41 protein-coding genes are annotated in these 50,940 nt (G+C 66.0%); 15 read left to right on the top strand and 26 right to left on the bottom strand.

All coding sequences use genetic code 11. The features are described 5' to 3' along the window. A partial coding sequence (locus L880_RS33235; RefSeq protein WP_043330315.1) for a porin occupies positions 1–1,074 on the top strand: 1,074 nt, incomplete at its 5' end. 207 nt (positions 1,075–1,281) lie between these two features. Here the strand turns inward: L880_RS33235 and L880_RS0122890 are convergent. Then, a complete protein-coding gene (locus L880_RS0122890) occupies positions 1,282–1,671 on the bottom strand; it encodes a hypothetical protein (protein ID WP_027477653.1) in 390 nt (129 codons plus the stop codon). A 323-nt stretch (positions 1,672–1,994) separates the two neighbouring features. Here L880_RS0122890 and L880_RS0122885 point away from each other — a divergent pair, with 323 nt between their 5' ends. The 3 genes from L880_RS0122885 to L880_RS33230 all read left to right on the top strand — a co-directional run bounded on the left by L880_RS0122885 (position 1,995) and on the right by L880_RS33230 (position 5,368). Then, complete coding sequence (locus L880_RS0122885; protein ID WP_027477652.1) at positions 1,995–2,981, top strand: Bug family tripartite tricarboxylate transporter substrate binding protein; 987 nt, start codon at positions 1,995–1,997, stop codon at positions 2,979–2,981. 75 nt (positions 2,982–3,056) lie between these two features. Then, positions 3,057–4,103 (top strand): histone deacetylase family protein, encoded by a 1,047-nt coding sequence (locus L880_RS0122880; RefSeq protein ID WP_027477651.1) that lies wholly within the window; start codon positions 3,057–3,059, stop codon positions 4,101–4,103. Positions 4,104–4,288: 185 nt separating this feature from the next. Beyond that, positions 4,289–5,368, top strand: coding sequence for a DnaJ C-terminal domain-containing protein (locus tag L880_RS33230; RefSeq protein WP_051443530.1), 1,080 nt, complete (start codon positions 4,289–4,291; stop codon positions 5,366–5,368). A 20-nt stretch (positions 5,369–5,388) separates the two neighbouring features. On the opposite strand, the gene L880_RS0122870 is transcribed toward L880_RS33230, so the two are convergent. Further along, positions 5,389–6,651 (bottom strand): MFS transporter, encoded by a 1,263-nt coding sequence (locus L880_RS0122870; protein ID WP_051443532.1) that lies wholly within the window; start codon positions 6,649–6,651, stop codon positions 5,389–5,391. A 56-nt stretch (positions 6,652–6,707) separates the two neighbouring features. Here L880_RS0122870 and L880_RS0122865 point away from each other — a divergent pair, with 56 nt between their 5' ends. Beyond that, a complete protein-coding gene (locus tag L880_RS0122865) occupies positions 6,708–7,655 on the top strand; it encodes a LysR family transcriptional regulator (protein WP_051443529.1) in 948 nt (315 codons plus the stop codon). Positions 7,656–7,677: 22 nt separating this feature from the next. Here L880_RS0122865 and L880_RS0122860 read toward each other — a convergent pair whose 3' ends face one another. From L880_RS0122860 to L880_RS0122835, 6 genes are all read right to left on the bottom strand, one after another. Next, positions 7,678–8,472, bottom strand: coding sequence for a class I SAM-dependent methyltransferase (locus L880_RS0122860; protein ID WP_027477648.1), 795 nt, complete (start codon positions 8,470–8,472; stop codon positions 7,678–7,680). A gap of 57 nt (positions 8,473–8,529) precedes the next feature. Then, complete coding sequence (locus L880_RS0122855; protein WP_027477647.1) at positions 8,530–9,168, bottom strand: FABP family protein; 639 nt, start codon at positions 9,166–9,168, stop codon at positions 8,530–8,532. A 390-nt stretch (positions 9,169–9,558) separates the two neighbouring features. Then, positions 9,559–10,536, bottom strand: a complete 978-nt coding sequence (locus L880_RS0122850) for an MYG1 family protein (protein WP_027477646.1) — start codon at positions 10,534–10,536, stop codon at positions 9,559–9,561. A gap of 44 nt (positions 10,537–10,580) precedes the next feature. Continuing rightward, positions 10,581–10,916, bottom strand: a complete 336-nt coding sequence (locus L880_RS0122845; RefSeq protein WP_027477645.1) for a type II toxin-antitoxin system HicB family antitoxin — start codon at positions 10,914–10,916, stop codon at positions 10,581–10,583. Next, complete coding sequence (locus L880_RS0122840; protein ID WP_027477644.1) at positions 10,913–11,167, bottom strand: type II toxin-antitoxin system HicA family toxin; 255 nt, start codon at positions 11,165–11,167, stop codon at positions 10,913–10,915. The genes L880_RS0122845 and L880_RS0122840 overlap by 4 nt, the downstream gene beginning before the upstream one ends. 119 nt (positions 11,168–11,286) lie before the next feature. Further along, entirely contained in the window at positions 11,287–12,630 is a 1,344-nt protein-coding gene (locus L880_RS0122835) for a chloride channel protein (RefSeq protein ID WP_043330313.1), read from the bottom strand. 168 nt (positions 12,631–12,798) lie between these two features. Between L880_RS0122835 and L880_RS0122830 the strand changes: the two genes are divergently transcribed. Next, positions 12,799–15,282, top strand: coding sequence for a penicillin-binding protein 1A (locus L880_RS0122830; RefSeq protein WP_027477642.1), 2,484 nt, complete (start codon positions 12,799–12,801; stop codon positions 15,280–15,282). A gap of 27 nt (positions 15,283–15,309) precedes the next feature. On the opposite strand, the gene L880_RS0122825 is transcribed toward L880_RS0122830, so the two are convergent. From L880_RS0122825 to L880_RS33225, 8 genes are all read right to left on the bottom strand, one after another. Then, a complete protein-coding gene (locus L880_RS0122825; RefSeq protein ID WP_211245353.1) occupies positions 15,310–16,650 on the bottom strand; it encodes a sensor domain-containing protein in 1,341 nt (446 codons plus the stop codon). 218 nt (positions 16,651–16,868) lie between these two features. Continuing rightward, positions 16,869–17,897, bottom strand: a complete 1,029-nt coding sequence (locus L880_RS0122820) for a Bug family tripartite tricarboxylate transporter substrate binding protein (RefSeq protein ID WP_425389207.1) — start codon at positions 17,895–17,897, stop codon at positions 16,869–16,871. 162 nt (positions 17,898–18,059) lie between these two features. Next, complete coding sequence (locus tag L880_RS0122815; protein ID WP_027477639.1) at positions 18,060–18,569, bottom strand: hypothetical protein; 510 nt, start codon at positions 18,567–18,569, stop codon at positions 18,060–18,062. Positions 18,570–18,664: 95 nt separating this feature from the next. Next, on the bottom strand, positions 18,665–20,092 hold the full coding sequence (locus L880_RS0122810; RefSeq protein WP_245615316.1) for a heavy metal sensor histidine kinase: 1,428 nt from the start codon (positions 20,090–20,092) through the stop codon (positions 18,665–18,667). After that, a complete protein-coding gene (locus L880_RS0122805) occupies positions 20,049–20,729 on the bottom strand; it encodes a heavy metal response regulator transcription factor (RefSeq protein ID WP_027477637.1) in 681 nt (226 codons plus the stop codon). Before L880_RS0122805 ends, L880_RS0122810 begins: the two co-directional genes overlap by 44 nt. Then, positions 20,726–23,890 (bottom strand): efflux RND transporter permease subunit, encoded by a 3,165-nt coding sequence (locus L880_RS0122800; protein ID WP_027477636.1) that lies wholly within the window; start codon positions 23,888–23,890, stop codon positions 20,726–20,728. Before L880_RS0122800 ends, L880_RS0122805 begins: the two co-directional genes overlap by 4 nt. Next, complete coding sequence (locus L880_RS0122795; RefSeq protein WP_051443528.1) at positions 23,887–25,107, bottom strand: efflux RND transporter periplasmic adaptor subunit; 1,221 nt, start codon at positions 25,105–25,107, stop codon at positions 23,887–23,889. The genes L880_RS0122800 and L880_RS0122795 overlap by 4 nt, the downstream gene beginning before the upstream one ends. Before the next feature lie 4 nt (positions 25,108–25,111). After that, entirely contained in the window at positions 25,112–26,611 is a 1,500-nt protein-coding gene (locus tag L880_RS33225) for an efflux transporter outer membrane subunit (RefSeq protein WP_084461559.1), read from the bottom strand. Positions 26,612–26,828: 217 nt separating this feature from the next. Here L880_RS33225 and L880_RS34520 point away from each other — a divergent pair, with 217 nt between their 5' ends. Further along, on the top strand, positions 26,829–27,197 hold the full coding sequence (locus L880_RS34520; RefSeq protein ID WP_157463033.1) for a hypothetical protein: 369 nt from the start codon (positions 26,829–26,831) through the stop codon (positions 27,195–27,197). Positions 27,198–27,251: 54 nt separating this feature from the next. Here the strand turns inward: L880_RS34520 and L880_RS0122780 are convergent, their stop codons facing one another. Next, entirely contained in the window at positions 27,252–27,602 is a 351-nt protein-coding gene (locus L880_RS0122780; RefSeq protein ID WP_027477634.1) for a DUF1304 domain-containing protein, read from the bottom strand. Between the two features lie 346 nt (positions 27,603–27,948). On the opposite strand from L880_RS0122780, the gene L880_RS0122775 reads away from it, so the two are divergent. Then, on the top strand, positions 27,949–28,650 hold the full coding sequence (locus tag L880_RS0122775) for a Crp/Fnr family transcriptional regulator (RefSeq protein ID WP_169737797.1): 702 nt from the start codon (positions 27,949–27,951) through the stop codon (positions 28,648–28,650). Positions 28,651–28,684: 34 nt separating this feature from the next. Here the strand turns inward: L880_RS0122775 and L880_RS33215 are convergent, their stop codons facing one another. The 3 genes from L880_RS33215 to L880_RS0122760 all read right to left on the bottom strand — a co-directional run bounded on the left by L880_RS33215 (position 28,685) and on the right by L880_RS0122760 (position 33,985). Then, the gene (locus L880_RS33215; protein WP_051443526.1) at positions 28,685–30,274 is read right to left on the bottom strand and encodes a methyl-accepting chemotaxis protein; all 1,590 of its coding nucleotides are present in this window, start codon (positions 30,272–30,274) and stop codon (positions 28,685–28,687) included. 190 nt (positions 30,275–30,464) lie between these two features. After that, positions 30,465–32,282 (bottom strand): methyl-accepting chemotaxis protein, encoded by a 1,818-nt coding sequence (locus L880_RS0122765; protein WP_043330319.1) that lies wholly within the window; start codon positions 32,280–32,282, stop codon positions 30,465–30,467. Between the two features lie 29 nt (positions 32,283–32,311). Continuing rightward, complete coding sequence (locus tag L880_RS0122760; protein ID WP_084461555.1) at positions 32,312–33,985, bottom strand: EAL domain-containing protein; 1,674 nt, start codon at positions 33,983–33,985, stop codon at positions 32,312–32,314. 357 nt (positions 33,986–34,342) lie between these two features. Here L880_RS0122760 and L880_RS0122755 point away from each other — a divergent pair, with 357 nt between their 5' ends. Then, positions 34,343–35,005 (top strand): Crp/Fnr family transcriptional regulator, encoded by a 663-nt coding sequence (locus L880_RS0122755; RefSeq protein WP_169737796.1) that lies wholly within the window; start codon positions 34,343–34,345, stop codon positions 35,003–35,005. On the opposite strand, the gene L880_RS0122750 is transcribed toward L880_RS0122755, so the two are convergent. After that, positions 35,006–38,452 carry an AAA family ATPase gene (locus L880_RS0122750; protein ID WP_027477629.1) on the bottom strand — a complete coding sequence of 1,149 codons (3,447 nt, stop codon included), beginning with the start codon at positions 38,450–38,452 and terminating at the stop codon, positions 35,006–35,008. After that, positions 38,449–39,702 (bottom strand): exonuclease subunit SbcD, encoded by a 1,254-nt coding sequence (sbcD, locus tag L880_RS0122745; protein WP_027477628.1) that lies wholly within the window; start codon positions 39,700–39,702, stop codon positions 38,449–38,451. The genes L880_RS0122750 and sbcD overlap by 4 nt, the downstream gene beginning before the upstream one ends. 242 nt (positions 39,703–39,944) lie before the next feature. Between sbcD and L880_RS35850 the strand changes: the two genes are divergently transcribed. The 6 genes from L880_RS35850 to L880_RS0122715 all read left to right on the top strand — a co-directional run bounded on the left by L880_RS35850 (position 39,945) and on the right by L880_RS0122715 (position 46,016). Further along, positions 39,945–40,103 (top strand): hypothetical protein, encoded by a 159-nt coding sequence (locus L880_RS35850; protein ID WP_157463031.1) that lies wholly within the window; start codon positions 39,945–39,947, stop codon positions 40,101–40,103. Beyond that, positions 40,100–41,938 carry a hypothetical protein gene (locus tag L880_RS0122735; protein ID WP_027477627.1) on the top strand — a complete coding sequence of 613 codons (1,839 nt, stop codon included), beginning with the start codon at positions 40,100–40,102 and terminating at the stop codon, positions 41,936–41,938. Before L880_RS35850 ends, L880_RS0122735 begins: the two co-directional genes overlap by 4 nt. After that, complete coding sequence (locus L880_RS33210) at positions 41,935–43,113, top strand: ATP-binding protein (protein ID WP_051443525.1); 1,179 nt, start codon at positions 41,935–41,937, stop codon at positions 43,111–43,113. The genes L880_RS0122735 and L880_RS33210 overlap by 4 nt, the downstream gene beginning before the upstream one ends. Then, positions 43,110–44,360 (top strand): vWA domain-containing protein, encoded by a 1,251-nt coding sequence (locus L880_RS0122725; protein WP_027477626.1) that lies wholly within the window; start codon positions 43,110–43,112, stop codon positions 44,358–44,360. Before L880_RS33210 ends, L880_RS0122725 begins: the two co-directional genes overlap by 4 nt. A 25-nt stretch (positions 44,361–44,385) precedes the next feature. Further along, positions 44,386–45,105, top strand: a complete 720-nt coding sequence (locus L880_RS0122720) for a hypothetical protein (protein ID WP_157463030.1) — start codon at positions 44,386–44,388, stop codon at positions 45,103–45,105. A gap of 128 nt (positions 45,106–45,233) precedes the next feature. After that, complete coding sequence (locus tag L880_RS0122715; protein WP_027477624.1) at positions 45,234–46,016, top strand: hypothetical protein; 783 nt, start codon at positions 45,234–45,236, stop codon at positions 46,014–46,016. A gap of 59 nt (positions 46,017–46,075) precedes the next feature. Here the strand turns inward: L880_RS0122715 and L880_RS0122710 are convergent, their stop codons facing one another. From L880_RS0122710 to L880_RS33205, 4 genes are all read right to left on the bottom strand, one after another. Continuing rightward, complete coding sequence (locus tag L880_RS0122710) at positions 46,076–47,737, bottom strand: nuclease-related domain-containing DEAD/DEAH box helicase (protein WP_027477623.1); 1,662 nt, start codon at positions 47,735–47,737, stop codon at positions 46,076–46,078. A 287-nt stretch (positions 47,738–48,024) separates the two neighbouring features. Then, complete coding sequence (locus L880_RS35845) at positions 48,025–49,509, bottom strand: hypothetical protein (RefSeq protein ID WP_169737795.1); 1,485 nt, start codon at positions 49,507–49,509, stop codon at positions 48,025–48,027. A gap of 372 nt (positions 49,510–49,881) precedes the next feature. Then, positions 49,882–50,226 (bottom strand): hypothetical protein, encoded by a 345-nt coding sequence (locus L880_RS35840; protein ID WP_157463028.1) that lies wholly within the window; start codon positions 50,224–50,226, stop codon positions 49,882–49,884. Positions 50,227–50,361: 135 nt separating this feature from the next. Beyond that, positions 50,362–50,940: ATP-binding protein (locus L880_RS33205; protein ID WP_043330307.1), on the bottom strand; the 579-nt coding region annotated here is incomplete at its 5' end.

The following is a 50,940-nucleotide window of genomic DNA, read 5'->3' as shown; positions in this document are numbered from 1 at the left end:
GAAAACGTCAAGACCAACGCCGGCCGCGTCTCCGGCGTCTCCCCTTCCGGCAACAGCGCCAGCCGCCTCGGCTTTCGCGGCGTCGAAGACCTGGGCGGCGGCCTGAGCGCCGGCTTCTGGCTTGAGGGCGCCATCAACCCCGCCAGCGGCATCGGCAGCAGCGGCACCACCACCAACAACCAGCGCTCCGACATCGCCGCCGGCGGCCTCACCTTCAACCGCCGCGCCACCGTCAGCCTGGCTGGCGCCTTCGGCGAGCTGCGCATCGGCCGCGACACCACCCCCAGCTGGCAGAACTACCTCAATGCCGACCCCTTCGCCGCCGCCGGCGTGGGCACATTGATCCTTGATTACACCGGCTCGGCCGCCACCAACACCTTTGTGCGCGCCTCCAACTCGGTGGGCTACTTCCTGCCCGGCAACCTGGGGGGCCTCTACGGCCAGGCCATGGTCGCCTTCGGCAACCAGCCCAGCAACGCCACCATCAACAGCATCGACACCTCCAGCAACGGCCGCTATACCGGGGCCCGCCTGGGCTACCGCCAAGGCCCGCTCGATGTGGCGGCCGCCTACACCCGCACCACCTTCGCCGGCCTGACCCAGAGCCTGGGCAACAACGGCCTGGCCGGCCCCGGCACCTCGGGCGCCGCCGCCCCGCTGGCGGGCGACATGGCCGACACCAGCGTCTACGGCTCTTATGACTTCGGCCCCGCCAAGGTGATGGGCATCGTGGCCCAGCAAAAGCTCTCCAACGTGGCCACCACCGGCAACGACCTCAGCACCAAGGGCTGGAGCCTGGGCGTGAACGCCCCCGTGGGCGCCTTCAACGTGCTGGCCTCGATCGGCCAGGTCAAGCTGGGCTCGGCCAAGGCTCAGAAGCTGGCCCTGGGCGGCATCTACAACCTCTCCAAGCGCACCGCCGCCTACGCCACCGTGGCCCGCGTCAGCAACTCCGGCGGCGCCTCCATGGCCGCCTCTTCCTACGGCTCGGGCGCGCTGGGCCCAGTCACCGGCACCAGCAACGTCAACGGCAACTCCACCGGCTTTGACATCGGCCTGCGCGTGAGCTTCTGACGCCAGGCTGCGACCACGCCATCAGCCTCTGAGCGAACCGGGACAGGGCGGGCACAGCCCCTGCCAGGGCTGCGCCCTTCCCCAGTTCGCCGGGCCTGGCGCCCCCCGTGAAAACGGGAATTTGCTTTCTCCAAGGCTTTGAGGGCACCGGGTTTCCGGTGCCTTTTTTTATTCGCGGGCGCAAGGTTGTGACGGCAGGCCTGGGGCTCAACGCTTTGAGGGCGGGCTTGACTTGGTGCGGCTGAGCGCTTGGCGCGCGCGAGCTCGCTCCCGCGCAAGCGCAGCATGCGGGGGCACATCTTCGGTGAAGGCCTTGGCCAGGAGATTGAAGACGAGGGCCGCCAGACAGTACAGCGCTGCACCACCCGTGCAAAAAGCGATCATGAGCACCAGGTTCCCACCCCAGCCGTCAGATGACTTGAGCCCGGAAAGGAGGTAGACGGTGACGCCAGTCAGGCCAACCAAGGCGACGGCCAGCCATGCGGTGACTGCCCCTCTCGGCCGAGGTCTGCCATCGCGCTTGCGGCGCAGAACCAGCGCCGCGAGAACCACGAACGCCAGACAAGGAAACAGAATGTTTTCGATGAAGAAGCCCATAGCAGCAACCTGATGTTGTGAGGCCTAGCGCGGCGGTAAAACAACCGAACCCAAACGGCCCAGCACAGGACCTTGCAGAGTGGGTCGACACAAGCTGTATGCAGGGGCATTCATGCCTGGAGTTTGCCGCAGTTTCCATCCTGGCAAGCCATGTCAGCGACGCCACCCGGGCCTATGGCGAGGATTCCTCACAATCTCCAGGGTCATCGCATGGCCGCTCAAGCCTTCACGGGGCCAGCGCAATAAGCATATGAATAACGGATGGTTGGCCCTCGTTGATTCAAGCTTCAGAATCGGGCCCCCACCCGCCCCGCGACTGCACCATGCCGATCAAACCCGCTCTTCTCGCCGCCATGCGGCTGTCCCTGCTGATGCTGGCGGGCGCCGGCTTGAGTGGTGGCGCCGCCGCCCAGGCCTACCCGAACCGGCCGGTGCACCTGACCGTGCACAACACCCCGGGCAGCGCGCCCGATGTGCTGGCGCGCTACGTGGGCAGCCGCCTGAGCGAGAGCTGGGGTCAGAGTGTGGTGGTGGACAACCGCACCGGCGCCGCCGGCGTGCTGGCGGCCGACGCCCTGGCCAAGGCCGCGCCCGATGGGTACAACCTGCTGGTGGGGGGCGACGGGCCGATCACCATCCTGCCGAATCTGCAAAAAAACCTGCCCTACGACGCCCGGCGCGACCTGCTGCCCGTGGTGCCCTTGGGCCAGATCGACTTTGTGCTGGTGGCCCACCCCAAGACTGGCCTGCGCAGCGTGGCCGATTTTGTGCGCGCCGCCAAGGCCCAGCCCGGGCGGCTCAACTACGCTTCGGCCGGCAATGGCAGTGCCTTGCAGTTTGCGATGGAACTGCTCAAGCAGCGCGCCGGCATTTTTGCCACCCACATCCCCTACCGCGGGGGGCCGCTGGGCCTGCAAGATGTGATGGCCGGCCAGGTGGATCTGATGTTCATCGCCATCGGGCCAGCCCTGCCCCACATCCGCAGCGGCCGCGTGGTGGCTCTGGCCACCTCGGGCGAGCAGCGCAACGCCCTGCTGCCCGAGGTGCCCACCGTGGCCGAGACCTACGCGGGCTATCGGGCCGGCACCTGGTTCGGCCTGTTTGCACCGGCTGGCACACCGCAGGCCGTGCTGGACCCGCTGGCCAGCGAGGTCAACCGCATCCTGAGCAGTCCTGCAGCTCGCAAGGAGCTGGCGGCCCAAGGCATTGAAACGTCCAGGCTGTCTCCACAGGCCTTTGCGCAGCAGGTGGGCCAGGAATACACGCGCTATGCGCAGATCGTGAAAAGCGCTGGCATCAAGGCCGATTGAGGCGGGGAAGACCGCCACCGCGTGCGCGCCGGTGGCTAAACTCTGGCCTTTCGTCTTCAGCCTGCCAGCGCCTGCATGATCATCTTCCACAACCCCCAGCACCACCTGCACGATGGCCGCCAGGAAATGTTCCGGGGCCGCCTGGTGCCCTGCCACGAAAACCCCAGCCGCCTCGACTATGTGCTCAACGAGTTGCAGCGCCGCCCGGTGGGCCCGCTGCGCCAGCCTGGCGAGCCCGATCTGGCCCCGCTGCACCGCGTGCACAGCGCGCCCTACCTGGATTTTCTGGCCCGGGCCTGGGACGACTGGGTGGCCCTGAACCCGGCCAATGCCGAGCTCGACATCCTGCCCTCGATCTGGCCGGTGCGGGGCTTCAGGCACGAGGCGCCCAGCACCAATTTCACGGCCCGCCTGGGGCGTTTCTCGTTTGATTCGGGCAGCCCCATCACCGCGGGCACCTGGACGGCGGCGCTGGCCGGCGCGCGCTGCGCCATCGACGCCGCGCTGGCCGTGAGCGGGCCGGCGCCCGAGTCGCGTGCCGCCATGGCCCTCACCCGCCCACCCGGCCACCATGCCGGGCCCGACTTCTTTGGCGGCTACTGCTTCATCAACAACGCCGCCGTGGCCGCACAGACCCTGCGCGATGCCGGCGCCCGCCGCGTGGCGGTGCTGGACATCGACTACCACCACGGCAATGGCACGCAGACCATCTTCTATGAACGCGGTGATGTGCTGACGGTGTCGGTGCATGGCGACCCGCGCACCGAGTACCCCTTCTACCTGGGCTATGCCGACGAGACCGGTGAGGGCGAGGGGCGGGGCTGCAACCTGAACCTGCCCCTGCCCACCGGCAGCGACTTCGCCACCTGGCGGGCCGCCCTGCAGCAGGGGCTGGACGCCATCGCCCGCTTCGGGGCCGAGGCGCTGGTGGTGTCGCTGGGGGTGGACACCTTCGAGGGCGACCCGATCTCGCAGTTCAAGCTGGCCAGTGCCGACTACCTGCAGGTGGGGGCCACCCTCGCGGGGGCAGGGCTGCCCACGGTGTTTGTGATGGAAGGCGGCTACGCCGTGGCCGAGGTGGGCATCAACGTGGTCAATGTGCTGCAGGGCTTTGCGGGCTGAGGGCAGGTGTATCCAATGGTTCGTGGCAGCGCTCGCCGCCCCCAGGCGGTGGCTGGGCCAGGCTGACGTTCTTTCACAGTCTGCGCCGGCGGCGCCCCGGCGGCCTGCTACGATGCGCCCCTGGCCCCAGCGCCCGCGGGCAGCTGCCCCGCTGGCCGGCACGCCACGCCAAGAAACACACCCCCATGGACAAGCACGAGGCCTACCGCGAACTGGGCCTGCCCCCCACTGCCAGCGATGAACAGCTGAAGGCCGCCTGGCGCCGCCTGGTGTCACGCTGGCACCCCGACCGCAACCCCAGCCGCGATGCGGCCAGCCGCACCCAGCGCATCAACAAGGCCTACCACCACCTGCGCGGCCTGCGTGACGAAGAGCCCGAGGCGCCACCCGCGGCCAAGCCAGCCCCCAAGCCCGCGGCCAAACCGGCGGCGAAACCAGCCGCCGACAAAGCGGCCCCGCCCCCATCGCCGCCGCCCCATTCACCGCGCGAGGTGACGGTGCGCCAGGTGAGCCTGTCCATCGAAGAAGCCACCCTGGGCTGCGTGCGCACCCTGCGCGGGCGCTTCACCCACACCTGCCCGGCCTGCCAAGGGCAGGGCCACCGGGTGCTGGCCAGCGCCTGCCCGGGCTGCCAGGGCAAAGGCACGCGCGCCAAGGCAGCCCTTTTTGGCTGGGTCTGGACCCAGGAAACCTGCCCCGACTGCGAAGGCGACGGCCGCCAGCGCGAGCGCTGCGCGCCCTGTGAGGGCACGGGCCAGCGCTCGATCAGCTACCGCCGCCATGTGCGCATCCCCCCGGGCGTGCGCGCGGGCGACGAACTCAGCGTGCCCGGCACGCTGCACGACGGCATCGAACTGGGGCTGGAGCTGCACCTCGAGATCGAGCCCCATCCCTTCTTTGTGCTGGAAGACGGCCAGCTGCGCTGCGAGATCCCGGTGTGCGGCTACGCCTGGGCCGCCAACCAATGGGTGGAGGTGCCGGCCCCCGAGGGCCTGCAGCACATGCGCCTGAACCGCGACGCCCTGGTGTACCGCCTGCGCGGGCAGGGCTTTCCGGAGCGGCCCAACGGCCCGCGTGGCGACTACATCGTCAAGGTGGTGCCGAGTTTTCCGGAATCGCCCAATTCCGAGCAGCAGGCGCTGCTGGATCAGTTGGCCGCCGCCTCGGCGCGCGCGGCCGATGCCCAGCCCGACAGCGCCCTGGGCCGCTGGCGCCGGCAACTGGCCGGCTGGCAGCCCAAGGCGGCGCCCGGCGCCAAGGACTGAGCCACCCCGGCCCTCGCCCTTCAGTCCCTGCCCTGCCCGGCCAGCGCCTGCCGGACCACCCAGGTCAAGGGCAGCGTGAGCAACACAAAGCCTGCCACCGCCTGCATGGCCGGGGCCACGCCCCACTGGTCGCCCAGCCAGCCGAACAGGCTGGGCGCGATGGCGCCGGCCCCGATGGTGGCGGTGTAGTAGAGGGCAAAGGCGCGGTCACGCCGCTCGGGCGGCACCAGATCGGGCACACAGCCGTACAACACCGACGAGGTGCCATTGAGCATCAAGCCCAGCAGGGGCATCAGGGTCAGCGCCCCCCACCAAGGCAGCAGCAGCGTGCCCACGATGCACAGGGCCGTGGCGCCTTCGGTGAGCCACACCGTGCGCAGCAGGCCCAGGTGGCGCTCCAGCACCGCGCACAGCAGCTTGCCCAGGGCCCCGCCCACAAACAGCAGGCCCAGCGCCAGGCCGGTGCCGGCTGCCCCGGCCCCCTTGGCCGACAACACAAAGGGCAGAAAGGTCAGAAAGCCCATGCGCGTGCCGCTGTCCACCACCCCGGTGGCGGCCAGTGCTGTAAAGCCCCAAGTGGGCGGTTGCACCGGGGCCTGCGGCGGTGCCGGCTGGGCCGGCCCGCCATCGGCCGCCGCGCCCTGCAGCGGCGGGGCGCGCAGCAGCCAGGCCAGGCCGGCGGCCGCCCCCAACCCCAGCAGGCCCACGGCGATCAGGCTGTGCTGCCAGCTCAGCCACATCAGCAAGGCCCCCACCCCGGCCGGCACGGCCGTCTTGCCCAGGTCGCCAGCAAAGTTGTAGCTGGCCAGAGCGCGCCGGGCCTGCACCCGGTGGCCGGCATAGGCATCGGCCACCAGGGCCGAGGCCAGGGGGTGTTGGGTGCTGGCGCCCAGCCCGCCCAGCAAGAGCGCGCCACACACCACCGGCAAGGCGCCACTGAGACCGGCGACCAGGTAGGCCAGGGCCACCAGCACGGTGCCCCCCACCAGCAGGGCGGGCCGGCCCCAGCGCCGCGCCAGGCGCGTGGCCGGCACCTGAAAGCCTGCCATGCAGGCCGCATACAAGCCACGCAAGGCCCCGGTGAAGGCCAGCGACAGGCCAAACTGACTCTGCCAGAGCGGCAACAGCACGTAGATCAGATCGGTCATGCCGTCGTGCACGGCGTGGGCCACGCTGGCGGCCAGCAGACTGCGCCGGGCTTCGGCCGGCATGGGCGTGTGGGCCTGGTGCAGGGGCTTGTCAGAGGCGGTGTTTGGAGAGGCGATGGAAACCATGCCGGGCATGATGCCGCGGCGGCTGGCCGCAGGGGGGACCAGAATGAGGAAAATGGAGAGCATCCATGAGTGAATCAGATACCCCCCACCGGCCCGATCCCGATCCCACCGCCACCCTGCCCCGCCCGGGGCGCCCCGAGCAGGTGCCGCTGAACGCCCTGCGGGTGTTTGTCGAGGCGGCCCGCTGGGGCAGCTTCAAGCGCACCGGCCAGCACCTGGGCCTGACGCAAAGCGGTGTCAGCCGGCATGTGGCCACGCTGGAGGCCTGGCTGGGCCAGCCCCTGTTTAGACGCAGCGGCGCCGGCCTGAGCCTGACGGATGCGGGGCGCCTGTACTTCGACACGGTGCAGGACGCCATGGCCACGATCGAGCTGACCAGCCAGCAACTGCGCAGCCGCACGACCGGGCCTTCGGTGCTGCAGGTGCGCACCTCATTGCCCTCGCTGGCCATGGCGGTGCTGATCCCGGCGCTGTCGCGCTTTCAGCAGGCGCACCAGGTGAGCGTCGAGCTGACCACCTCGCTGGCCATGCCACAGGCAGACGACACCTTCGATGTGCTGGTGACGCGCGATCTGAACCTGGGGCATGCCGAGCAGTGGCACCTGGCGCACGAAGAGCTGGTGGCCGTGGCCACGCCAGAGCAACAGCGCCGCTGGCAGCACAGGCCGATGCAGGCTTGGCCACTGTTGGTGGCCCGTTCACGCCCCGATGTGCTGGCCCAGTGGGCGCGCCAGCAAGGCACAGGGGCGGGGGCACTGCAGATCCAGGCCGGCTTCGACCATTATTTTCTGGCCATCGCGGCGGCCTTGAGCGGCGCCGGGGTGCTGGTGGCGCCTTCGTTTCTGGTGGCCAGCCACCTGCACCAGGGCCTGCTGGCCGAGTTGCCGCTGGAGCGTGTACGCGGCGAGGGCAGCTACCTGGCCTTCATCCACCCGCGCAGCACCCAGCCCGACCCGGCGCGGGCCTTCTGCCGCTGGATCAAGGCCGAGCTGGCGGCCAGCCCGGCGGCCTGAGCAGGCCCAGCGCTGCGCCGTGTCAGAGCCGGCGGGCCAGGTAGGCCTCGGTCTGGTAGGGAAAGGCCACCGTGCTCTGGCCGCGCAGGGCCGGGTGCTGAGCGACCAGATCTTGCAATTGCTGGCGCACCTCGGACTGTGCAGCGGGCGGCAGCGCGGCAATGAAGCTGACCGACATGAAGCGGTCCACGATCACCTGGGCAGGCGGGCCCACATGCTGGTAACTGAACCGGCTCAGCTCCAGCGGCCCAAACCAGCGGCCGGTGAAAGGCCGGCGCCAATCGCCCTTGTAAAAGCGTGGCGCATCGCCCTCGTGCGGGGTGATCAGGGCGGTCAGCCGGGCCACCCAGTCGACCGATTCATCGCGCACATTCCAGACCAGGCCCAGGCTGCCGCCGGGGCGCAGCACGCGGTGGATCTCCTGCAGCGCGGCCTCGTTGGCAAACCAGTGGAAGGCCTGCGCGCACACCACGGCGTCGACCGAGGCGTCGGGCAGGGGCAAGGCCTCGGCGGTGCCGCCCAACGCGGGCACCCCCGGCAGGGCAGCCGCCAACTGGGCCCGCATCTCAGCCACCGGCTCGACCGCCGTCACCTGCGCGCCGGTACGGGCCAGCAGCCGGGTGAACTTGCCGGTGCCCGCGCCCAGGTCCAGCACCTGGCGCCCCGGGGCCAGGCCCAGGGCCTGCTGCAGCCAGGGCAGCAATTCGGCCGGGTAGTCGGGGCGGCCCTGGGCGTAGGCCTGGGCCGCGTGCGAAAACCCCTGTTGAGCGGCCTCATGGACCGGTGCAGGCGTGGGGTCTGGAAGGGGCTGGGTCATGCGCAGGGCTCCTTGAATGCAACGCTCGGGTGCCGAACTGAGGCGCCCACAGCTTGATCAGGCCGGTCGGGCCATCGGGTTGGGCGTCGGCTCGGCCACCTTGAACAGATGGTTGCGATCGGTGTGGTGGAAGGGCTCGGTCTGGCCCCGGATCATCAGCACCGTGTCTTCGCTGTAGCCCCAGCTGCCGTCGGGGTGGATGGTGACCTCGATGCGGTACTCGACCGTCTTGAAGGCGTGGTCCAGAAACGGGTTGGAGCTGATGTTGGCGTGCGTGTCGCCCAGGGTGGAGACCAGCTCGAAGCGCTTGGCATCGGGGGCGGCCTGGCCTACCGCCATGGCGATCTGGCCGCGCGGGATGGCCAGGGTCTGGATCACCGTGCCGGTGGCGGGCTCCCACAGCCAGTAGCCGACCTGGTCGTGGTAGGTCTTGGTCTGGCCGGGCTTGACCACGTGCACGTGGTAGCGCAGGCCGTACAGCAGTTGCGGGCCGTTGGTCTGGGGGTCGATGGGTTGCAGCTCGATGCGTTCGACATAGGCCTGCTTGCGCGGGCCATCGGCCTTGGGCTTGACGTCCAGCCCGCGGCTGCCCTCCCACACCCCGGCCATGGGGGCCAGCGGGCCCAGATTGGCCAGCGTGTTGAAGTCAAGGTTGGCGGGCTCGATGTAGATGTCCTGGGCGAAGGTTTGCGACATGGCGATGCAGATTCGTGGGTTGGTGCCGATGCCAGCCCACCCTTGGCGCCCGACTCCAGCGAGCCCGGGACGGCAGCGGTGAGCCGACGCCCTGGATCATAGAACGGGTGCGCGCCCTGGCCTGGCTTGCGCGTAACAAGATGCCCGCGCTCCTGATTTATCCGTTTTTATCTTGATTCAGATAATTTATCCAAGCCAAGATAATTTCCGATAATTGAGCCCAACAGCCCCCCCGACAAGCCTGGCGCCAGCACTTGCCCAACAATTGAGCAGCGCAACACAAGCCCTTGTGAATCAAGCACTTGCCCTGGCTTTCAGCCCCCTGGGCACGGCTTATCCACAGTGTTGTTCAGGGTTTGCAGGGAAAACTGCGCACCCTGCCCCGGGGTTTCAGCGGCCAGCGGATTGCAGGGCCAGCTCGGCCAGGCGCACCGCACCGGCCTGGCTGCGGGCGCCGGCAATGAACAGGTTCATGTGGCAGAACACGCTGTCGGCCACGCCGGTGACGGCCGCCATCTCCTGCTCGCGCAGGCCAGCCCAGGCCTCGGGCAGGTCCATCTTGGCGGTGAACGAACCGGCCTCGACCGGCACGGTCTTGATCTGGTATTGGTCACCGTCCGAGTCGGGGTAGATCACCAGCAGCACTTCGGGCATTTCTTCGAGCACCACGTGCGTCCAGGGCATGCCGCCCTCGCGCAGGTGCAGCACGCGCCCGTCGAGCAGGCGCGGGGCGCGGCGCACGGTCTCCTTGGCGCGCAGCTGCGAGATCTTGCGCACGATGGCGTGGTCCAGAAAGCGGCGGGTGATGGCGATCGCCTCGCGGAAGCGGGTCTCCTGCAGGGCGGCCTTGGTGTCCTGCGTCAGGCCCTGCTCGTCCATCCAGTGGGTGTTGAGCTGCGAGATCAGCGCCGACAGGCCGAAGATGCCGGGCGCCACGTCGCCCTGGCCGGTGTCCACGATGTCGAGGTACTGCACCAGCGAGGCGTCGATCGAACGCACCACCTCGGCCACGCCGGCATCGTCCAAGGCATGGCCCTGGGCCTGTGCCAGGGCACGCACGTAGTCGGCGCCATGCGCCGCCCACACCAGGCCGGCGCTGGCATAGCCCACACCGGGCTGGCTTGCGCCGTCCACCACGCGGGCCGGGCGGGCCCCGTCAAAGCCGCGCTGGTGGTGATCGAAACGGCCACGGGCAGCATCCCACTGGCCGCCGACGTCGACCGCGAAATCGGCGGCCTCGATCTGTTCGTTCTTGCGGGTGCGGATCAGGGTGTGCGAGGGATGCACCCCCATGAGCACGCCCACGCCAAAAACGTCGTCGGCGTGGAAGCTGCCACTGTGGGTGGCGATGGTCTTGTGGTCGGTCATGGAGGGATTTTAGTGAAGCAGTCCTTCAGGCTACTGCGCGGCCCTCATCGCACAGCCTGCTGCACCACGTCTTCCACCCATTTATTCAGGCTCTGGCCGCTGGCCGCAGCCGCCAAGGAGGCGGATTCGTGCAATGCCGGGTCAACGCGAAGCAACAGGCGCCCCGAATAGCGCTTTCGGGGTTCTATGCCTCTTTCCGAGCAGGCATCCAGAAACACCCGCAGGGAAATGGCGCCTTCCCGGCGCAGGCCGGCCACATCGGGCGCGTAGAAATCAGCGCCTCCGTTGAGGTGGAGAAACTCGCCCCGGAACAGCTCAAGTTCGGGGTCGTAGGCAATGACGGCGGTGTGTCCGTCGATGTTCATGGTGTTGGCGGTCATGGCCTGGCTCCATTGTCTTCAAACCATTGCCGCAGCGAGGCGACTGCGGCCTTGTCCATGTCCGGACTCGGGTGAGGCCGGTGCATCACCTTGATTTGCCCGAACAACTCGATAGCGACTCGCGATCCCTCACGCTGACTGACTGACGCACCCATGGCGATCAGCAAGGCCAGCACATCGGGCCATTTGACGCCGGCGGGCGTCGGTCGCGAAAAGACCAGATTCAGGGTCTTCAAGTGCTTCGATTTCATTCTATTTGATATCAAATAAAGATATCAAATGATGGCTTGGCAACCACAGATCCCAGCACCCCTTTGTCCAACCCAGCCTACCGTCGCCCCACTGATCCCCCAAAGAGCCTCCACAGTCCTCAATGCCCAGCCTCACCCCGCCCCCGCAGCCCCTCCGGCAGGCGCAGCCACTGCAGATGGGCCAGCGAGGCGTACAGCGGCAGGCTGATCAGGCGCGACACCGCACTGGCCACCAGGGCGCTGGCCATCAGGCTCAGCACCAGGCCGTGGCCGTCCACCATTTCCATCACGATGATGAAGGCGGTGAGCGGCGCCTGCGTGGCCGCGGCCAGAAAGCCCGCCATGCCCAGGGCGATCAGGGTGCTGGCCTGGGCCGGGTGGAGCCACTGGGCCAGGTCGTTGCCGATGCCGGCGCCGATGGCCAGCGAGGGCGCAAAAATGCCGCCCGGCACGCCCGACCAGCTGGTCACCCAGGTGGCCATGAACTTCAGCAGCACGTACAGGGGGTTGGCATCCTGCGGCCCTTCGAGCAGGCCGCGGGTGTGCTGGTAGCCGCTGCCGAAGGTGGCCCCGTCGCTGGCCAGGCCCATCACGGCCACGGCCAGGCCGCAGCCGGCGGCAAAGCGCACCGGGTAGGCGCGGCGCCAGCGCGTGAACACATCGCCCGAGGCCATGCTGAGCGAGGCCACCATCAGGCGCGAAAACAGCCCCCCGGCCAGCCCCGCCACCCCGGCCACGGCCAGCGCGGGCCCCAACAAGGCCAGGTCGACCGCGCCCGGCCGGATCACCCCGAAATACGTGGCATTGCCGTACACCGACACCGCCATCAGCCCCGACAGCACGATGGCGGCCATGATCAGGCCGTTGCTGCGTTGCTCGGGCTTGCGCGACAGCTCTTCGATGGCGAACATGATGCCGCCCAGGGGCGTGTTGAAGGCCGCGGCAATGCCGGCTGCGCCACCCGCGATCAGCAGGCCCTGCTCGGACACCGGGCCGCCGGGTTTCAGGAATCGCCGCGCCGAGTGCATCACGCCGGCGGCGATCTGCACCGAAGGGCCCTCGCGCCCCAAGGACAGGCCGCACAGCAGGCCGCTGGCGGTGAGCAGCATCTTGGCCAGGGTCAGCCGCAGCGATACAAACCAGGCGCTGGCAGGCGCCGGCAGCCCCGGCGTCAAGGCAGCCATGACCTGCGGAATGCCCGAGCCCGCCGCGCCGGCGGCAAAGCGTCGCGTCAGCCACACCACCACAGCCGTGCCCAGTGGCGTCCACAGCAGGGGCGACCACCAGGCCAGGTGCTGCAGGCCATGAAAAGCCTCCAGGGCCTGTTCGGTCAGCCAGGTGAACAGCACCACCGTGAGGCCCGCCAGCACGGCAAAGCCCATCACCACCGCGCGCACCGACCACAGACGCCAATCGGAAAGCTCTCGGCGGATGGCCTGCATGACCTGGGGATGCTGTTTCATGGTGGGGTCGTGGGGTTGAGTGGCCCGGAGCCTGGGCTGCATAGGAATGATTAATTGTATTTGTACAAATTCAAATGCGTGCTGCACCTGCGTTGACAGGCCCTACACTCCCCCCTTCGCCGTGCCGGCCCCCCTGCCCCCCAGCCCGCGCGCCGAACCGCCAGCGCCATGACATCCGAGACCCCAGAGCCCACATCCCCCCTGCCCCGCCGAGTCCTCACCCGCCTGGGGGCTGAGCTGCGGCGCAGCCCGGCACTGGCCAGGGCCCTCGGGACGGCCGTGGCAGCCCGCATCACCCGGCGGCGCGCCGCCCTGGCCGTGGCCGCGGTGCCGGCCGCCCTGGTGCTCTACACGGTGCTGCTGATCCCGTTCACGCCCAGCATCCAGGACATCCGCAAGGCCAACCTGGAGCAGCCGGCGCAGATCCTGTCGGCCGACGGCAAGCTGATCACCGAATTCAAGCGCGCCAACCGCGAGTGGGTGCCGCTCAAGCGCATTTCGCCCCATGTGGTGGACGCCCTGATCGCCACCGAAGACCACCGCTTCTACCAGCACCACGGGCTGGACTGGCGCCGACTGGGCTCGGCGGCGCTCAGCACCTTTGGCGGCAGCCGCCAGGGCGGCTCGACCCTGACCCAGCAACTGGCACGCAACCTGTACCCCGACGAGGTGGGCCGCGCACCGACGCTGACGCGCAAGCTCAAGGAGGCCATCACGGCGGTCAAGCTCGAGATCGTCTACAGCAAGCCCGAAATCCTCGAGACCTACCTCAACACGGTGCCGTTTCTGTACAACGCCTTCGGCATCGAGATGGCGGCACGCACCTACTTCGACAGCTCGGCCGGCGCGCTGGATGTGCTGCAAAGCGCCACCCTGGTGGGCATGCTCAAGGGCAACAGCTATTACAACCCCGTGCTCAACCCCGAGCGGGCGCAGCAGCGGCGCAACACCGTGCTGGCCCAGATGGTCAAGCGCGACAAGCTCTCGCCCGCCGCCTTCGAAGCCCTCAAGGGCCGGCCCCTGCGCATCGACTTCGAGCGCCAGACCGAGCCCCCGGGCCCGGCCGCCCACTTTGCCCAACAGGTGCGCAAATGGCTGGTGGCCTGGGCCGACCGCAACGACTACAACATCTACACCGATGGCCTGGTGGTGCGCACCACGCTGGATTCACGCCTGCAGGCCCTGGCCAACCAGGCAGTGCAGCGCCAGACCAGCCAGCTGCAGCGGGTGGCCAATGCCGCCTGGGCCGGCCCCGGCACCTGGAACGCCAAGAACCCGCTGGTGCAGGGCTTCATGCGCGACACCCCGGCCTACCGCAGCGCCCTGGCCGCCGGCCTGAACGATGCCCAGGCCCTGAAGAAACTGCAGGCCGACACCCCCTTCATGCGCGGCCTGCTGCAGCAGAAGACCGTGCTGCAGGCCGGCTTTCTGGCGATCGACCCGCGCACTTCCCAGGTGCGGGCCTGGGTGGGCAGCCGCGATTTCGAGCAGGACGCCTACGACCACGTGCAGCAGGCGCGCCGCCAGCCCGGCTCCACCTTCAAGCCCTTTGTGTATGGCGAAGCGTTCCGCCAGGGCATGAGCCCCGACGACACCCTGGTGGACCAAAGCATCGAGATCGCCGTGGGGGGCAACGAGGTCTGGCGCCCCAGCGATGAAAGCCCGCCCAGCGGGCGCCCCATGAGCCTGCGTGACGGCCTGGCCTATTCCAAGAACACCATCACCGCCCAGTTGGTGCAGAAGGTGGGCCCGGCCAAGGTGGCGCGGCTGGCGCGGGCCCTGGGCGTGCGCCAGAGCAAGCTGGAAGAGGTGCCCTCGATCGCCCTGGGCACCAGCCTGGTCAGCCTGAAGGAAATGGTCAACGCCTATGCCAGCATCGCCCACCAGGGCCGCTACCTGGAGCCGGTGCTGGTCACCCGCGTCGAAGACCGCCAGGGCCATGTGATCGAAGACATCGCCCCGGCCCGGCCCGAGGCCGCCTTGCCCGAGCGCGTGGCCTACACCCTGATCGACACCTTGCGTGGCGTGGTGGACCGCGGCACCGGCACCGACATCCGCAACCGCTGGGGCATCCGGGCCGATGTGGCCGGCAAGACCGGCACCACGCAGGACAACACCGACGGCTGGTTCATCCTGATGCAGCCGCAGCTGGTGGCCGGCGCCTGGGTAGGCTTCAACGACAGCCGCATCACCTTGCGCAGCGACTACTGGGGCCAGGGCGCGCACAGCGCCCTGCCCATCGTGGGCGATGTGGTGTCCAAGGCCTTGCGCGGCCGCCTGATCGACAGCAAGGCCCGCTTCGAGCCACCGGACGACAGCAACTGGCTGCAGCGCCTGCTGCAACGCGCCCACGACAGCCTCAGCCAGCGCCTGCAGGAGCAGTGGCAGCACCTGGTGCAACAACTGCTGCAGCACCTGCCCCCCAGCCTGTGGCCGCAGACCGCCAAGGGCCCGGCCAAGCCCGTGGCCCCGCAGCGGCCCCCCACACCGACGGCCCCACCGCCACCGGCCGAGGAGCCCGACCCCTTGCAGAAGAAGATCGACGACATCATCACCGAGCCGCGCGAGGAAAGCCCGGCCCCCCAGGTGGTGCCCCAGGCCAGCCCGCCCCAGCCCTCATCGCCCCAGCCGCTGCCCTACGAGCAGCGCTGAGGCGCGCGGACCCACCTGCAACACCACTCAACGCACGGCAGCCGCCGCCTGCCGCCCTGCCCGCTTGGCGGCATACATGGCCTCGTCGGCCTGGCCCAGCAGTTGATCGGTGGTCACCCCATCTTCGGGGTAATGGGCCACGCCGATGCTGGGCGTGATCTGCAAGGTGTGCGGGCCGATGTTGAGCTGTTGCTGCAAGGCCACCCGGATCTTGTCAGCGACTTGCAGCGCATGCGCCGGGTCCTGGATGGATTCAAGCAGCACCACAAATTCGTCGCCACCGATGCGGGCCACGGTGTCGGTGTCGCGCACGCAATCGCGCAAACGCCGCGCCACCTCCTGCAACAGGCGATCGCCCGCCGTGTGGCCCAAGGTGTCATTGACCAGTTTGAAGCGGTCCAGGTCCAGAAACAGCAAGGACAGCCGCCCTGCAGAGCGCTCTGCCCGCGCCAATGCGCCCACCATGCGGTCGTGCAGCAGGTAGCGGTTGGGCAGCCCGGTCAGGGCATCGAACTGGGCCATGTGCTGCAGGCGCGCCAGCAACTGCTTGCGCTCGATGGCCGTGGCGATCTGGGTGGCGGCGTACTGCAACAGGGCCTGCTCCTTGTCGGACCAGGGGCTGTCGCCCTGGTTGCGCTTGAGGACCAAGGCGCCGATGGTGCCGCCCGGGGTACTCAAAGGCAGGCCCAGCCAGGCAGCCCAGCCGGGGCTGTAGGCCGTGCGCCAGGCCTCCGGCCTGTCGTGCAGATCGGCCGGGGTGAGCCGCAAAAGGCCGCCCCCGGCCAACATGGCCTGGCAGAAGAGGTGATCGGCCTGGGCTTCGTGCTCGGCATCGGCCGCTTCAGGCCCTGCGGGCTGGGCAGGGTAGACCACCCGGCACCGCTCCTCCTGCTGACCGCGCACCAGGACCTTGAAGCGAGACAGCGGCATCAAGCCTGCCACGATGGCGTGGATCCTGGCCATCAGATCACCGACATCGCCACTGGCGTGCGCAGCCTCGGCAATGGCCATCAGGGCCGCTTGCGTGGCCTCGGCCTGCTTGAGGGCGCTGACATCGCGCGCCACGGCATAGCGCCGCTGATCCGCCTCGGACCAGCGGGCCGACCACATCAGGTGCACCAGCGAGCCGTCTTTGCGCACATAGCAGTTCTCAAAGTGAAGGTGGGGCTGCCCCGCCATCACCTGCCGCGCCGCCAGCAGCGTGCGCTCCTGATCGAAGGGGGCGATGAACTCGGTCATGCGCCGGCCCAGCATTTCGCTGGGGGCGTAGCCAAAAATGCCCTCGCCGGCGGGGCTGATGTATTCGAAGACACCCTGGGCGTTCACCACACAGATGGCGTCCAGCAGCAGGTCGGCAATTCGGTCCATGGAACCCTGTGGTGTGGCCATCGTCAAAACGGGCCTCAAATTGCAAAAATGTTACCGGCTAGGTTAGCTGATTTCCAGAAGTTCGCCCAGCAAACTCACATTGCCCGGGCCCGCTCAGGCCCATTGCCAGGGCCTTGCATTCAGCGCGCCCACGGCCTCGGAGCCAGCCGCCTTGGCTCGACCGGCAATCCGACCACCAATCCGAACTCAATCCGAACTCAATCGGCCCCCATCTGGGCCTGCCGGGCCACCTTGCCCAGGCGTTCGTACTCGCGCAAGGTCAAGGCCTGGAGTTCGGCGGCACCCGCGCTGCGCGGGGTGAAACCCGCGGCCACCAGCTTGTCTTTCACGGCAGGGTCGCCCAGGGCCTGCGCCAAGGCCTGCTCCAGACGCTGCACCACCGGCGCCGGCAGGCCGGCCGGCCCGTAGACGCCGAACCAGGGCTCGACCGCATAGTCGTTCAGGCCTGCCTCGGCCAGGGTGGGCACATCGGGCAAGGCTGGTGAGCGTTGCGCCCCTGCCACGGCCAGCGCCCTCAGCTTGCCCGACTGGATGTGGGGCAGTGAGGCGGGCAGGTTGTCGAAGGCCACAGGCACCTGGCCCCCGATCAGGTCGGTCACCAGCGGTGCGCTGCCCTTGTAGGGCACATGCACCCAATCGGTCTTGCTGAGCTGGGCAAACAACACCCCCGCCAGGTGCATCGAGGTGCCGGTGCCGGCCGTGGCATAGGCCAGCCCCGGGTTCTTTCGCGCATGGGCCAGCAACTCGGCCACGTTCTTCACCGGCAAGGCCGAGCCCACCTCGAGCACGATGGTGGAGTTGCCCAACAGGCCGATGGCCGTGAAATCCTTGCGCGGGTCGAACGCCATCTTCTTGTAGATGTGGGGGTTCAGCGCGTTGGTCGAGATGGCGCCCATGCCCACGGTGTAGCCGTCGGGGGCGGCCTTGGCCACCGCATCCATGCCGATGTTGCCGCCCGCGCCGGCCCGGTTGTCAATGATCACCGGCTGCCCCAGGGTCTGCGCCATGCGCGCCCCCACCGTGCGGGCCACCAGATCGGTGGTGCCCCCTGCGGCATACGGCACGACAAAACGGATGAGGCGTGCCGGAAAGGCTTCCTGCGCCACCAGGGACGCACTGCCGAAAAGGCTCACCACGGCCACGGCGGCGGCACCCAGCAGGGCTCGGCGAGGACGAAATGGCTGGGCTTGGGTCGACAGGCCCGACATGGGCCAGGATTGAGGCATCACGAGATCTCCTTCGGATGCAAAGGCCACACATTGCGGCGCTTCACATCATCTTGTTGTGTTGGGGCCCTTGGAAGGCCAGGCAGGCAGACAGGTAGCGGGCGCAGTGCCCAAATGGCAGACAGCAGACAGCAGACGGCAGACAGCAGATTCAATCGATGGTCAGAAACGGGTTTGCCGGTTGAATGCACCATTTTGAACGTTCTGCGGCCCGGCCTGTAGCACCTCGTTGACACGCGCACAAAGCCGCTCGGCCTCCACCATACTCAGCATGCGGTCGCCCACCTCGATCTGCTCGCCTTGACGCGTGTGCACCACCACCCAGTAGTGCAGCACTTTCCTCGGGTGGCTGTCGGGGTCGGGGTCTTGCCATTCCTTGACGAAGGCACCGACCAGGTCCCGGAAGGCGATTTGCCGATGGCTGCTGCCCCACCGGCTCTGGTCATGCACATGAAAGGTCTGGCGGCGCGCATCGAGGCGCACGGTGCGACGGGGCTTCCACCACCAGACAAACAGGCCGATGAGTGCAAACATGCCGGCCAGCCCACCCAGCACCTTGCGACTGAAGGCAGGGTCGTCAGACCACCAGGCGATCAACGCGGTCAACATCGCCATGAAGAAAGCCGCCCAGATGGTTTGAGGCGGGTTGTTGCGGTGGCTGAGAATTTCCAAGACAGGCCCCTGGCTGAATGAACGACGCCATGGGGCCCATGTTAACGGGGCATCAACACCACAGGGCTGGGCCCGGGCAGGCGCGGTGCCAGGGATCACCCCTTGGGCGGCCCGGCCGTGGCCAAGCTGATCTGGAAACCCACCCGCGTCTGCCCCTGGCCTGAGCTGGCGAAGACCTGGCCCTCGTGCATCAAGGCCACGGCCTTGACGATGGCCAGGCCCAGGCCATGGCTTTCGCCACTGTTGGCCCTGGATTCTTCGATGCGGTAGAAGCGATCGAACAGACGCGGCAGGTGTTCGGCGGGGATGGCCGGCCCCGGGTTGAGGACGGCCACCGAGGCGTGCTGCGACCCGGTCAGGATCTGCACCACGATCTGGCTGCCTGAGGCCGAGTGCTGGATGGCGTTGTGCAGCAGGTTGATCAGCGCCCGCCGGAACAGGGCTGTCTGCACGAAGGCCTGGGCGTCCCCCTGCACCAGCACCTGCATGCCGGCCTCCTCCAGCAGCAGCTCCATGAACTCCAGGGTCTTGGCGACCTCGTCGGCCAATGAGACCTGGACCAGGTCCTGCGCCCGGGCGCCCTGCTCGGCCCGGGCCAGGAACAGCATGTCGGCGACGATGGAGCGCAGGCGCTCGAGCTCTTCCAGGTTGGATTGCAGCACTTCACGCAGATGCACGCCGTCGCGCTCGCGCGACAAGGCCACCTGGGTCTGACCGATCAGGTTCGCCAAAGGGGTGCGCAACTCGTGGGCCACGTTGTCATTGAACGCGGCAAGCTGGTGATAGGCCGAGTCCAGGCGCTCCAGCGCTGCATTCAAAGACCCACCCAGGTCGGACAGCTCGTGCGGCAGGGCACTCACATCCAGGCGTTGCGCCCGGTTGCCGGGCTCGATGCGGTGGGCCTCCTCGGACATGCGGCGCACCGGCAACAGCCCCAGTCGGGCCACCCAATAGCCCAAGGCCGCCAGCACCAGCGCGCCCACCAAGGTCACCACCATCAGGGCCCAACGGAAGCTGCGCAGCGTCTGGGCAAACGGCGCCACATCGATGCCCACGATCAGGCGCAGCTCAGGTCGGCCGCCCTGGGCGGGCAGGTCCACGGCTTGCAGCTTCATGTGGCGGCCCCGCACATACAGATCGACCACCCCCGTCTTGCCGCGGGTGGCATCGAGCGCCTGCTGCAGGTCATGCCCGTAGAGGTAGGCGGGGTCAGGGCTCCACATCCAGTACCGATTGCGCTCATCGGCCGGGCTCAGGGCCTCGATCTTGGCCATCGCCCGGGCGGCCAGGCCATCCGGGCGGCCATGGTTGAGCATGTAGCGCATGTCTTCGGTGCGCCCCTGGATCTGCTCGGCCTGATGCCGCGCCATCTCGTGGCGCAACACCCATTGCAAGGAGATGCCCACCAGGCTGAGGCTCACGAAGGCGACCAGGCCGAACAGCAGCGCCAGCCGGGCCGCGATCGATCGGGTGGCCGGCTCAGGCTTGCGGGCCACGGTCTTCCAGCACGTAGCCCATGCCACGGATCGTGTGCAGGAGGTTGCGCTCAAAGGGCGCATCGATCTTGGCTCGCAGGCGCTTGATGGCCACCTCCACCACATTGGTGTTGCTGTCGAAGTTCATGTCCCAGACCAGCTCGGCGATCGCCGTCTTGGACAGGATGTCGCCCTGGCGCCGGGCCAGCACCATCAGCAATGAGAACTCCTTGGCGGTGAGATCGATGCGCTGGCCTTGCCGCAGCACCCGGCGTGCGATCAGATCGACCTGCAGGTCGCCCACGCGCAGCAGCGAGGACTCCTGGATGCGGCCGCGCCGGTTCAGCGCCTGCACCCGCGCCAGCAGCTCCATGAACGAAAAGGGCTTGACCAGGTAGTCGTCGGCGCCGTCTTGCAGGCCGCGAACCCGGTCTTCCATGCTGTCGCGCGCGGTCAGCATCAGCACGGGTGTGCTTTTCACCGCCCGCAGCGCCTTGAGCAAGGCAAAACCGTCCAGTCCGGGCAGCATCACATCCAGAATCACCACGTCAAAATCATGGTGCAGGGCCAGGTGCTGACCGTCGATGCCGTCGGCCGCCACCGACACCCCATAGCCCTGCTCGCTGAGCCCCTGGCGCAGGTAGTCGGCCGTCTTGGGTTCGTCTTCGACGATCAGGATTCTCATACCGCCTTGCTGACCAGCCGGGCCTGGCGGCGCGCGGTGCGCGCGGCCTTCAGTCGCAGGTACCAGAAATGCGCCCGATCCAGGTACAGGTAGACGACCGGCGTGGTGAACAGGGTCAGCATCTGCGACAGGATCAAGCCGCCCACCATCGCATAACCCAGGGGCCGGCGCAGCTCAGAGCCCGCGCCGTGGCCCAGCATGAGCGGCAAGCCGCCCAGCAGCGCGCACATGGTGGTCATCATGATCGGGCGGAATCGCATCAGGCAGGCTTCGAAGATGGCATCACGGGACGACAGGCCCCGGTCACGTTCGGCGTGCAGGGCAAAGTCGATCATCATGATGCCATTTTTCTTGACGATGCCGATCAGCAAGATGATGCCGATCAGTGCGATCACGCTCAGGTCGTAACCCCCCACCATCAGGATCAGCAAGGCGCCCACCCCGGCCGAGGGCAGGGTCGACAGGATGGTCAGCGGGTGGATGTAGCTTTCATACAGCAAGCCCAACACGATGTAGACCGCCACCAGGGCCGCCAGAATCAGGTAGGGCTGGGTGCGCAGCGAGGCCCCGAAGGCCTGGGCCGTGCCCTGGAAATTGCCGCTGACCGTGTCGGGCAGACGCATCTCCGCCTGGGCCTGGTGGATGGCATCCACCGCTTCGCCCAGCGAGGCGCCCGGCGCCAGGTTGAACGAGATCGTCACCGCCGGGAACTGGCCCTGGTGGGCAATCGACAGGTAGCCTGTGTGCGAGGTGTCGATGGTGGCAAAGGTGGACAAGGGCACCTGCTGCCCGGTCAGGGGCGAAGTCAGGTAGAGCTGGTTGAACAGCTGCGGGTCTTGCTGCAGGCGCGGCGTGACCTCCAGCACCACGTGGTAGCTGTTGACCTGGGTGAAGTACTGGGCCACCTGCCGCTGGCCGATGGCGTCATAGATGGTCCCGTCGATCATGGCCGCCGAGATGCCATAGCTCATCGCCTTTTCCCGGTCCACCGTGACCGTGGCCACGGGGGCGTTGTTCTGCTGGTCGGTGGTCACGTCGCGCAACATCGGCACCTGGCGCAGGCGCTCCAGCACCTTGGGCGCCCAGACGTTGAGCTCGTCCAGGTTGGCGTCGGTCAGCGTGTACTGGTATTGCGTGCGGGCCAGGCGCCCGCCCACGTTGATGTCCTGCCCGGCCTGCATGAACAGCTGGATGCCCTTCACCTGGGCCAGCTTGGGGCGCAGACGGGCAATCACCTCATCGGCGGTGGCGGTGCGCCCTTCGTCCTTGGGCTTGAGCCCGATGAACATCGTGCCGCCGTTGAAGGTGCTGCCGCCCGTTGCGATGCCGAAGGACTGCACGTCGGGGTCTTCACGCACCACGTCGGACACCTGCATCAGGCGCTCGCGCATGATCTGGGTGGACGAATCCTGCGCCGCATCGGCCTGACCGTAGATGAAACCCGTGTCCTGCTGCGGGAAAAAGCCCTTGGGGATCACAATGAACAGCGCCACCGTGGCCGCAACAGTCGCGAGGAAGCTCAGCAAGGTCAGGAACTGATGCCGCAAGACGAACTCCAGGCCACGCCGGTAGGCACTGAGCAGGCCGTCAAAGCCGCGCTCCATCAGCATGTACAGGCGGCCATGCTGCTGCGCCTCGCCCGGCTTGTGCGCCTTCAGGAAGCGGGCGCACATCATGGGGGTCAGTGTCAGCGAGACAACCATCGACATGCCGATGGTGAGCGTCACCGTGACCGCGAACTCGCGGAACAAGCGCCCCACGATCCCGCCCATCAGCAGCAAGGGGATGAACACGGCCACCAGCGAGATCGAAATCGACACGATGGTGAAGGCGATTTCACCCGCGCCCTTGAGGGCGGCCTCCATGGGGGCCATGCCCTCCTCGATGTAGCGGTAGATGTTCTCCAGCATCACGATGGCGTCATCCACCACGAAGCCCACCGCGATGGTCAGCGCCATCAGCGACAGGTTGTCCAGGCTGAAGTTCAGCAGGTACATCACCGCGGCCGTGCCCAGCAGCGCCAGGGGTACGGTGATGCTCGGGATCACCGTCACCATCACGTTGCGCAGGAACACGAAGATCACCGCCACCACCAGGGCGATCGACAGCATCAGCGTGAACTCCACGTCCAGCACCGAGGCGCGTATCGTCTGGGTGCGATCAATCAAGGGGTTGACGCGGATGCTGGGGGGCATCGATGCCTGCAGCTTGGGCAGGGCGGCCTGGATGCGGTCCACCGTGTCGATCACGTTGGCGCCCGGCAGCTTGGTCACCGCCACCACGATCGAGCGCCCGCTGCGCAGCGTGTTGCCCTCGGGCAGCGCCGGGCCGGCCATGGCCCAGGCGGCCAGTTTGCTGTTCTCTGCCGCGTCCACCGCCACCCCGATGTCCCTGACCCGCACCGGGGCCCCGTTGCGCCAGGCCAGCACCATGCTGTTCCAGGCCTCGGCCTTGAGCAACTGGTCGTTGGTGTAGACGTTCATGGCCTGGCGTTCGCCATCGATGGTGCCGGTGGGTTGGTTCACCGTCATGGTGGCCACCACACCGCGGATGTCCTCCAGGCTCAGGCCCAGGGTGCGGATCTTCTCGGGGTCGACCTGGATGCGCACGCTGGGCTTTTGCTGGCCGTTGACCGTGACCAGGCCCACGCCGGAGATGCGCGAGATCTGTTGCGCCAGCACGTTGTCGGCAAAGTCGCTGACCACGGTCAGGGGCAGCACGTCGGACTGCACGCTGAGGATCAGCACCGGCGAGTCCGCCGGGTTGATCTTGCGGATCGAGGGCGGGCTGGGCAGGTTGGCGGGCAACTGCCCGGTGGCCGCGTTGATGGCGGTCTGCACGTCCAGGGCCGCGCCATCGATGTTGCGATCGAGGTCGAACTGCAAGGTGATCTGGGCACTGCCCAGCGAACTCGTCGAGCTCATCTGCGCCAGGCCCGGGATCTGCGAGAACTGACGCTCCAGCGGCTGGGCCACGGACGAGGCCATGGTCTCAGGTGCGGCCCCGGGCAGGTTGCCCGAGACCTGGATGGTCGGAAAGTCCACCTGAGGCAACGGGGCCACCGGCAGCAGGGGCCAGGCCACCAGGCCGATCAGCAACAGGCCGATGCCCAGCAGCGTGGTGCCGATGGGGCGCTTGATGAAGTGGGTGGAAACGCTCAAGGCTTGGCTCCCGAAGCATTGGCAGCCTGCGCCGGTGCAGCCGCCTTGGCCTCGACCACCCGGGCCCCAGGCGTCAGGCGGTACTGGCCATCGACCACCACGCGGTCCCCGGCCGACAGGCCGGTTTCGATCACGGTCTTCTGCCGATCCGACTGCCCGGCGACGACGGGCTGCAGATGCGCGATGTCATCGGCCCCCACCACATACACGAACAAGCCGTTCTGGCTGCGTTGGATGGCGGCGTTGGGCACGGTCAGCGAGGCACTGCTTTCGCCCAGCGTGATGCGGGCATTCAGCGACTGCCCCGGCCACAGCTTGTGGCTGCCGTTGGCAAAGCGGGCCTTGAGGGTGATGGTGCCGGAGCCGGGATCGATCTGGTTGTTCAGCAGCGCCAGCTCGCCCTCGGCCAGCACCTGCTGGCTGACCCGGTCCAGCGCCTGCACCTTGAGGGGCTTGCGGCTGTTGCGCATCGCCTGGTTCAAGGCCTGGAAAGCCGTTTCTGGCAAGGTGAACTGCAAGCCGATCGGATCGATCTGGTTGATCACCACCAGGCCTCCCACGTCGGCGGCATGGACGATGTTGCCCGGGTCGATCAGGCGGGCGCCGATGCGGCCACTGATGGGCGCCGTGATGCGGGTGTAGTCCAGCTGCACCCGGGCCAGGCTGATCTGGGCCTCGTCGGTGAGCAAGGCGGCCTGCAGCTGCTTGACCAGGGCGCCTTGGGTGTCCAGCGTCTGCTGGGTGGTGGCATCGTCCTTGATCAGCTCGGTGTAGCGGCGCAGGTCCATCTCGGCGTTGCCGAGGCTGGCCTGGTCCTTGGCCTTCTGGGCCAGGGCCTGGTTGAGCTGGGCCTCATAGACGCGGGAGTCGATCCTGGCCAGCGATTGGCCGGCCTTCACGTCCTGCCCTTCGGTGAATTGAACCGACTCCAGCTGGCCGTCGACCCGGGCCTTGACGGTGACCGTGGCCAAGGCCACGACGTTGCCCGTGCCGCTCTGGACGATGGGCACGGCCTCCTGCACCACCCGGGTGGTGCTGACCTGCACGGGAGGCCCGGCTGGCTTGGCCGGCTTGGAAGGCGTGGACGCAGGCCCTGGGCTGCCGGACTCGGCCTGCACGGCTTGGCCCGCGCCGAGCGCCGCAACCAGCATCAGCCCCGCCCAGGCCTTGGCCCGGGGGTTCAATCGAAATGTGGCGTGATGGGAGAAGTTCTTCATGGTGTCAATCGTGGTGAGCGGTCCAGCCACCGCCAAGTGCCTTGATCAGGGTGACGCTGGCCGTCAACTGACGGCCTTGCAGCTGCAGGGCGGCCCGCTCGCTGTTGAGTGCCAGCGCCTGCGCGGTGATGACCGACGCATAGGGCGCGGTGCCCGCCTCGTATTGGCGGGTCACGATGCGCTCGGCCGTGCGCGCCGCAGCCAGCGCCGCCTCTTGCTGCACGCGCTCCCGGGCCAGTTGGTCCAACGCGGCCAGGTTGTCTTCGACCTCCTGGAAGCCGGCCAGCACGGTTTGTCGGTAGGCGGCGGCCGCGGCGTCGAAAGCCGCGCGGGCCTGTTTGTCTTGTGCGCTGCGCAGGCCACCGTCGTACAAGGTGGCGGCCACTTGGGCCCCCACGGCCCAGATGCGGTAGGGGGCAGCCAGCCAGTTGCCCACGCCTGAGCCACTGCTGCCGGCCGAGCCGGTGAGGTTCAGGGCCGGGTACCAGGCGGCCGCCGCCACACCGATGTTGGCGTTGGCTGCGGCCACCCGTCGCTCGGCGCCCGCGATGTCGGGCCGGCGCTCCAGCAGTGCCGAGGGCAGCACAGCAGGGATGCCGGGCAGGCCGGGCAATGCGCACTGCGCCTCGGGCGAGGCCGGTATGGAGAACTCCGCCGGGGTTTTGCCCAGCAGCACTGCCAAGGCATGTTCCAGCTGCCTGCGTGACAGTTGCACATCCGTCGCCTGGGCGCGCGCCGCTTGCAGCGTGGACTCGGCCAAGGCCACATCGGCCTGGGTGGCCACACCTGAGCGGTGCTGGCTCTGCGTCAATTGAAGGGCCTTCTCATACGCCTGCAAGGTGGCCTGGTACGTGGCCAGGGCGGCATCGGCCAGGCGCAGCTGCAGATAATCGTTGACCACCAGGGCCTGCACCGACAGGCGGGCCGCGGCCAGGTCGGCGCCACTGGCCTCGGCGTTCGCCCGGGCCGCCTCGGTGGAGCGGCCGACCTTGCCCCACACATCAGGCTCCCAGGCCGATTGCAAGAGGGCGCTGTGGGTGTAACCCTCGTAGAGGGCCCCACCGGTGTTGCTGCGCACGCGGCTGGTGGTGCTGCTCACGCCCAGGGTGGGCTGGCCGGCCGCGGCGGCCGCACCGACCAACGCGGTCGCCTGTCGGTATTGGGCAGCAGCCTGGGCCAGTGTCTGGTTGGCCTCATTGGCCTGGGCCACCAAGCGGTTCAGGGTTTCGTCGCCGTAAGCCTGCCACCAGGCCTGGCTGGCATCGACCTGCGCCGGCGCAGCCACTTTCCAGCCCGCGCTTTCCTTGAACCCGGCGGCCTGCACCCCTGAGGGTGCCTGGGGACGCTCATAGTCCGGCCCGACCGCACAGGCGGTCAGCGCGAAGGCGGCCAAGGCGGCCAGGCCACCCGCCCGGGTGGGCAGCGGCAGCCGCTTGAGCGAACCCCATCGTCGCGGGGCAGGGCTGGGCAGCCAGGGGTGGAAGGCAGGGTTTTCTGGGCACATGTTGAGACATCCAAGAGGCGGATGGACTTTAGTCACCCACCCCAGACACCCCACTGACAGCCAAATGACAAATCTGTCAGTCAAGCCAACTTTACGCAGCGTCGACAATTCGGCGCCCCCGGGCTCGGGTTCAATGGCAAGACGGCTTGCCGTGCTGCCGGGCCTGCCCAGGCGGCACCCTGCCCGCTGTGACAGGCCCCCCCAACCTTGATTGGCCATGCACCCGCCCTCCGCGTCCAGACCCCAGCCCCTTGCCCGCCCCAAGCTTTTGCGCCGGGCGGGCTGGGTCTGCCTGGCCCTGGGCGGGGTCAGCTCGGGCCTGATGCGCTGGCTGTCAGCTGGCCACAAGACGGCCGAGGCGCTGCTCCCCCCCGACAACCCAAGAAGCTACGAGTTCGCCATGGAGCGCATCGGCGGCAAGAGCGTGGTCTTTGCCGCGCGCCTCAATGATTGGCTGGACAGCCTGTGGCAGGTCGACCGCCTGCCCTGCACCTTGCTGGCGCTGGGCCTGCTGGCGGCCTTGGTCTGCTTCGGACTTGCCCACCTGCTGTCGATTCCGCTGGACGACGAATTGCCGCCAACGTGAACGATCAACGACCCGCCGCGTGAAGGGCTGGACCGCAGCCCCCCACCCCGGTGCTCAAAGATACAGAAACACCAGCCCCAGCACCGCTGGCACGGTCTGGACGAACAACACCTTGCGCGCCACCGTCAAAGCCCCCCAGACACCGGCCACCGCGACACACAACAGCCCATAGCTGGCAAAGGCCTTGGCCACCGCGGGTTCGGGGTACAGCAGGCCCAGCAACAGGGCGGCCACCAGAAAGCCGTTGTAGCAACCCTGGTTGGACATGGCCGAAGCCTTGTCCGCCACGTCTTCCGGCTTGATCTTGAACACCTTGACGCCCCAGCTCCGGTAGAAAACCGTCTCGGCCAAAAAGATCAGCACGTGGATCAGACACACCAGACCGATCAGAACATTTGCCACCATTCACTTCTCCTTTTTGAAATCCGAATCACGGCACGGGCTGCCCACAGGCTGCACGGCTTCCCCTCCAGCGGCTGACGCCATCCACCTTCGGCACCCTGGCCTCAGGCGGCCTGAACTGGAACGGAGGCACGCCGATGCATCTCCGACGCCGACACCGCCCCATCCGCTGCGGCCGCCAGCCGCCTGCTTGCGAAAAGGATTGAAATAAGTTCTTTCATCGGTGATCATCCCGGCCCAAGTTGTATGACAACACTTCTCGAGCGGTGGCCAGGCGAGCCGGCAATTCGGGCTGGATTCTCATTTGTTGTCCGACAACAAAATGTCCACTTCAGACTATTCGTTGCCCATGAGATACAAAACGGACTCCATCCACCAACCGCCTCCCCATGTCCGCGCGCGGCTTTGCGCCGTCTCGCAGCGCAGGACCCTGGCCCGGGGCGAGGTGCTGCTCTCACCGGGCTCGGCCAGCGACATCCTGTTTGGCGTGATCTCCGGCGCCGTCAGCACCGCGCTGTACGCTGAATCGGGCAAGAAGTTCGGCACCACGGTCTGGACCGAAGGGCATTGGTTTGGCGAGGCCAACCTGCTGAGCAAAGGCTCGCAACCTTTTTACGCCGAGGCGGTCGAGACCAGCGACGTGGCCGTGGTCGACGAGGCGAGCTTCCGGCAACTCATCGCCTCCGACCCCGAGGTGCTGCTCCACATGGCCACGCTGGCCGCCAGCCGCTACATGCGCCTGCTGTCCTGGGTCGAGCACTCCGTCTTGCGCCCCCTGCCGGAACGCATCGCGCTGCTGCTGTGCGCCTCCTCCGAGCGCAGCCACAAGCAGCAGCGCCTGATCCGGGCCTCTCAGGACAGCATGGCCGACTGCCTGGGCGTGTCCCGGCAAAGCATCAACAAGTGCCTCAAGAGCTGGGAAAAGCGGGGCCTGATCGACATCTTCTATGGCTCGATTGTCATCAAGGATGAAACCGGCCTGCTGGCCGCAGCGCGCCAGCAAACGGACTGCAACGAGCCCATGCGCCAGTGGCCTGAGTTGGTGAACTGAAGCTGAAGGGCGGCCCAGGCCGGCCCCCACCTGCTCAGCGCAGACGTACTTGGCCCGCCGCCTCGGCCCCATGCAGGCTGAAGATGGACACGGCAGACACCAGATCGCGGGCCTGGATCTGCAGCGACTGGGCGGCTGCCGCGCTCTCTTCCACCAGGGCGGCATTCTGTTGCGTCGTCTGATCCAGCAAGGAGATGGCCTCGCTCACCTGGCTGACGCCAGCGCTCTGCTCGCTGCTGGAGGTGCTGATCTCGCCAACCACACCGGAGACCTTGCGGATGGACTCCACCACTTCGTCCATGGTGCCACCGGCCCGGTCGACCAGTTGCGTGCCTTGCTCGACACGCTCGGAACTGCTGGTGATCAGGCCCTTGATCTCCTTGGCGGCATCGGCACTGCGCTTGGCCAGCGCCCGCACCTCAGAGGCCACCACCGCGAAGCCCCGCCCTTGCTCGCCGGCCCGGGCGGCCTCAACAGCGGCGTTCAGCGCCAGGATGTTGGTCTGGAAGGCAATGCCGTCAATGACGCCGATGATGTCGGAGATCCGGGCGCTGCTTTCGCTGATGGCCTTCATCGTGACCACCACCTCGCCGACCACCTCGCCTCCGCGGCTGGCCACCGCAGAGGCTTGCTGCGCCAGTTGACTGGCCAGACGGGCGTTCTCTGCGTTGTGGTTCGAACTGGAGCCCAGCTCCTCCATCGAGGCCGCCGTCTCCTCCAGGGCTGAGGCCTGCTGCTCGGTGCGATTGGAGAGGTCGTGCGTACCGGCCGTGATCTCCTGCGAGGCCTGCGACACCGATTCGGCCGATTGCCTGACCTGGCGGATGATCTCGGCCAGCTTCATACGCATGCTCTCCAGGTTGAACATCAGGCTGCCGCGGTCATGCGCCTGAAGCCCGATCTGCGTCTTCAGGTCTCCGTTGGCGATGCGCTCGGCAATGGTCACCGCCTCCGCCGGGTCGCCACCAAGCTGCTGGATCACCGAACGGATCAGCGCATAGCCGATGGCCCCGCCGAGCAACATGCTCAGCACGATGAACCCCAGCACCTTGACCGAAGACCGCTCGACCGAAGCCGCCACGCGCTCCGTGTCTTCCTTGGCCAGTTTCTCCTGCATCTTGCCCGCGGCAATCAGCACATTGCGCATGTCGACGTGCAGGCGGTCCGTGTCTTTCTTGAGTTCCTCCATCGCCGCGTCGGCGTCGCCCGCATCGGCGGCCCGGTACAGGCGCTCGACCGACTCGCGATAGAGCCGCCACTTCTGCTGCGCATCCTGGCCGATCTGGCGCAACTCGGGGCTGTCACTGCCTTCGTTCAAGTATTGGATCGCCTGGAGCACTGCTTTCTCGGTGTCAGCGTTCAGCTCACGCGTCTCCTTGCGGGACTTCTCGTCGGTTTTCAGGATGTAGGGGTACATGCGCCGGAAATGCACCGCAGCCTGCCGCCCGCCATCGACCACCAGGCGCAAAGGCACCACCGTGTCGGTGTACATGGCCCGCTGCTCGGCGCTGACGGCCCTCATTTCGATGATGCTGAACACACCCACGCCCACGAAGGCCAGCAAAAAGAACGCCATGAGCACCAGCAGGCGCGATACCAGTTTCATCCGGGCGAAAAAAGCCATAGATCAGTCCTCTGAAAATCCTTGCGACAAACTTTGTCATCGCACCAACACCAGCAAATACCACTCGCAAATACCAGCACCCAGGAGTCCGTGCATTCCCCAGTTGCACCTGGCTTGAGCACCCGAGACGCACCCGCCTCGCCCACGGTCTGCCGTTGGCCTTCAGCCCTGGGCAGGCCGGGCCGGAGCGTCAGAAGGTCTCCCAATCGTCATCGTGTCCTGCCGCGTGCCGGGTGGACGCCTGGGAGGCCGTGGGCGCCGGCAAAGGTGCTGGCGCAGGTGCAGCGCCCTTCACCGAACCGGCCCCCGACGGCTTCGGTGCAGACTTGGCAGCGGCCGGCGCGCTCGTCAAGCCGGGCTTGGGCGGCAAGGCGGAAGGACGCGGGGGCGCCTTTGGCCGTGCGGATGCCGCGCCTGGCGCCGCAAAAGCACCTGCAGGCGCAGAACGCAGCGCAGCGCCGTCGCCGCTGCCCAGCCTGAACACGCTGACCGCCTGAACCAGGTCCTGGGCCTGGTTCTTCAAACCGGTGGCGGCGGCAGCCATCTGCTCGACCAAGGCCGCGTTCTGCTGCGTGGCCTGATCCATCTGCGTGACCGCCTCACCCACCTGGGCCACGCCCGCGCTTTGCTGGCCGGTGGCCGCGCTGATCTCGCCCACGATGTCGCTCACCCGGCCGATGGCAGCCACCACCTCGCCCATGGTCTGGCCGGCCTGATCCACCAGCTGGCTGCCCTGGTCCACGCGCTCCACGCTGGCCGAGATCAGGGTCTTGATCTCCTTGGCCGCCTCGGCACTGCGGCCGGCCAGGGCACGCACCTCGCCCGCCACCACGGCAAAGCCGCGCCCCTGCTCGCCAGCCCGGGCGGCTTCCACGGCGGCATTCAGCGCCAGGATGTTGGTCTGGAAGGCAATGCCATCAATGACGCCGATGATGTCGGCGATCTTCTGGCTGCTTTGGTGGATGTCCCTCATCGTGTGCACCACCTGGGCCACCACCTGCCCGCCGTTGTGCGCCACCTCGGACGCGCCCAGGGCCAGCTGATTGGCCTGGCGGGCGTTGTCGGCGTTGTGCTGCACCGCCGAGCCCAGCTCTTCCATCGAGGCTGCGGTCTCCTCCAGGGCACTGGCCTGGCCCTCGGTGCGGGCGCTCAGGTCTGAATTGCCGGTGGCGATCTCGGCGCTGGCCGTGGACACCCCCTCGGCCCCCTGCCGCACGGTGGCAACGACCTGGATCAGGCTTTGCTGCATGTTCGACAGGGCCGCGAGCAACTGGGCCACCTCGTCCTGGCCTCGCACCTCGATGCGCTGGCTCAGATCGCCCTGGGCCACGGCCTCGGTCACCGCAATCGCCTGCTTGAGCGAGCGGGCAATGTTGCGCACCAGCAGCATGCCGAATGTGACGCCCAGCAGAATGCCGCCGACGATGGAGGCGATGGACCAGGCGCTGATCACGCTGAAACGGGCAGCCTCGTCGTCGTACTCCTGCTTGGCCACATCCACCTGCAGTTGGTGCAGGGCATGCATGTTGTCGCGCACGGCATCCCACAGCGGGTGAAGCTTGTCCAGGGCCAGGCGTCGGGTTTCATCGAGGTCATTGGCGCGCATGGCGGCCACCGCCGGCTTGAGCCCTTCCTGCACAAAGCGGCTGCGTGCATCCTGAAAGGCCTTGGCCAACTTCGCCTCTTGCGGCGTCAGGGAGGTGCCCAAGTAACGGGCCCACACCTTGTCAACCTCTTGCATGTTGGCCTCGATCTCATTGGCATAGCGCTGTGTGTGTTCGGGCGTGTTGAACGCCACGGCGTTGGCCACGGCCAGGCGATTGCGCAGCATCAGTCGCTGCAGTTCTGACAACTGCGACAAGGGCACCACCCGGTCGGCGTAGACGCTTTGCAGCGACGCGTTAGAGCGCTGCATGCCCGACAGACCCAGCAGGCCGACGGCGGCAAGCAAAACAGACATCAGCACCAGCAGGCCGATGATCCGAGTGGATATTTTCAAACCGTTCATCATTTCTCCTCAGTTTCTCTGTCTTTTGGTCAGCATTCCATCGATGGGGCGGCCTGCGGGACGTTTCGTCCGCAGAGATACTCATGAAAAACGCCCCATGCCAGCGGCCTCGCAAAAAGATAGCCCTGGGCATAGGCAATGCCCAAGGCCCGGATTTTTTCAAGCTGGGCCTCGGTTTCCACCCCTTCGGCAATCAGCTCGCAATCAATGGCCTTGGCGATGCCCACGATTTCAGGCACCAGGCTGGCAGCCACGGTGGCATCGTTGACGCTTGAAATGAACGATTTGTCGATCTTCAGGTAATTGGGCGAAATTTTCCCCAACATGCCCAGGTTTGAATAACCAGTGCCAAAATCGTCGATCGAAATCAAAAACCCGGCATGCCTCAATTTCAAAAGATCGGGCAGCATGGCCTCGGAGAATTGATATTCCGTCACCTCGATCACCAACTTGATGCTGTGGGCCAGGCCCTGGCTCAAATCGTCCAGCCACTGCGCATCAATGCTGTGCGAAAAGAAATTGATGGCCACATGAAAACCCGCCGGCAAACCGGGCACACGGGTGATTTCCTGCAGTGCCCGGCGACACACCATCTCGTCATACCATTTCTGCAGGCCGCATTTCATGAGCACCGGGATGAACTCATCCGGCATGACATGGCCCGCGCGGCGCGAGATGCGGGTCAAGACCTCGCAGCCCACCACGCGACCGTCCTGCACGCTGACGATGGGCTGATAAAAGCAATGCACATCCTCCATCGTGCAGAGATGGCGGATGTAGAACTCGGTCGAATCCAGTCGCTTCAGCAAGCAACGCACGGCGGCGAACAACAGCGCGGCCCACGCCCCCGAGAGCAGCAACACCAGCGCCAGGTAGCGCCCTTTGCCCGCCATCAAGAGCGACTGGGTGTCAACGGTGCTGGTCAGTTGGATTTCATCGGCGGACTGATGCAGCCTGGAATTGATTTCAACCGCCGGCATCGCCCAGCGAAGGCTGGATTTGAGTTGCAATTCGCCCTCCCCGCCTTTGCTCAACCAACCCAGGTGCACCCCTTCAATGCGGGTCGCGATCTGGAGAAAATCGCCCAGCATCTGAAAATCATCCATGCCGAAAAGTTGGCTGTAACGCGCTTCATCCATGAAGAGGTAGATGCCACCGCGCTGCAGCACCGGCAAACGGAGATTGGCGCCCGCGTGGCTCAACAGGGCATTGACAGGCAATGAAGAGATGAAGCCGCCGAGGGGCAAGGAATATTGATCAGCCGGGGTTTTCACGGCGTATTTCAAGGGGCCCGTCATGGTGGAACACTCCACACCCTGCCCTGAAAAACCGAGCCCGATGTGCAAGATGGCCCGTTGATTCAGCAACACCTCTTGCAAGCGCTCCAGGTTTTGCGGCGTGCAGCGGCCCGAAGTTGAAGATTGCACCTGGCCATAGATCAGATCGATCTCCCGCACAAAATCATCCAATGATTTCAGCTTGATTGCGTGCAGAGTGCGTATCTCACCATAAACCAGGCATGCTGCTGCAGACAGGACGGTCAGAAATGAAAATACCAGTGTCGAGGCCGCCAGCACGATCTGAAAGTAAACGCCCTGTACATTCAATCTGAGCAGCGCTGCTTTGGTGATTTTCTTGATCACGGCACCCAGCCTGCCGTGCTGTGGCGTTCCCAACCGGGATGAATTCATGCGCACCGTCATTCAAGCTTCCATCGACCACCCTCTTGCCCAAGCCCGGACGGCGATCCCGCCGGCCCTGGAGAAACAGTTTCAATTCTGCACGCCTGGCGCTTGCAAGCACAAAAATATTACGCCGCGCTTAGCATGGCGCTGAGGAAATCATATAATTTTCGTTATATTTGTTATATTTTTATAATTAATTGATAGTCTTGATTTCAACCCCCAAAACACAAATGAGAGCAACTCATTTTTATCATCTTATTATTGTCAATAATTGACAATCCGTTGTAGCCAAGTCACATCTCAGCCCATTCGCCGCCTGCTTGAGAAAGAATGTCAAAAATTAACAATTCACAGCCCAAGGCCTTTCCAGCCAAAATGGTCGGCACCCTGTCGTCCGAAAGTCGGGAAAAGCTGCTTTCAGTGTCGGAGTTGAGGCGCATCGAGGCGGGCGGCATCGTATGGGAGCGAAGTGCGCCTCAGCAAGTGATGGTCTACGTGGAGTCGGGGCTGATCAGAAGCTATATCTTCTCGAGCACCGAACCTCAATTTGGCTTCACCGATTGGGGGCCGGGCAGTTGGCTGGGTGAGGCCTTTTTGCTATTGCAAGGTGACAACGTTTTCACCGTCGAGGCGGTGGAAGATTCGTTCCTGCGAATCGTCCAGCGGGAAGAATTCGACCGCCTGATGGCCCGGGACGCGGCCTTGGCCTGCGACGTGGCCCGCCTGGTGGCATCACGCTACCACCGGGTGCTGTGCTGGGCAGAAGAAGCGCTGTCGCGGCCCATCCCGGAGCGCATGGCCAACAGGCTGGTGCGGCACAGCCGACCTCGCACCAGCGGCGGCTTGGTCTATTGGGGCTCACAGGACAATCTGGCGGCCAACCTGGCCGTGTCACGCCCCACCGTGAGCAGGATCCTCAAGGGCTGGGAGCGCAGCGGGCTGATACGGATCAGCTACGGCTCGATCGAGATCACCTCGTGCGACCAACTGCTGGAGGCCGCCAAGGCCGCCCCTCAGCCCCAACAGACCACCAACTGATCAGACCCGCAGCCGCGAATGCCCCACGCCCCCGCCCTTCTCGACCCGGATCTGGGCCGAGATGCGGTCTTTGAGGCCCTCGACGTGGCTGATCACGCCAATCATCTTGCCGCTGGCGTTCAAAGTGTCGAGGGCGCACAGAGCGACCTCCAGCGTGTCGGCATCGAGCGTGCCAAAGCCCTCGTCCAGGAACAGCGAGTCGATCGAGGTCTTGTGGCTGACCAGGTCGGACAAGGCCAGGGCCAGCGCCAGGCTGACCAGAAAACTCTCGCCGCCTGACAGGGTGCGGGTGTCACGTGCCGTGTCGCCCTGCCAGGTGTCCACCACATCCAGCTCCAGCTCACCCGTGCCTTTGCGGCGCAACTGGTAGCGGCCGTGCAGGCGCTGCAGTTGGCGGTTGGCCAGGTGCAGCAGGTGGTCCAGCGTGAGGCCCTGGGCAAAGCGACGGAACTTGTCGCCCTTGGCCGAGCCGATCAGCCCATCCAGCCGCTGCCACAGCTCGGATTCGGCCGCCTGGGCATTCAGGTGCTGCAGCAGGGCCTGCTGGCTTTGGCGGCGCTGATCGTCGTCGCGCAGCAGGGCCTGCTGGGCCCCCCACTGCTGACGCAGCTCGTCCAGCTGTTGGGATTGTTCGGCCAGCAAGGCGTCGAGCTCGGCCAGGCTGGCTTCGCTCAAGGCCTGCGCGAGCAAGGCGGCGTGCTGCTGCAGCGCAGCCTCGTGCACGGCCTGAGCCTGGTGCAGGGCCTGGGCCAGGCTGGCCTGCAGGGCCTGCAGGCGTTCGCGCTCGGCCGCCGGCAGCAGGGCTTCGGCATAGGCCTGGACATTGGCAAAGGGGCTGGCCTGCAGCGCGGCCTGCCAGGCCGCCTCGGCTTGGGCCAGGCTGGCCTGCTGCCCGGCCAGCGCCTGCTGCAACTGGGCCAGCCGCCCTTGCAGGGCGGCGCGCTCGCGGCTCAGGCGATCGACCTCGGCCCCCAGGGCGGCCAGTGAGGGCGCAGGCTCGGGCAGGCTGATGGGCGGCGCATCGAACAAGCCACCTTGAGGCTCAGGCTGCAGGGCCTGCCAGCGCTCGGCCCAGCGGGCCTGCTCGGCCTGTGCCGCCTCGCACAGGGCCTGCTGGCGGCTGAGATCGGTGGCCAGGGCCTGGCGGCGCGTCTGGTTGTGCTGCCACTGCTGCCATTCGGCGCTGCGGGCCTGCAGCCAGGCCTCGGTCTGGGCGGGCTCGGGCAGCTCGAAGCCGTCGTCGGCCAGGGTGACGGCCAAGGCCTGACGGTGGCTGTCCAGGGCTTCGGCGTGCTGCTGCACGGCGGCGGCCAGGGCAGCCTGGCTTTGCGCCGCCGCCTGCAGCGCCTGGTTCAGCAGCGCGAGTTGGGCCTGCGCGGCCTGCAGCGCCTGGGCCTGGGTGTGGGCCCGCTGCTGGGCCGCCTGCAGCGCGGCCTCCGCCGCCTCGGCCTGTTGCAGGGTGTGCAGGGCGGCGGCCACGTCCTGGCCGGCGTGGTCCACCGCCTGGGCCAGCGCGTCGGCCGCGGCCCAGTCGGGGCGGGCCTGCGGCGCCAGGCCCAGGGCCTCGCAGGCCTGCTGCCAGTCGGCCAGGGCCTGCTCGGCCTCGGCCTGGGTGCCTTGCTGCTCTTGCGCCCAGGCGTTCAGGCTGGCCTGGGTGCTGGCCAAGGCCTCGCGAGCTGCTTCGCCCTCGGCACGCACCTGATCCAAGGCCTGCTCTGCCGCTTGCAGGGCGGCTTGGGTGGCCGACACGTCCAGCGCCTGGTAGGCCGCCACGGCGGGGTGGTCGGGCGAGCCGCACAGCGGGCAGGCCTCGCCCGGCTGCAGGTGCTGGCGGTGCGACTCCAGGCTTTGGATGCGCTGCTCTTGCGCCAGCAGTTGCTGCTTGTCGGCCACGGTGGCCTTCAAGGCCTTGTAGCGCGCCAGCAGCGCTTCGCGCACGCTGGCCTGCTGGGCCTGTTGCTGCAGGCCTTGCTGCTGGCGACTGGCCTGGCGGGCGGCGACCTCCGCCAAATCGCGCAGGCGCTGGGCCTGGGCCCGCAGACCTTGCCAGTGGGCGTGGCGGCCCTGGGCGGCCTGCCAGTGCTCGCGCCACTGGGCCAGGCTGCGCCCGGCCAGGCGCTGCTGCAGGCCGGCCTGGGCGGCCTGCACGGCGGCGTCGGCTTCGGCCTGGGCCTGTTGGGCCTGGGCCAGCGCCTGCTGCAGTGCCGGGGCCTGCTGTTGCAAGGCAGCCTGCTCGTCGGCCTGCTGACTGGCCTTTTGTTGCTGGGCGGTCAGTTCGGCCAGGTGGCGGGCCTGCTCGGCCAGGCCCTGGCGCCACACGCCCAAGGCATCGCCCCAGCGGGCATGGCGGGCATGGGTGGCACAGAACTGGTCGATGCCGTGCTGCTCGGCCTGCAGCGTCTGCCAATGCTGTTGGGCTTGCCGGGCCTGGCGCTCGGCCAGGGCCAGGGCCAGGGCATGGGCCTGCCGCTCTTGCGTGCCGGTGTGCTGGTGCTGGGCCTGCAGATCGGCCAGGGTCTGCAGGCTGGCCTGCACCTGGGCCTGGGCAAGCGCTGCCTGCAGCTGCAGGGGTTGCAGGGCCTGGGCGGGCTCGCTGTCGGCCAGGCGGCGCAGGGCGGACGCGGCATCGGCCTGGGCCTGTTGGGCCTGGGCCAGGCGCTGGCCCGCCTCGGTGGCGGCCTGTTCGGCCTGGCCCAGTTGCAGCCGCCACTGTCGCTGGGCCTGGCTTTGCTGCTGTTGGGCTTGCAGGGCCTGGGCCTGCTCTTGCAGAGTGGCGGCCTGGGCGGCCATGGCGGCGCGGGCCTCGGGGGCCAGCAGCTCCATGCCGTCGGCGCGGGCCTTGATCTGGGCCAGTTGCTCGCGCGCTTGGCGGGCCTGCTCGAACACTTTTTGCGAAATCAGGCCGTAGATGTCGGTGCCGGTCAGCTCTTCGAGCAGTTCGGCCCGCTCGTTGGCGCTGGCGTTGAGGAAGGCAGCAAAGCCCCCCTGGGCCAGCAGCATCGACTTGGTGAAGCGGGCAAAGTCGAGCCCGGTGATGGCTTCGATGCGCTGCAGCTTGTCCTTGCTCTGGCTGCTCAGGATGCTGCCGTCGCCCAGGGCCAGCTCCACCTTGGGGGCTTGCAGCGCACCGTCGACCTTGTCGCGCGCGCGGTGCTGGCTCCAGAAGGCGCGGTAGACCTGGCCTTGCACCTCGAACTCCACCTCGGCCAGGCAGTCGGCCGTGTGCCGGGTCATGATGTCGTTGGCGCCGGCGCTGATGGTCTTGAGGCGCGGGGTCTCGTGGTAGAGCGCCAGGCAGATGGCGTCGAGCAGGGTCGACTTGCCGGCCCCGGTGGGGCCGGTGATGGCAAACAGGCCGTTGTCGGCGAACGGGGGGCGGGTGAAATCGACCTGCCACTCGCCCTTGAGCGAGTTCAGGTTCTTCAGGCGCAGGCGCAGGATCCTCATGCGGCGGCTCCCTCGGCTTCGGCGCTGCCTTGCTGCAGGGCGTGCACCACGCCCCGGTAGCGCTCCATGAGGGCCTGGGCCAGCTCGGGCGGCAGTTCTTCTTGCTGCAGGCGGCGTTCGAACACCTCTTGCGGGCTCAGCTCGTCCAGCGTCTCGCGGGCCTGGGCGGCCAACTGGGCGGTGGCCGTGCCCCGGTCACGGCGCACGCGCAGCACCTCGAGCGGCAGGCCCTCGGTCATCTGCTGCACCCGGGCCGGCAGGTCGGGCAGGTAGTCGTCCTGGCTGACGGTGACCTCCAGCCACAGCGGGCAGGCCGCCGTGGCCTGGGCCGCCAGCGCCGGCATGGCCTGGGCCAGCTCATCGAGCGTGCCACGCACGGCCTGCAGGCCCTGAAAGCGCGGCACGGTCAGCGGCGTGACCTGCTGCAGGCCGGCTTCGCTCAGATCGACCAGCAGCACCTCTTTGTCGGTGCCGGCCTCGTCAAAACCCAGCGGCAGGGGTGAGCCGCAGTAGCGGATGTGCTCATGCCCGCCCACGCGCTGCGGGCGGTGGATGTGGCCCAGGGCCACGTAGTCCACCGGCGGAAACGCATCGCAGGGGTAGGCCTCCAGGCTGCCCACGTAAATCTCGCGCACCGACTCGCTGAGGCTGCTGCCCAGGGTGGTGAGGTGGCCGGTGGCGATCAAAGGCAGGCGCCGGCCCAGGCGGGCCTGCAGCTCGGCCTGACGCACCAGCGCGGCCTGGTACACCGCCGCATAGTGGGCCTGGATGGCCTGCTGCAGGGCTTGTTGCTTGTCTTGCGCGCTTTGCCCGGCCTGGCTTTGCAGCACATCGCGCGGTCGGATGAAGGGCACCGCACACACGATGCAGCCCGGCGTGCCATCGCGCTGCGCCAGCACCAGCACCTGATCGGCAGGCTGCGCCGCCGGCTGGGCCACCAGGTGCGTGCCCAGGCAGGCCAGCAGGGCCTGGTTCTCGCCCAGCATGGCCACCGAATCGTGGTTGCCCCCCAGCAGCAGCAGACACACCCCGGCCTCGCGCAGGCGCACCACCAACTGGCTGTACAACTCACGCGCATGGCTGGGCGGCGTGCCCGTGTCAAAGATGTCGCCCGCCAGCACCACCGCATCCACCGCCTGGGCCTGCACCTGCAGCAGCAGCCAGTCGATCAAGGCCTGGTGCTCGGCCTGGCGGCTCTTGCCCATGAAGTGCTGGCCCAGGTGCCAGTCGGAGGTGTGGAGGAGGCGCATGAAAAGTCAGCAAAAAGTGATGTGGTAACCAAACTTTGAAGCCGCCCAGGCCGGTGCCTGGTGCGGCATGAAGGGCTTGATTGTGGGGGCTTTCAGGCCGCTCGGCAGGGGCGCTGAGCCTGGGTGTGGATTTAATCAAACAGCCCTTCAAAAAGCCCAAGGCCAGGCACCGGGGCGTCTGAAATTGTCGCGCCTCACGTGGAACATCGAGCCTCCTCTCCACTGCTTCTGAAAGGACTGTCATGCCTCAAAAACAGCGCTACATCGTCCACATGCGCTACGGCCAGCATGGTGCTTTTACCACCCGGCACGTGTATGCGTACTCGGAATTCGACGCCATGCGTTGCGCCGAAGCCGAAACCCGAGGCCTGGTGGCGCTGAGCGCCTGCCCGCTGCGATGAGCAGGCCGGCCCAGAGCAGCGCTGTCCGTCGGCGCGAGCCCCCCTGGCCCCTGCAAAAGGCACTGGACCCCGACCAGGGCCTGACCCTGAGTTTGCCCGAAAGCCGGTCTTATACCCTTCGCCACCCGGGCCTGCGGGCCCTGGATCTGCGCGATTGCCCCAACCTAGAAGCGCTCGATCTGCGCGCCTCACAACAGCCCGAACTGCACCTCAGCGTGATTGACTGCCCGCTGCTGCGCTGCATCCAACTGCCCGAGCACGGCCACGCTCTGGTTCACCTGGACACAGGCCCACACGCCCCGCGCCTGACCCTGAGCGGTGGCCTGATCCAGATTGACGCCTGCTGGCAGGGGGGCCGCTTCATGGCCCAGAGCGGCTCACGGCCGCCCTGGCAGCAGGCCCTGATCGGCCTGCCCTGGCACAAGACCATTGAACGGGCCCAAGCTACGCCTCAGGCCGCGATCCTGACGGTGTTGTTGGGCGCCACCCAGGATGCGCCCCAGCTCACCCTGGGGCCTCTGCCAGGCCACCACGCCCTGGTGTTGAGCCAGGTACCGGCACTGCGCGAGTTGAGTCTGCATGGGCTGACGCTGACGTCGTTGAGCGTCCACGATGCCCCCCGGCTCCTGGCCCTGACACTGGGGGCAGATGTGCAGCCTGCGCAGGTTCAACTGAGCGCCTGCCCCCGCCTGCACAGCCTGGCAGGCGCTGCACCCGTGGGCACACTGCAGATGCACACGGGCTGCGGCGGGCCTTCGGGCCTGACGGTGGCGTGGCCGATGCAGCATCTGGTGCTGGCCGACAGCCGCGCCACGCAACTGCACCTGGCTCACCTTGCCGAGGTCCAACTGCTGCGCTGCGGCCAGTTGGACAGCGTCGAACTGCCCCCAGGCAGCCAGCTGCATTGCGAGGGCCATGTGCCCCCGCGCCTGTCGGGCAAGGTCTCGGTGCGGGTGGATGAAAGCACACTCAGCGCTTGCCTGCGGCAGCTTCAAAGCGGCGCCCCCCAAGCCTGGACGCAGCTGCAAATTTTGCTGCCCCTGGCCAGCAGCCCCCGCCTGGCGCCCGGGGCCTTGGGCACCCTGGCCCGCGCTGCCGCGCAACAGGTGCCCGCGGATGAGGTCTGGCACACCCGACTGGCTTTGTACGCCCGCAACCAGGTCACGGCCGGGCGTCAGGCCACCGCCACGCCCCCCAACCCGCCGGACATGGAGCAGGGGCGAAGCGCCTGGCGCTGGAAGCTGCTGCCCGACCTGGCTGCCGATGGCTGGCGGGCCGATGTCATGGTGGTGCTGCACTTGATCAATGCCGGGCTGCCCGACGCCTCTCAGTTGACGCCCCACATGGCGCGCGATCTGTGGGAGCAGCCCGAAGCCGCCGCGAGCCTGCTGCCCTGGCTGGGCAGACGGGCCCAGCTTATGCAGCCGGCCTGCCTCGACTTGTTGTTGGCGCACCTGGCGCACGCCCTGCACATGGCCCGGCAGTACCACGGCGCCACGGGCAACGCCCACCCCCAGGCCGCGCTCGCCGTGCTGGACACCTTGCGCACGCTCGAAGACCCCCTGGCCCGGCGCAGCGAACTGGCCAGCCTGGCGCGCAGCGTTCTGCTGACCTGGGGCGAGCTGCGGCCCTTGCTGGAAGATCTAGCCGCCAGCCTGCCCCATCACCCAGTAGAGACCCGGTTGGACCTGGTGCAGCTTCAAACCGAGCCCGAGCCACGAGGTCGAGCCCGCGAGATGCCTTATTTCCGACAGGCCCTCCAGATGCTGCTGCTGACAGGCCAGCTGATCCCTGAGCCCGAACAACCCCCTTTTCATCGCCGCCGCCGTCCATGACACAAGCCAACATCACCCAGGTTCAACTACTGCTGCAACACCAGCTTGAATGGTTGTGGGCCCAGCCCGAGCTGGCCTGCCAGATCCCTCCGCTGATGCTCTGGGGCGCCCCTGGCGTGGGCAAAAGCGCCGTCATCCGAGAGCTGTGCAGCGCGCTGGGCATCGGTTTCATCGATGTGCGCCTGGCCCAGCGCGAGCCGGTGGACCTGCGGGGCCTGCCCGTGCCTGACAACGATCAGGTGCGCTGGCTGCTGTCCTCCGAATGGCCGCGCGACCCTGGCAGCCGCGGCATCATCCTGTTTGACGAACTGACGGCCGCCGACCGCACCCTGCAGGTGGCCGCCTACGAGTTCATTCTGGACCGCCGCCTGGGCGATTTGTACCGGGTGCCGCCGGGCTGGCTGGTCTGCGCGGCCGGCAACCGCAACGAAGACCGTGCGGTGGCCATGACCCTGTCCAGCGCCCTGGCCAACCGCTTTTGCCACCTGGAGCTGGCCCCCGACCTGGCCCAATGGACCGCCTGGGCCAGCCAGCAGGGCCTGCACCCCGATGTGCGCGCCTTTTTGCGTTTTCGGCCCCAGCACTTTTTCGACATGCAGGGCAACCTGGAGCGTGGCTGGCCCAGCCCCCGCAGCTGGGAGCGCGTGGCCCTGACCCTGGAGTCGCCCAGTCCCCTGCCCCCCGAGTTGCTGGCGCTGCTGATCGAGGGCCTGGTAGGGCCCGGGCCTGCCATCGAGTTTCTGGCCTTTAGGCGCATGTCGCAATTGCTGCCCGATGTGCCGAAAATGCTGGACGGCAGCCTGCCCCTGAGCCTGCCCGAGGCCGCAGACGCCCGCTACGCCCTGGGCACGGCCCTGGCCCATCATGTGTTTCGGGCGCCGCCCGCCGAGCGCGGCACCTGGATAGCCAACTTCCTGCAACTGGGCCTGCTGATGAGCACCGACTTTGCGGTGATGACCATGACCGATGCCCTGCGCCAGCTGCAGCGCCCGGAACTGGCCGCCTGTGGCGCCCAGTTGTTTGGCAGCCCACTCTACGAGCCATGGATGGCCCGGCACGGTGCCGGCCTGAGCCTGGGTGAAGCCCCGCCCAGCAGCGACACCGACACGGCGCCGGTGCTGCAAGACAGCTTGCGCGGCGCCCTGCGGGCCCAACGCCAACGCGCCGCGCCATGAGCCCGCCCGCCCCCGGGCCCCTGCGGCCCCGGCAGCAGGGGCCTCGCGCCCCCACCGAAGCCGAGCAAACCCTGAAAAAACAATGGCTGCGCACCCTGGAGGCCGACCGTGCCCGCCTTTTTGTGACCCAGCCTTTCACCGCCGCCCTGGCCTTGCAAATGCCCATCGTGCCGGTGCTGGACAGCCGCCTGCCCACCGCTGCGACCGATGGGCGACGGTTGTTTTTTCAGCTGCGCTTCATCGAGCAACTGACGCCCGCCACACGCCTGTTCGTGCTCGCGCACGAGGTTTGGCATGCCGTGGCAGGGCACCTGCGCCGCCGCCAGGAGCGCGACCCAGAATTGTGGAACCTGGCGGTCGACCATGAGGTCAATGCCCTGCTTCGGCAAGACCAGTTCGAACTGCCCCGAGAAGCCGTGCTATTTCCGCGCCGCGTGGGCGACAGTGCCGAAGCCGTGTACGCCTGGCTGCAAGGCCAGGCAGACTTGAAGCGGGACCTCTGCCAGTTCGATCTGCACAGCCCCGGGTCTGGCGACCTTTCGCCGGATCAGGCCGATAAAGGCATCCGCGACCCCGACTACAGCCCCCAAGTCGCCGACGACGCCCTGATCCAGCAATGGCGGCAGACCGCCGTCGCGATCGCCAACACGCTGATGGGCCAAGGCCAACTGCCGCTTGGCCTGCAGCAATGGCTGGGGCGTCTGGTGCAGCCCGAAGTGCCCTGGCAGCAACTGCTGCGCCAGTTTCTGCAGCGCTGCTATGGCGGCCAGCGCCGCTGGCTGCCGCCCGCGCGGCGCCACATCAGCCGCGGCCTGTACCTGCCCAGCCTGCGCACCGAACGCCTGCGGGTCACCGTGGCCATTGACACCAGCGGCAGCACAGAGGCTTACCTGGCGGTGTTCATGAGCAATTTGTGCGCTCTGTTGCGTGACTTTGACGAGGTGGCGCTGTGCCTGATCGAATGCGACGCCAAGATCCACCGGGTTCGGCGCTTGACCCAGTTCGATGCACAGGCCCTGGCCCGCAGCGATCTGCACGGCGGCGGCGGCACCGACCTGCGCCCACCGTTTGAGCATGTGGCCAGCACCCCACCCGATTGCCTGGTTTACCTGAGCGATGGCCTGGGCCCCGCCCCCCCGCAAGCGCCCCCCTATCCGGTGCTGTGGGTGCTGGTGGGCCAAAATGCCAAGCCACCCGCCCCCTGGGGCCGCGTGGCCTACCTGCGCACCCCCTTGGAAACCAGATGAACAAAGACCCCCGATGAAAGAAAACGTGCTTTTCGACGACGACGGCCAGCCCATGAACAGCATCATCGACCACGGCGGCTGGGTTGAGCTGGACATGTACCTGACCTACCTGGAAGAGTGGCAGGCCATGGAACACGCCTTTGCCCTGCTTCGACTGGATGCGGATGGGCCTGTGCTCATGGGTCCAGACCTGCCGGCGCTGCGGCAGATTTCGGCCCTCAGCATGAACCGGGCTGGGGTGGTGGAGGCCCGCTTTCAGATCACATGGGCGCAGGCCACCGGTCCCCTCAGCGGCCCAAGCCTGGCCCAGGCCATCGCATCGCTGAGCCATTTTTTGGGCGCACAGGCGGTTTTCATCGCAGACGATGACGTGCAATTGCCACTGGCACAGGCGGTGTTTACCGCCGCCCGGGCTCCGGTCATCCCCGACTTCAAAGGGGTGCTCGCCCAGGCCCAGATGACCTCCTACAGTTCGATTCCGGGGTCGCCCACCGAGGCGCGTCTGGCCAACTGCCTGGCGCGAGCATCCCAGCACGCTACCGGCTTTGACGCCCTGCACGCCAGCCTGGACCTGCTGCTGGCCGCCCGCGAAGACGCCGAGCATTTTCACTACCAGCGCATCGCGCGCACAGCCGTCACCCCCGAGAACGGGCATGTTCTGGACGCAGACAATGGCGTGGTGCTGTGTCGTTTTTGCCAGCGCTACCACCCCTTGGTCAGCGTGTCTGATCAGGGCGACACCTGAACAGCGAAAGGCCATGCCACCAACGCAGGGGCTTGGGGCGTCCCGTTTTGTCGCCAGTGACGCCAACAATGAAGTGCCCGCCCCCAGTACACCGGGCGCTACCTTCACCCTTTACCAGACATCGATCCATGCACGACCTTCAACGCCTCGGCCTGCACCAGACCAGCACCGACAATCGCCATTTTATTGAGCACTACCTCGGCCCCCAGGTCATTGCGCAGCTCAATCAATCACCGCTGGCCTTCGCGCAGTGGAACGATGCCAGCGTGACCCTGTTTCGCCAGTTGTGCGAGACCATGGCCGCCGCCTTGCCCAGCGCCGACCATGTGATCCGCGCCGACACCGGGCAGCCCAACAAGGCACCCGAGGCCTTCGGCCCATTGCTGATGTACTTTGGCGTTCAGTTGCCGGCCCAGGGGGCCCGCAGCCAATTCATTGGTGTGGGGGCCCGCCAACAAAAGGGGCAGGTGTCGTTCACTCTGTTTGTGGCCGGTGCAGCGTCGGACGCCCAGCGCGTACAACGTGCCGCCCAGGAAGACCCGCAGGGGCTGATTGATGGCTTTGTGATTGCCAACCAGGCCGACCTGGAGCGTTTTCGCGCCCAGGCCCTGCCTGTTTTGCGTCGTCTGGATGCCAGCCTGGCTGCGTTGCGCCAACCCCACGAAGGCGGCTTTGTGCCGGCCATCTGCCAGCAAGCCTGGGGCCACCAGGGCCGCAACCGCGAGGCCGGCGCCCTGTTCTGGGCCCATTGGCAGGCATTGCTCGCCAGCCGGCCAGCCGCTGAGATCGACGAGATCAAAAAACGCTTGCAGCAAAACAACGGCTACCGCAAACAGAAAATCATCTCGCTGATCGAGCAGCACCTGACTGCGGCCCAGGCGTTTGAGCTGGGCCTGTCAGAGGCGGCCTGAATCAGCGCCTGCCCAGTGGCCCCCTGCCCATCGGGGTCGGGGCCGGCAACAGGGCGGGCTTACAGCGCCTGCAATCGAGCCAGCAAAGCGGCTTCTGCGGCCTCCGACATGACCAGCTCCAGCCGGTACTGCGCCCGTGTCATGCCCACCAACAGCTTGCGGGCCTCACGATCGCCCCAGTCGGCAAAGTCGATCTCGCACAGCACCACCACGGGCGCGCTCTGCCCCTTGAAACGGTACAGCGTATCGACCAGCAACTCGCCCTCGTCCCAGAGCGGGTCGCCCGCGGCACTGTACTGCCCCGTGAAGCGCCGGCAGCTGTGGCCCGCCAGGCGTGGGCTGGCCAGCACGGCCGACTGGCTGCGGCCGTAGGTCAGCACCACGATCTGGTCGAGGGCCAAACCCTCTTTCAGCAGGTCACGCACACAGGCCTCGACCACCGCCACCGCCCCGGGCGCGCCACCGCGGCCCGCTCCTGCTGGCGCATAGCGGTGCACCCCCGAGCTTTGCCCGGCGAACACCGAGCGGGCCTGCACGGGCTGCGCCGTCAAAGCCAGCCAGTTGATGAACTCGACCACCTTGCGCGGGCTGCGAAAGTTGTCGCGGCAGCGCACCGTCACCGCGTTGTCGATGTCAAAGGCCTCACGCTGGTACAGCTGCTGCTCGGGGTCGCCTAGCAGGTACACCCGACCGCCCTCTTTCACCCCTTGCAGCAAGGCCTGCACCCAGGCCGGGTCAAAATCCTGCATCTCGTCGATGATCAGCGTGTCCCACAGCGGCGCCCGCTCGCCCGCCTGCTCAGCGTAGGCAGCGGCCAGTTGGTCAAACACCCCGGGCTGGCCAAAGGCAGGCTCCTGGCCCTGGCGCCGGCTGTGCTGAACACACAGGTCATGGAAAGTGCCCACCTCTGCCCGCGCCGGCCGCAACTCGTTCATGTGGTCGGCCAGGGGCCTGTTGAAACAGCAATAGAACAGGCGCCGGCCCTGGGCTGCGGCCTCGCGCATCAGGCCCAGCGCCAGTTGCGTCTTGCCCGAGCCCGCCGTGGCATACACCACATACACACCCGAGGCATGCTCGATCTGCGGCACCCAGGTGGCCAGGCCCGAGGCCAGCGCCACCGTGGCGCCCTGGATCTGCTGCACCTGTGTGGCCACATCGGGCAGCAACTCAAAGCGGTTGCACAAAAAGTCGATCAGCCGCCGCCGGGTCTCGGCCTCCACGCTGCCCGCGGGGAACGCCCGCATGGCCCGGCTGCACACCTCAGGCCACTGCGCCGCGTCCACAATCCGCTCGCGCGGGTAAGCCACCACCTCGCCCGTCAGATGCTGGTCGGGCATCACCAGCAGCGTGCCGATATGAACCCCCTCCAAACCGGCCCCATGAATGCGGGTCAGCAAGCCGTTGTGCATGCGGCGCGATTGGTGGCCCACATCGCTCACACCTCTCTGATTGGCATAGGCTTTGGTCAGCCGATCGCCCTGCTGCACCACCTCCCCGGCCTTCACTTCCAGAAGCAACACCTGCCCCGCCGGCGACACCACGGCAATATCGATCTCGCCCACCTGCAGCCGCTGCTCGCGCTCCACCGCCCAGTGAACTGAGTGAAAAATATCAAAGCCCGCCGGCAAGCCCTGCTCCAGGGTGCGCAGCACCTCCAACTCACGGTACTGCGACAGATGCTCGGGGGTGCGGGGGCCTGGGGTGGGGTGGAGGGTGGCCATTGGAAGGATTATGAACGGAACGCGCAATCAGGACAGGTCAGATGCATACTTCGCACACATTTGCATCTATTGGGAGTCCCAAACGAATCAAACACGCCCCATCCTCGCTATTTTAATAGTCTACCATGCCATGATCAACATTATTAATATGTCTCATTCACATTAGATAGCGACGGATTTTTATGGTCAAACCCGAAAAATTTCAAGACAAAATCAAATTTTATCAATGGAATTATGATTCATCAATCATCTTAAACGAAAATTATTGATAACTTGCTTCAAGTCGATCAAAGTCTTTCATAATCGAACGGCACATATGGAGAGCCCCTCTCCCGCAATCCGCCTGGATTAATTTTAGCAACCAAATCTGCTATATGACGACGATTATTGAAGTCGTTTAGAAAATTAATAAATTCGTCAATTCCTGGACTCCATGAATCCCTCGATGCCCCGAAATTTGAAGAAATAGACACAATTGCGTTCAACCGTACATTAGCAGGATCCAGCGCAATACTCAAAACAAAAGAATGAGCCGCAGCCCTTGTACCATTTGGCTTCTTTGAAGCAAACACCAATCTTGGCCCAATCCATCCATCTGCCTGCCCTGTATATTCCCCAACCGTATACTGATCCATATGACGAAGATCGGTTTTGTAAATTGCATTCATAAGATTCGTAAAAATCTCTTTTTGCGCAGGATTACAGCGTGCAATAAATGTTTGCAGTCTAGTATCCACATACATCCGATGACCTAAAACCCCATGCTCAGCACGAGCAATAGTCGACTGATTTACCACAGAATTCTGTGATGGCATGACTTTTTGTTTATCGCTAAAAGTAATCATTTTTTCCTCAGCAGAAAATACATCACCAAAATATTCTTTTTCTGCATCCCGATTGCTTCTGGTTTGCATGAGTTTTTTAATAATTAACTGCCGACGTTCGGGCGCATATCGCTTTAACTGTCGCCCATCGAGGAAAAAATTATCCGATCCTATTATGAAAATCATTCTATCAATATCACGAGGATAAATGCCGCCAGACAACCACGAAAGTTCGGCACTCCCATTTAAAACCCTCGCATCATCTTTGGCAACTCTAATTACCTCGCGAATGCAATCCATCTCCGTTAAATTCTGATTGTCTGTAACTCCGCGAATTACAGCCAAAATATGAAGGTCAGGCTTTACTGAAGCACGAATTCCCAAGTCAGCCAAAAGATTAGACGCGAGAGCAACCCCCATATTTCTAATTTTATGAGCACCGGGATTTGCCATGCATCCAATTTGATTCAACAAAGCATTTTCATCAATATCTTCAGCCGGGATATTCTCATACCGAGCAACAAGCCACATCAACCAATCAATATAAGAATTTTGCAATCCAGGATTTCTTTTAGGCGTCAGCAGATCAACTAAACTACGATTAATATCAGGATTTTTTGGAAATGGAAAACATCTAAACAACTCAGCACAAAATTCATCAAAACTACTTAAACGACTATTTACATCATTCAAAATTCTCAACATATCAACCGCAGGCAACGGAGCCTGAGCTCTGTTAACAAGGTTGCGCATGAAGATTCGCAACACCTCTATGTCGGAAGTTGCCTTTTCCCCCGGCATTATTCGTGTCAAAACAGCATTTCTAATGATGCCATGAGCAGAATCAAGCGATTTGCCGGAATGGTACGAAAGACGACCTAACTCACTAGCCCGATCGGATGTCAACAATTCTAGCGCTAGGTCATACAGTTTCTGAAAAGCAGGCATTAAATCCCTCCACGATACCAAAAACTCATAAATAGCAAAAATTACCGCATTAGTTAATTAGATTGGAGCAATAAAAGAGAATTTTAGAATTTTTAAAAATCCGTATCATCCAAGTTATTTTCCAGATCACATACAACAAAACCCCAGCCATACCACCAATACCTACAACTGCGCCCCTCAATTTATTAAACAATAAATATTAAGGAGAAACACCCCTAACGTGGAGCATTGTGAACAATACCTCCTACGGATTGTGTTGATGGGAATGTTGTTGGTCATTTTTCATTTCCGAATGGTAGGACTCAAACCAAATTGACTTGCCCTTGCAGCATAGGTTGCAACCCCTCCTCGCTGCGCCGTTCGTGAGGCACCTCAACCCTTAGGCCATTCAAACTGACGAGCAGCATTCCATTCTTTGAGCCACACCTCATCCCGGGTGGCCGCCGTCGATGAAATGTTCTTCATATTTTTCAAAGCAGTGAAGAAGCCGGGCCCTGGCCGCCCCTGATTTTTACTAACCACTGCGGAGGTGCGAAAAGGACGATTAAAGTCAGCATCTTCCTGGTCAAGAAGATGAAACAAATTGGCAAATGGATGCCCTTGGTAGTTCTGATCAGGAATGGGCAAATCAAAGCGATGCGCCAAGTCTCCATAAGTGATGACACCGTCATGCTTAGGGTCAGAAAGAATTTGCTGCAGATACTGTCCGATTGTCATCAGTAAATATCCTTAAATTATACTTATCAGCAGTTAAACATCGAAAAATTTCAGCTACGTGAAACTTTAAGTCAGCCGAATAGATTAGAACCTAGGGCAAGTCCTTACCCTGGTCACCACCCAAACGTAGAAATTTCACAGAAATCCACACACCCCAATCCCCCCACCCTTATACCCACACTCCCCCTCTAACCCCTTGAGCAAGGCCAGCGCATCCCCCAGCGGCTTGAAGCAGTGCTGCCGCATCAGCAGGGCAAAGTCGCCCGGCGTCAGCCGATTCAGGCGGGCCAGCCGCGCCTGGTCAGGGGCGGGCAGGGCCGCCAGGCCCAGGCTTTGGCAGCAGCGATCAAACAGCGCCTGCACCTGCTCGGGGCGCAGGTAGTCCAGCTTCACCTTCAGGTCAAAGCGGCGCATGGCCGCCGGGTCGAGTGCGTCCATCAGGTTGGTGGAGGCCACAAACACGCCCTCGTAGCTTTCCATCTGGGTCAGCATCTCGTTGACCTGTGACACCTCCCAGCTCTGGCCCACGGTCTGGCGGTCGCGCAAAAAGCCGTCCACCTCGTCGATCATCAGCACCGCGCCATCGTTGGCCGCCTGCCGAAACGCCCGGGCGATGCGCTTTTCGCTCTCGCCCACGTATTTGGACATCAGATCCGAGCCGCGCTGCACCACCAGCGGGCGGTCCAGGGCCTGGGCCAGCCAGCGGCCGTAGGC

This window comes from Curvibacter gracilis ATCC BAA-807 (assembly GCF_000518645.1).
Classification (GTDB): Bacteria; Pseudomonadota; Gammaproteobacteria; order Burkholderiales; family Burkholderiaceae_C; genus Curvibacter; species Curvibacter gracilis.
This window is presented reverse-complemented; position numbering and strand designations above follow the sequence as displayed.

Excerpts from the sequence above, each read along its gene's own strand:
- L880_RS0122820 (WP_425389207.1), bottom strand. The coding sequence starts at position 17,897 with ATGCCTCAATCCTGGCCCATGTCGGGCCTGTCGACCCAAGCCCAGCCA.
- L880_RS0122775 (WP_169737797.1), top strand. The coding sequence starts at position 27,949 with ATGAGATACAAAACGGACTCCATCCACCAACCGCCTCCCCATGTCCGC.
- L880_RS0122845 (WP_027477645.1), bottom strand. The coding sequence starts at position 10,916 with ATGACCGCCAACACCATGAACATCGACGGACACACCGCCGTCATTGCC.
- L880_RS0122805 (WP_027477637.1), bottom strand. The coding sequence starts at position 20,729 with ATGAGAATCCTGATCGTCGAAGACGAACCCAAGACGGCCGACTACCTG.
- L880_RS34520 (WP_157463033.1), top strand. The coding sequence starts at position 26,829 with ATGCACCCGCCCTCCGCGTCCAGACCCCAGCCCCTTGCCCGCCCCAAG.
- L880_RS0122890 (WP_027477653.1), bottom strand. The coding sequence starts at position 1,671 with ATGGGCTTCTTCATCGAAAACATTCTGTTTCCTTGTCTGGCGTTCGTG.
- L880_RS0122725 (WP_027477626.1), top strand. The coding sequence starts at position 43,110 with ATGAGCCCGCCCGCCCCCGGGCCCCTGCGGCCCCGGCAGCAGGGGCCT.
- L880_RS0122870 (WP_051443532.1), bottom strand. The coding sequence starts at position 6,651 with ATGCCCGGCATGGTTTCCATCGCCTCTCCAAACACCGCCTCTGACAAG.
- L880_RS0122880 (WP_027477651.1), top strand. The coding sequence starts at position 3,057 with ATGATCATCTTCCACAACCCCCAGCACCACCTGCACGATGGCCGCCAG.
- L880_RS0122860 (WP_027477648.1), bottom strand. The coding sequence starts at position 8,472 with ATGACCCAGCCCCTTCCAGACCCCACGCCTGCACCGGTCCATGAGGCC.
- L880_RS0122835 (WP_043330313.1), bottom strand. The coding sequence starts at position 12,630 with ATGAAACAGCATCCCCAGGTCATGCAGGCCATCCGCCGAGAGCTTTCC.
- L880_RS0122710 (WP_027477623.1), bottom strand. The coding sequence starts at position 47,737 with ATGGCCACCCTCCACCCCACCCCAGGCCCCCGCACCCCCGAGCATCTG.
- L880_RS33225 (WP_084461559.1), bottom strand. The coding sequence starts at position 26,611 with ATGTGCCCAGAAAACCCTGCCTTCCACCCCTGGCTGCCCAGCCCTGCC.
- L880_RS0122750 (WP_027477629.1), bottom strand. The coding sequence starts at position 38,452 with ATGAGGATCCTGCGCCTGCGCCTGAAGAACCTGAACTCGCTCAAGGGC.
- L880_RS0122795 (WP_051443528.1), bottom strand. The coding sequence starts at position 25,107 with ATGAAGAACTTCTCCCATCACGCCACATTTCGATTGAACCCCCGGGCC.
- sbcD (WP_027477628.1), bottom strand. The coding sequence starts at position 39,702 with ATGCGCCTCCTCCACACCTCCGACTGGCACCTGGGCCAGCACTTCATG.
- L880_RS33210 (WP_051443525.1), top strand. The coding sequence starts at position 41,935 with ATGACACAAGCCAACATCACCCAGGTTCAACTACTGCTGCAACACCAG.
- L880_RS35850 (WP_157463031.1), top strand. The coding sequence starts at position 39,945 with ATGCCTCAAAAACAGCGCTACATCGTCCACATGCGCTACGGCCAGCAT.
- L880_RS0122780 (WP_027477634.1), bottom strand. The coding sequence starts at position 27,602 with ATGGTGGCAAATGTTCTGATCGGTCTGGTGTGTCTGATCCACGTGCTG.
- L880_RS33230 (WP_051443530.1), top strand. The coding sequence starts at position 4,289 with ATGGACAAGCACGAGGCCTACCGCGAACTGGGCCTGCCCCCCACTGCC.
- L880_RS0122755 (WP_169737796.1), top strand. The coding sequence starts at position 34,343 with ATGGTCGGCACCCTGTCGTCCGAAAGTCGGGAAAAGCTGCTTTCAGTG.
- L880_RS0122760 (WP_084461555.1), bottom strand. The coding sequence starts at position 33,985 with ATGACGGTGCGCATGAATTCATCCCGGTTGGGAACGCCACAGCACGGC.
- L880_RS0122735 (WP_027477627.1), top strand. The coding sequence starts at position 40,100 with ATGAGCAGGCCGGCCCAGAGCAGCGCTGTCCGTCGGCGCGAGCCCCCC.
- L880_RS0122715 (WP_027477624.1), top strand. The coding sequence starts at position 45,234 with ATGCACGACCTTCAACGCCTCGGCCTGCACCAGACCAGCACCGACAAT.
- L880_RS0122850 (WP_027477646.1), bottom strand. The coding sequence starts at position 10,536 with ATGACCGACCACAAGACCATCGCCACCCACAGTGGCAGCTTCCACGCC.
- L880_RS0122825 (WP_211245353.1), bottom strand. The coding sequence starts at position 16,650 with ATGGACCGAATTGCCGACCTGCTGCTGGACGCCATCTGTGTGGTGAAC.
- L880_RS33215 (WP_051443526.1), bottom strand. The coding sequence starts at position 30,274 with ATGGCTTTTTTCGCCCGGATGAAACTGGTATCGCGCCTGCTGGTGCTC.
- L880_RS0122855 (WP_027477647.1), bottom strand. The coding sequence starts at position 9,168 with ATGTCGCAAACCTTCGCCCAGGACATCTACATCGAGCCCGCCAACCTT.
- L880_RS0122885 (WP_027477652.1), top strand. The coding sequence starts at position 1,995 with ATGCCGATCAAACCCGCTCTTCTCGCCGCCATGCGGCTGTCCCTGCTG.
- L880_RS0122865 (WP_051443529.1), top strand. The coding sequence starts at position 6,708 with ATGAGTGAATCAGATACCCCCCACCGGCCCGATCCCGATCCCACCGCC.
- L880_RS35845 (WP_169737795.1), bottom strand. The coding sequence starts at position 49,509 with ATGCCTGCTTTTCAGAAACTGTATGACCTAGCGCTAGAATTGTTGACA.
- L880_RS0122830 (WP_027477642.1), top strand. The coding sequence starts at position 12,799 with ATGACATCCGAGACCCCAGAGCCCACATCCCCCCTGCCCCGCCGAGTC.
- L880_RS35840 (WP_157463028.1), bottom strand. The coding sequence starts at position 50,226 with ATGACAATCGGACAGTATCTGCAGCAAATTCTTTCTGACCCTAAGCAT.
- L880_RS0122765 (WP_043330319.1), bottom strand. The coding sequence starts at position 32,282 with ATGAACGGTTTGAAAATATCCACTCGGATCATCGGCCTGCTGGTGCTG.
- L880_RS0122840 (WP_027477644.1), bottom strand. The coding sequence starts at position 11,167 with ATGAAATCGAAGCACTTGAAGACCCTGAATCTGGTCTTTTCGCGACCG.